We start from the raw sequence: 56,486 nt of genomic DNA on the forward strand, positions 1-56,486 counted from the left end.
CGCTGACCACCCAGGACAGTGTCTCGGTGGAGAAGCCGAGCGAGGTCTGGATGTGCGGAAGCGCGATGTTCACGATGGTGATGTCGAGGACCACCATCAGCTGGCACGAGCAGATGACGAGAAGCGCGATACCGCTGCCCCGTCCCCGCTCCGGGGATTCGGCAGGATTCGATGGTGAAGATCGATCGGCCGTCATGGGTTTGCTTACGCGCTGACGCCTCGGGCCGGCCTCACATCGCGGACCGGCAGTGAACGGCTGCGTTCACTGGCTCAAGGCTAGTCCTGGCACTCCGGCCCCGCCAATCGAACAACCCTGCGCCGCACGGCTCACTGCGATCCAAAGATGTCCCGGGCCGACCGATGACTTTTCCCGGCCCCGCCCGTCTTACCTGCGACATCACCACTTGCCTGCGACATCACCACGACAGACGGGACACCGCCATCATGAGCACTGCCGCCAACGGCCCGGCCAGCTACTTCCCTTCGATCGAGAAGAAGTACGGCCGCCCGGTCACCGAGTGGCTGGAGCTCATCCGCTCTTCGCCGCTGACCAGGCACATGGAACTCGTCGCCTGGCTCAAGGCCGAGCACGGCCTGGGCCACGGGCACGCCAACGCCCTCGTGGCTCACACCCTTGCCGAGGCCCGCGCCAAGTGAGGCGCGGGCGTGGCAGGTTGGGCCCTTGCGGTCCGGCTCAGCGCAGCACTCCCCGGCGGCTCCCGCGCGCCGTCGACACGAGCTCGTCCACGGTGGCGAGCTTCACCCGGGGCCTGCCGTCGCGTTCGCCCCGGGTGACCTCGGCGCGCTCGATCGCGGCAAGGCCGCGGGCGTCGACGACCTTGCGGTTGCGGCGCCGGGCAAGGCGGTGGAAGGCCTTCGGCGCGCGCTCGGGTGCGGGCAGGGCGCCGGCGACCGCGTCGGCGAGGAGGGTGGTGACCGTCTCGGCGGCGCAGGTGCGGTTGGCGCCGATGCCGCCGCTGGGGCCCCGCTTGATCCAGCCCACGACGTAGGTGCCGGGCCGTCCGGTGACGCGGCCGCCCTCGTGCGGGACGGTGCCGGTGGCCTCGTCGAAGGGCAGTCCGGCGACCGGAACCCCGCGGTAGCCGATCGCGCGCAGCACCAGTCCGGTACGGATCGACCGCTCGCCCGAGGCTTCCGCGACGCGCACGGCCCGGACACCGCCCTGGCCCTCCACCTCCAACGGGGTGCAGTGGAACCGCAGCACGATGCGCCGCCCGGCCGCGGGCGGCTCCGCCAAGGTCGGCCGGCAGCGGGTCACGCCGCGCAGGACGGCGGCCTTGTCCTTCGGGCCCGCCTCGTCGATGGCCGCGGCGATCCGCGGATCGTGATCGTCGACGATGAGCTCCACACCCGGCAGATGCTTGAGCGCGATCAGCTCGGACGCGGTGTACGCGGCGTCTTCGGGGCCGCGCCGTCCGAGCAGGACCACCTCACGGACCTTGCTCGCACGCAGCGCCGCCAGAGCATGGTCGGCGATGTCGGTTCGGGCGAGCTCGTCGGGGTCGGCGAGCAGGATCCGGGCGACGTCGAGGGCCACGTTGCCGTTGCCGACGACGACCACGCGCTCGGCGGAGAGGTCGATCGCGTCCGGCGCCGCGTCCGGGTGGGCGTTGTACCAGGCGACGAAGGACCGGGCGGAGATCGTGCCGGGCAGCTCCTCGCCCGGCACGGCCAGGGTGCGGTCGGCGGCGGCCCCCACGGCGTAGATGACGGCGTCGTGGTGCGCGGCCAGCTCCTGCGCGGTGATGTCGGTGCCCACGTCGAGCCCGAGGTGCATGCGCACCCGCGGATGGGTGTGGAAGCGCGCGAAGGTCTCGCCGACCTTCTTGGTCGCGGGGTGGTCCGGTGCCACGCCGTGGCGTATCAGCCCGCCGGCCACCGGAAGCCGGTCGATCAGCGTGACTTCGGCGCTGGTGTGCAGCAACAGGTCCCGCACGGCGTACATCCCGGCCGGTCCGGTGCCGACGACGGCGACCTTCAGCGGGGCGAAGTCCGACGGCAGGACCCGCGGGAAGGACGGCTCGTCCCAGGTGTGGAAGTTCGGCCCGTCGGGCTCGCCCTCGGGCGCTTTCCCTTCGTAGTACGCCGAGTTGATCCCGGCGTACTCCTGCTGCGCGGCCGGCAGTCCGTCCACGGGGAAGATCGCGTCGACCGGGCAGGCGTCGGCGCAGGCACCGCAGCCGATGCAGGTCGTCGGGTCGATGTGCAGCATCTCCGTACTGCCGAACTCCCGTTCCTGCGGCGTCGGGTGGATGCAGTTGACCGGGCAGACGGCGACGCAGGTGGCATCGGTGCAGCAGGTCTGGGTGATGGCATAGGTCATGGTGGCGGCTCGACTCGTTCGGCTCGGATCGACTGAGGTCGGGTCGGATACGGCGGTTCAGACGCGATCGCGTCAGATGAGGTCGGGTCAGATGAGGTCGCGTCAGATGAGGTTGGCGCGCTTGTAGAAGGCCAGCGCCGGCTTGGTGAGCAGCCGGGCGGACGCGAGGAACTCCATCAGGCCCGAACAGCTCGACCGCATCATGGACTTGTGGTGCTCGTTGGCCTTCGCCTCGGCGACGGCGCGCTTCTCGTCGAGCCCCGCGTTCGCGTACACCTTGCGGTTCACCATGCTGGTGACGATGTAGTACGACGCGACCGCGATGACGAACGCGTTGATCTGCCGGCGGACCCGTCCCGCACCCACGAGCCGCTTGCGCGTCTGGTCGCGGGCGAACTTCATGTGCCGCGACTCCTCGACCACATGGATGTTGTTGATCGTGCGGACGAACGGCACGACCCGCTCGTCCCGCATCCAGTCGCGCTGCATGACGTCGAGCACCTCTTCGGCCACCAGGATCGCCGCGTACGCCGCCTCGCCGAAGGCCAGGGTCTTGAACGCGCGGCCGAGTTCCATGACGGCACGGTGCGGCCGGTAGGCGGGGGCTCCCAGCTTCTGGGCGCCGCGGGCGAACATGATCGAGTGGCGGCACTCCTCGGCGATCTCCGTGAGCGCCCACTGGACCTCGGCGCTGGTGGGGTCCTTCGCGTACACGTCGCGCAGCACCATCTGCTGCAGGATCATCTCGAACCAGATGCCCGTGCTGGCCACCGAAGCGGCTTCCTGACGCGTGAGTTCCTTGCGCTGCGGCTCGGTCAACTCCTGCCAGTACGCGGTGCCGTAGAGGGAGCTCCACTCCGGGCTCGCGCCGTGGTAGTCGCGGTCGAGCGGTGTCTCCCAGTCGACCTCGGTGGCCGGGTCGTAGGCCAGCACGGCGGCCGAGTCGAGCAGCCGCCGGGCCACGTCGTCGTCCTGGGAATGGCCCTGCGCGGTCGGCCGAACAGTGCTGCTTGCCATGCTGCGGCTCCTTGACTCGGAGGTGTGCGCCAACGTCGAGGCAACGGACCGCCGTGCCGTCCCGCAACGCCGCCGGAGCCCTTGTTGACGGACCGTATAACAAGGGAACGGGGCTGGCCTACCCCCGAGTAAGAACTATCTCGGGCCTTCTGCTCACGGGGCAGGCGCGCGGAACGGCTACCGGGCAGCCAGCAGCAGAGCCGCACCCGCACGCGCCTCACGCGCCGGTTCCGGTGATCCCGAGATCGCCGCCGTGGTCATGGCCCCTTCCGCCAGCAGGACCAAGGGGCCGACGGCCCCCTCCGGCTGCCCATCGGCGGCCGCGAGTCCGGCCACGTAGTCGCGGAAGGCGTCCTTGTGCGCCCGGACGGCATCGGCCACCGCCGGGTCCACGGCGCCGAGTTCGCCGAAGGAGTTGATGAAGGCGCAGCCGCGGAAGTCCGGCTCGGAGAACCACTCGTACAGCCAGTCGTAGACCGCGAGGAGGCGGCTCTCCCCCGCGGTCCTGCCGTCCACGTACTCGGCGAGCCGCGCCCTCCAGCGGCGGTCGCGGCGGTCGAGGCAGGCGAGGACCAGCTCCGACTTCGACGGAAAGACCTGGTAGAGCCGCTTGAGGGAGACCCCGGACGCCGCACGGACCTGGTCCATGCCCACCGCCTGGACGCCGCGCTCGTAGTAGAGCGCCTCGGCGGCGTCGAGTACGCGGGCTTCTGCCTCGGCGCGATCCATGAGAGCCCCAAACCCAAGAGGGAGAACGAACGTTCTTCGACGGTACTACGGGGCGGCGGGCAGCCGCACCCTTGCGCGAGAACGTGCGTTCTCCTATCGTGGCACACCTGCGGAGAACGCACGTTCTCCCGACTGACCGGAACCAACCGGAACCCACTGGAACCCGCCGGAACCGACCGGAAACGAGGCACCCTGATGACCGCACGACCCCCCGTCCCCCCGTTCACCCGAGAGACCGCCGCCGAGAAGGTCAGGCTGGCCGAGGACGGCTGGAACAGCCGTGATCCCGAGAGGGTCGCCCTTGCCTACACCGAGGACTCGCGCTGGCGGAACCGCGCCGAGTTCGTCACCGGGCGCGCCGCCATCGTCGCCTTCCTGTCCCGCAAGTGGGACCGCGAGCTCGACTACCGGCTCATCAAGGAACTCTGGGCCCACGACGGCAACCGCATCGCGGTGCGTTTCGCGTACGAATGGCGCGACGACTCCGGGCACTGGTTCCGCTCGTACGGGAACGAGAACTGGGAGTTCGACGACGCCGGCCTGATGCGGGCGCGCCACGCGTGCATCAACGACCTGCCCATCGCGGAGTCCGACCGCAAGTACCACTGGCCGCTGGGCCGCCGCCCCGACGACCACCCCGGACTCAGCGAACTCGGTCTGTGAGGGCCGACGCCCCGAAGGATTCCACCTCCACCTGGTCGAGCGCGAGGCGCACCGCTCCGTGCGCCGCGGCCTCGTCTCCCAGGACCGAGGCCTTACGATCACGGCCCGCAACACCGACGGCCTGGCGGACGCGCGGGCGAAGTACACGATCGCCGTGCGCCGTTGACGTCAGCCCGGTGACACAGCTGCCCCGGGCCGAGATCGGCCAGGGGCGGTGCCGCCAGGGGCGGTGCTGCCAGGGGCGGTGCTGCTAGGCGCCGCTCGCCTTCAGCATGTCCTCGCGCTCGACGATCTTCACGCGCTCACGGCCCTGCGGCTCGCCCAGCGCCTTCTCCGCGGCGTCGAGGCGGTACCAGCCGTCCCACGTGGTGAAGCGGACCTCCCGCTCGCCGAGAAACGCGTCCACGGCCTCCGGGTCGGGCGAGGCGGGGGTGTGCAGACGGTCGTTCGCGTGGTCGTCCAGGAGGCTGGCGACCGTCTCGTTGGCGTCGCCCTTGGTGTGGCCGATGAGGCCCACGGGACCGCGGCGGATCCAGCCGGTGACGTACGTCGACTGGAGGTGCTCCCCGCTCTCCTCGATGACCCGGCCGCCCTGGTCGGGGACGGTGCCCGACTCGACGTCCCAGGGCAGCTTGGGCAGCTCGTCGGAGAGGTAGCCGACGGCGCGGTAGACGGCGCCGAGGTCCCAGTCCTTGAACTCGCCGGTGCCCTTGACGTTGCCCGTGCCGTCGAGGGCGGTGCGCTCGGTGCGCAGGCCGACGACCTTGCCGTCCGCGCCGAGGATCTCGGTGGGCGACTCGAAGAAGTGCAGGAACAGCTTGTGCGGGCGGTCGCCGATGTCGCGGATGGCCCAGTTCTCCAGCGTCTTGGCGACCATGTCGGCCTGCTTGTTGCCGCGCCGGGTGGCGATCGAGCCGTCGTCGTAGTCGATGTCCTCGGGGTCGACGATGACCTCGATGTTCGGGGAGTGGTCGAGCTCCCGCAGCTCCATCGGGCTGAACTTCGCCTGCGCGGGGCCGCGGCGCCCGAAGACGTGGACCTCCAGGGCCTTGTTCGCCTTGAGGCCCTCGTGGACGTTCGCCGGGATCTCGGTGGGCAGCAGCTCGTCCGCGGTCTTGGCGAGGATGCGCGCCACGTCGAGGGCCACGTTGCCGACACCCAGGACGGCGACCTTCTCGGCCTCCAGCGGCCAGGTGCGCGGCACGTCCGGGTGCCCGTCGTACCAGGAGACGAAGTCCGCGGCACCGTGGGAACCGTCGAGGTCGATGCCGGGTATGTCGAGGGCCCGGTCAGCCGTCGCGCCCGTGGAGAAGATCACCCCGTCGTAGAAGGTGCGCAGATCGTCGAGGCTGATGTCACGCGGGTAGTCGACGTTGCCGAAGAGGCGGATCTGCGGCTTGTCGAGCACCTGGTGCAGGGCCGTGATGATGCCCTTGATGCGCGGGTGGTCGGGGGCGACGCCGTAGCGGATGAGGCCGAAGGGGGCCGGCATCCGCTCGAAGATGTCGATGGACACACCGGGGTCGGCAGCCACTGCGGATTTCAGCAGCGCGTCGGCAGCATAGATCCCGGCCGGGCCGGCTCCGACAATGGCTACCCGCAGAGGGCGAGGCATGTTCAGGTTCCCTTCGAGCGATGGGTGACTCGACGGGCAGCCTAAACTAAGGCAAGCCTAAGTTAGTAATCGGGTTGGCTTTATGACCCCATAAGGCTGCCTTATGGGTCGATGGGTCCATGGGCCGATGGATCAAGGCACAGGCACCAGGGGTCTCAGATCCCGTAATACGTGGCGAGGCCCCAGGCCTGGTCGACCGTGTGGTCGATGTAGGCGGTGCTCGGCGGGCCGCCCTCCGCGGCGTTGCGGGGCTCGTCGCGGGCCCGCCGCAGGACACCCTCCCCGATGATCGCGATCTTCCAGACCGCGAGGACGTGCCAGAAGCCGAGCTCCGGGCCCACCTCGCGCCCGCTCGCCTCCGCGTACGTGGCGATGAGCGTGTCGCGCCGGGTGAATCCGGGCAGTGCGGTCACGCCCAGGGCGGGCCGCGCGGCCGGGACCTCGCCGGGCTCCGGCCAGTAGGCGAGCAGGGTTCCCAGGTCGGCCATCGGGTCGCCGAGGGTCGACAGCTCCCAGTCCAGGGCGGCCCGTACCGCGCCGGTGCTCGGCGAGCAGATCACGTTGCGTACGTGCAGATCGCCGTGGACCAGGGAGAGCGTGTGCCGCGCTGGAACGCGTCGGCGCAGCAGTTCGGTGAGCCGGTCGAGGGAGGGCAGATCGCGGGTGCGGCTCTGCTCCCACTGCCGGGACCACCGTTTCAACTGCCGCTCGGCGTAAGGGCGGTGGCTCGCGAGGTCGAGGAGACCGGTCCGCTCCAGGTCCACGGCGTGGATCGCGGCGAGGGTGCGGGCGAGCGAAGGGCCCACGCCGGCGCGGACCGGAAGGGGCAGCGCCCGCGCGATCTCCACGCTGTCCAGCACGGCCCCGTCGACGTACTCCATGACCAGTTGGTCGACGCCGGCCTCGCCGCGCAGACCGACCACCGCCGGCACGGGGACCCGGGTGCCGGCGAGCGCCGCCAGGATGCGGTGCTCGCGGGCGATGTCGTGGGCCGTGGGGAGCAGCGGGCCGTGCGGGGGACGGCGCAGCACCCAGCTTGAGCCGCCCTTGGCGTCGTCGATCCGGTAGGTGAGGTTGCTCTGGCCGAGGCCGACGCGCCGGGCGGTGAGCGGCCCGGTCACCTGCTCGCCGCGCCCGGCCAGCCATGCGGCGAGCGCTTCGAGGTCGATGTCCCGCGCCGCCCCGGACCGGGCGTCGGCCGCCCTCATACGGCTCCTGGGCCCAGGAGCTGTCCCCCGTCGACGACGAGGGTCTCGCCGGTGATCCAACGCGCGCCGTCCCCGGCGAGGAAGGCGATCGCGGAGCCGATGTCCTCCGGTTCACCGATCCGGCCGAGCGGGGTCGCCGCGGCGACCGTCGCCTCGCGCTCCTGCCACAGCGCCTCGGCGAGCCGGGTCCGTACGACGCCGGGTGCGATGGCGTTGACCCGGACCTTCGGGGCGAGTTCCAGGGCGAGTTGCTTGGTGAGGTGGATGAGCGCGGCCTTCGACACGTGGTAGATCCCGACGTCGGCGGCGACCGAATAGCCGCCGATCGAGGCGGTGTTGACGACGCAGCCGCCGTGCTCCCCCATCCACGCCTTCACCGCGAGCGACGTCCACAGGACCGGCGCCCACAGGTTGACGTCCATCGTCTTGCTGAAGCGGCCGTGGTCCTGGTCGATGACCGGGCCGTACGCCGGGTTCGTGCCCGCGTTGTTGACGAGGATGTCGAGCCGCCCGTACGTCCCGATGACGAAGTCGACGCAGGCGCGCGCGGCCTCCTCGTCGGTGGCGTGCGCGCCGAAACCGACCACGCCGTCGCCGAGTTGGGCGGCCGCCTCCTTGGCGCGCTCCTCGCTGCGCGAGGTCACGACGACCTGCGCGCCCTGGTCGCGCAGGGCCGCGGCGGCCGCGAGGCCGATGCCCCGCGACGCTCCGGTGACGACGGCGACCTTGCCGTCGAGCGGGCCGCTCACCGCGCGGCCCGCTCGTTCTCGCGGCGGCGCAGTTCCCGCACCGCGATGGTGCGCTTGTGCACCTCGTCGGGGCCGTCGGCCAGGCGCAGGGTGCGCAGATGGGCGTACATGCTGGCGAGCGGGAAGTCGTCCGAGACTCCCCCGCCGCCGTGCACCTGGATGGCGCGGTCGACGACCTTCAGGGCGACCTCGGGAGCGGCGACCTTGATCGCGGCGATCTCCGTGCGGGCCTGCTTGTTGCCGACGGTGTCCATCAGGTAGGCGGCCTTGAGGGTGAGCAGGCGGGCCATGTCGATCTCGATGCGGGCCTCGGCGATCCAGTCCTGGATGTTGGCCCGGTCGGCGAGCGGCGCACCGAACGTCGTACGCGACTGCGCGCGGTCGATCATCAGGTCGAGGGCGCGCTCGGCCATGCCGATCGAGCGCATGCAGTGGTGGATGCGGCCTGGGCCGAGCCGCGCCTGACTGATCATGAAGCCGTCGCCCTCGCCCGCGAGCAGCGCCGTGACCGGCACGCGTACGTTCTCGAAGAGCACCTCGGCGTGACCCTCGCGGTCCTGGTAGCCGAAGACCGGGAGGCCGCGCAGGACGGTGACGCCCGGGGTGTCGAGCGGCACGACCATCATGCTCTGCTGGCGGTGACTCGGCCCTTCCGGGTCGGTCTTGCCCATCACGATCAGGACCTTGCAGTTCTGGTGCAGGGCGTTGGAGGTCCACCACTTGCGGCCGTTGAGGACGTACTCGTCGCCGTCGCGCTCCATCCGCATCTCGATGTTGCGGGCGTCGGAGCTGGCGACCCCCGGCTCGGTCATCGCGAACGCGGAGGCGATCTCACCGGCGAGCAGCGGCTTGAGCCACTTCTCCTTGTGCTCCTCGGTGCCGAAGAGGGTGAGGACCTCCATGTTGCCGGTGTCCGGGGCGTTGCAGTTGGTGGCCTCGGGCGCCAGGTGGGCGCTGCGGCCCATGATCTCGGCGAGCGGCGCGTACTCCAGGTTGTTCAGGCCCGGACCCCATTCGGGGTGCGGGTGGAAGAGGTTCCACAGCCCTTGCTTCTTCGCCTCGGTCTTCAGCTCGTCGATGACCGGGGGCTGGAAGTGCGGATCGCCGGACTCGGCCATCTGCGCCTCGTAGACGGCCTCGGCGGGGTAGATGTGCTCGTCCATGAAGGCGAGCAGCTTGTCCTGGTATTCCTTGGCACGGTCGGAAAGGTCGAACACGAATCCTCCAACGGTCAGATGCTCACGGTGTCATGGGGTGGCCGACGGCACGAGGAGCCGCGCGAGTGCGGCGGCCGTCGTGGCGGCGTCGCGGTGCACGACGCCGGCGATGCCGATGCGGTGCGCCGCGGTGATGTTCTGTTCCAGGTCGTCGACCATCACGGTGTCCTCCGGGCGTGCGCCGAGGCGCTCGCAGGCGATGGCGTAGGCGCGCCGCGACGGCTTGCGCACACCGATCTCGCCGGACACGGTCACCGCGTCGAACATGGCGGGCAGGTCGAAGCCCGCGTAGCAGTTGTCGCCCAGGGAGTTGGAGAGCAGGCCGACGCGGTGTCCGTCGGCCCGCACCTTCGCCACGAGGGCGATCATGTCCGGGTCCGGGCGCAGCTGCGCCTGCATCCGGCCCACCAGGCCCTCGCCCACGGCCGGCACGCCATGGGCCCGCAGCCGCGCGGCGAAGCCGTCCTCGAACTCCCGCTCCCCGATGCGCCCTTCCTCGTGCGCCACAAGGAGCGCACTGCTCTCCTCGTCCTTCGACAGGAGCCGCAGCAACAGCCGCCGCTCACCGCCGAGTTCCGCACTCAGTTCCTCGAAGGCGGCGACCACGCTGGTGGTGAGCACGCCGCCGAAGTCGAACAGGACGGCGCTGCGGGTCCGTTCCTCGCTCATCGCACTGCCTCCTGGTAGCGCCGCATTCCGCGCAGCCACCGGTCGTAGTCGCTGCCCTTGTGCCGGAGGAAGTCGAGGACCTGCGGATGCGGAAGCACGAGGAACCGCTCGTCCCCGACCGCCTCCATCACGCGATCGGCGACGTCGAGGGGCGAAAGCACGTCTCCCGCGTCCAACACGGCCTGGGCGGCGGCCCGTTCGACCGGGTTGTCCGACCGGGCGCCCGCCATGAGCAGCTCGGTCTCGACACCCTGCGGGCACAGGCAGCTGACCCGTACCCCTTCGTTTCCGTACGTCACCGAGAGCCACTCGGCGAACGCGACCGCCCCGTGCTTGCTGACGGCGTACGTCGCCGAGCCGATCTGCGTGAGCAGGCCCGCGGCCGACGCGGTGCTGAAGAAGTAGCCGCTGCCGCGCTCCAGCCAGCCGGGCACGAGGAGTTTCGCGGCGCGTACGTGCGCCAGCACGTTGACGTCGAGCGCCCGGCTCCATTCCGCCTCGCTCGCGTCGAGGCCCGGGCCGCCGCCGACTCCGGCGTTGGCGAAGTACAGGTCGACAGGGCCGAAGCGCTCGCCGGCCGCGGCGATCAGGCGCTCCAGGTCCGCCGTCGATGCGGCGTCCGCCGCGTCGCCGGACACCCGCTCCTCGCCGTGCGCGCCGGCCAGCCGCTTCACCGTCGCCGCGAGCCGGTCGGCGTCGAGGTCGGTCAGCAGGACGCCCCGAGCACCGTGCTCGAGGAGGCGTTGCGCGATGGCGGCGCCGATGCCGCCCGCCGCGCCCGTGACGATCGCGACTCTCCCGTTGATCTGCACGAACTCTCCCACTCGGTAGCCCGAAGTAGTCCGGATCTTCCCTGGCGTCCCCTCACCGTAGTTGAATCCGATGTCAACTTCAATGCAGATGGCGCGCCGGCAGCTCGGCCTGCCCCCGGGTGGCCTTCCGCGTCACTTGGGGTCGAGGGGGCGGAACGCGGGTGCGCGGCGCTCCAGATAGCTGGTGACGCCCTCGGTGGCGTCGGGATGCCGGAAGGCCTCCACCATGAGGGCGTCCGCCGCGCCGGCCGCCGTGGCGAAGTCGGTGTCGAGCGCCTGGAGGACCTGCCGCTTCATGACGCTCATGGATGTGGGCGAGCACCAGGTGGCCAGTTCCGTGGCGTAGTCGACCGCCGCGTCGAGGAGCAGCTCCGGCTCGACGACCCTGTTGACCAGACCCATCTCGTACGCCTCGGTCCCGCGCACCACGCGCCCGGAAAGGAGCAGGTCCATCGCCCGTCCTGGCCCGACGAGCCGGGGCAGCAGCCAGGCGATGCCGTACTCGGCGATCAGGCCGCGCCGCGCGAACGCTGTGGTGAGCTTGGCGTCCGGGGTGCTCAGGCGGATGTCGCAGTACAGGGCCTGGGCGAGGCCGAGGCCGGCCGCGGCCCCGTTGATCGCCGCTATCAGCGGTTTGCGCAGGGTCAGCGGGAACCAGCGCGGGCGCTCCCGCTTCGGCAGGTCCAGCGCGGCAAGGTCCGTCGCCGCGCCGACCTCGCCGACCTGCCGCAGGTCGTCCATGTCCGCTCCGGCGCAGAAGCCGCGCCCCGCTCCGGTCAGGACGATCGCGCGCACCTCGGGGTCGGCGTCCGCCTCGGCAAGCAGCTCGAAGCAGCGGGTTTCCAGCTCGTCGTTCCAGGCGTTCAGCCGCTCCGGGCGGTTCAGGGTCAGCACGAGCACGGGTCCACGCCGCTGGGCGATGACCGTTTCCCGTCGCGGCGTCCGACCGCCTCCACTCGCTGTCGTGGCACTCACTGTCGCGGCCTCCTTCGGACGCTTCGCGCTCCACCTCGTGGCCCGCCCTGTATATTTGAACCCAACGTCAAGTTCAATACTTTGAACACGCCCCTCACCAGCGGGAGTTCTGCACATGACGACACACATGCCGATCAGCGAGTGGGAGAGCGTCACGGCGAGGGACGTCGCGACCAACGGCATCACGCTCCGGGTCTTCGAGCACGGGGAGAGCCGCCCCGGCAGGCCTCCGGTGGTGCTCTGCCACGGCTTCCCGGAGCTGGCGTTCTCCTGGCGGCACCAGGTCAGCGCGCTCGCGGCGGCGGGACACCGTGTCCTGGTCCCCGACATGCGGGGGTACGGCGGCAGTTCACGCCCCGAGGACGCCGACGCGTACGACGCGCTGACCCTCTGCGCCGACCTCGCCGGGCTCCTGGACGACATCGGGGCGGACGACGCGGTCTTCGTGGGGCACGACTGGGGTTCCATCGTCGTCTGGCAGATGGCCTCGGCGTACCCGGAGCGTGTTCGCGCGGTGGTGGGGATGAGCGTGCCGGTGACGCCGCGTGCCCCTGCCCCGCCGCTGCCGATCCTGCGCTCGCGCTTCGGCGACGACTTCTACATCGTCTGGTTCCAGGAGCCGGGCGTCGCCGACCGGGCCCTGCGCGAGAACGTCCGCAGGACGCTCGTCACCAGGGAGATCTACTCCGCCGCGTGGGCCGCGAAGCCCGACGAGCAGCTGCCGCCTCCCCCGTGGCTGAGCGATGAGGAGCTCGCGTACTACGTGAAGGCGTTCGAGGAGACGGGGTTCACCGGCGGCCTGAACTACTACCGCAACCTGGACCGTACTTGGGAGCTCACGGAGCACCTGGACGGCCGGCTCATCGCACAGCCGTCGCTGTTCATCACCGGATCGAAGGACCCCGTGGGGAAGTTCATGCCCGCGCACGGCCTCGACCGCGTCCTCACCGATCTGCGCGGCCATGTCGTCCTGGACGGGGCGGGCCACTGGATCCAGCAGGAGCGCGCAGCCGAGGTCAACGCCGCGCTGCTCGACTTCCTGTCCGGCCTCGGCTGATAGCATCCGCAGCCACCGGTTACGTATGTGTTCGAACGACAGTGAATGGATCGCAGTGGCTGCCCAGGCCCCGGCCGCAGACGGCGGCCAGAAGCAACCGATCACACCACGCAGCGCACGCGGTGTCAGGACGCGCAACGCCCTGATCACGGCCGCCCGTGAGGTCTTCGAGCGTGACGGGTATCTGGACGCCCGGATCACGGACATCTCCAAGGCGGCCCATGTCGCATCCGGGTCCTTCTACACGTACTTCAACAGCAAGGAAGAGATCTTCCAGGCGCTCGTCGAGCAGGTGCAGGAGGAGATGCTCCACCCGCACCTGCGCGAGCGCACCGGCATCACCGACACCCGCGAACTCATCGACGCCTCGAACCGCGAGTATCTGCGCGCGTACAAGAAGAACGCGCGCCTGATGGCGCTGTTCGAGCAAGTCGCCCAGATCGACGAGCAGTTCATGGCGCTGCGCATCGAGCGCGGCAACGCCTTCGCCCGCCGCAACGCCAAGCTGATCAGCACCCTGCAGGAGAACGGCGAGGCCGACACCAGCCTGGATCCGCTGGTGACGGCACACGCGCTTTCGGTCATGGTGAGCCGTATGGCGTACATGGTGTTCGTGCTGGGCCAGCGCATCCCGTTCGAGCGGCTCGTCACGACGCTCAACAAGATCTGGGAGAACGGGCTCCAGCTGAAGGACGCCGAACCGGAGACGTAGAGCGCCCGTATCGGGTCAGAAGGGCTTGGTCGGCAGGTACTTGCCGTCCAGGGTGATGACGGCGCGCTCACCGCCCTCGGGGTCGGCGACCTTCTTCACGTCCAGCTTGAAGTTGATCGCGCTGATGATGCCGTCGCCGAACTCCTCGTGGACCAGGGCCTTCAGCGTCGTGCCGTAGACCTGGAGCATCTCGTAGAAGCGGTAGATCGTCGGGTCGGTGGGGATGCCGCCGTCGATGGAGCCGCGGGTCGGGATGGTCTGCAGGAGCAGCGCGGCGTCGTCGTCCAGGCCGAGGAGTTCGGCGACGGCCTGTGCCGACTGTTCGGGCAGGGCGTGCTGGCCGAGCACGGCAGCGGTGACGAAGGCGACCGAGAGGCCTGCGGCGTCGGCGATCTGCTGCCAGGACAGGTCCTTGCGGAGCTTGGCCTCGACGGCGGTCGTGGCGAGGGTCTGACGTGCGGTGGGGTCGAACTGGGCGTGCAGCATGGGGAGGGTTTCCTTTCGGGAGGGTTCTGTTTCTGGTCTTCTGGCTCAGGCCACGAGTTCTGGTCTGCTGGCTCAGGCCACGAGCGTGGCCGTGCGGCCGGTGGCGTCGAGTTCCTCGACGGTGCCGGTGGGGATGTCGTAGACCCAGCCGTGCAGGGTGAGGGTGCGCGCGGCCAGGGCGCGGGCCACCGAGGGGTGGGTCGCCAGATTCGCCAGTTGGGCGCGTACGTTCTCGCGCACCAGGGCGTCCACCTCGCGCTCGCCGGTCCCCGCGGTGACGCGGGCCCGTGAGGCGTCCGCGTGCCGCAGCCAGTCGGCGACCGCGGGAGCGCCGGTCAGGTCGTGGTTCTCGGCGAGCGCGGTCATCGCGCCGCAGGCGGAATGACCGCACACCACGATGCCGGTGACCCCGAGGACGGCGACTGCGTACTCGATACTGGCCCCCACGCCGTCCGAGCCGGGAGTGTGGGCGGGGACGAGATTGCCGGCGGTGCGGATCACGAACAGCTCGCCCGGCTCGCTCTGGGTGATCAGCTCCGGCACCACCCGGGCGTCGGAGCAGCTGATGAACAGCGTCGTCGGCCGGTGGGTCGCGGCCAGCTCGGCGAAGAGCTCCGCCTTTGCCGGATAGACGTCGCGCCGAAATCGCGTGACGCCCTCGGTGGGGTCTGGCATGGTCACTCCCTTCCTGGCCGCCCGCTCGATGGGGCGACGAGATCCACCATGCACGACCTGCACCTATAGCGTCCAAGACGCAATATCCATGACTCCTATCGATGCCATCTATAGCTCCGTCTATGCTGGAGGGCATGGCTCCGGAGCTCCGTCATCTGCGCTATCTGCTCGCCGTCGCCGAGCACGCCAACTTCACCCGCGCCGCCGAGCAGCTGCGGGTGTCCCAGCCGACGCTGTCCCAGCAGATCAAGCAGCTCGAGCGCGCCGTGGGCACACAGCTCCTCGACCGCACCGGGCGGACGGTCCGGCTCACCGACGCCGGCGAGACCTACGCCCATTACGCCCGCAGGGCCCTGCGGGACCTCGCCGCGGCCGAGCGTGCCGTCCTGGACGTCGCCGATCTCTCCCGCGGGCATCTGCGCCTGGCGATCACCCCGACGTTCACCACCTACCTCGTCGGTCCGCTCGCCGCGGAGTTCCACGACCGCCACCCCGGCATCACACTGGACGTCAAGGAGATGACGCAGGAACGCATCGAGGCCGGGCTCCTCGCCGACGAGCTGGACCTCGGCATCGCCTTCCACGGCCCGCACGCACCCGGCATCACGGCCACCGCCCTGTTCACCGAGACCCTCGGCCTGGTCGTCGCCGCGGCCCGGCACTCCGGCAGCGAAGGTGAAGCGCCCCTGCCCATCGGCCAGTTGACGGAGCGTCAACTCGCGCTCCTCAGCGGGGACTTCGCCACCCGCACCCATATCGACGGCTACTTCACCGCGCACGGGGTGCGGCCGCGCATCGCGGTCGAGGCCAACTCCGTCCAGGCGCTCACCGAGATCGTCCGGCGCACCGACCTGGCGACGGTACTGCCCGACGCCGTCACGCACGACCACCCCCATCTGACCCAGGTCCCGCTGGACCCTCCCCTGCCGGCCCGGACCGTCACGCTCCTGCACCGCGACAGCGCCTACCGCAGCGCCGCGGCCCGCGCCTTCACCCGCGTCACCGAACAGCTCGTCGCCGCCCGCGCCTACGCCCCCGCCTGAGGCGGCCGCCCCTCAGGGAGTTTCGAACAGTACGATGTGCGTTCCCTGCCCGACCACCCGTGGAGCACCCAGTGACGGCCGAACGCCCCAGCCTCTTCCAGGTGATCGGCGTACCCCACCCGGACATCGCGGCGCTGCCGCCCGCCGCCCCCTGCGAGCCGGGCGTCAGCGTGCTGCGCGGGATCCCCTACGACGTGCCCGAGGGCAGCCGCCCGCTGGAGCTCGACCTGTGGCTGCCGGAGAAGGCCGGCCAATCCCCCACGCCCGCCCCGCTGGTGCTCTACGTGCACGGCGGTGCATGGCGCCGGGGGCGGCGCGACGACATGGGGCTGCACACGCGTTCGTGGTCGCCCGGGCCCTTCGCGCGCATCGCGGCTGCGGGCTTCGCGGTCGCCTGCGTCGACTACCGGCTCAGCGGCGAGGCCCTCTTCCCCGCCCCGCTGGACGACCTGCGCGCCGCCCTGCGGTGGCTCACGCTGCGCTCCGATGAGCTCGGCATCGACACCCGGCGGACGGTGGTGTGGGGAGAGTCCGCGGGCGGGCACCTCGCCTCCCTCCTCGCGCTCACGCCCACCGAACCGCCGGTCGCGGGCGGCGTCATCTGGTACGCGCCGAGCGATCTGACCACCGCCCGCGGCAGCTACGACCCGTCGGACCCCGCGTCCCCCGAAGCGCTGCTCCTTGGCGCGGCCCCTTCCGCCGTACCCGAACTCGCCCGCGCGGCCAGCCCGCTCGCCCGGGCCCACGCCGACGCACCGCCGCTGCTCCTCGTCCACGGCGAGGAGGACCGCATGGTGAGCCGCACCCACAGCGAGGCCCTGGCCGATCGCCTGCGCGAGGCGGGCGCACCCGTCGAACTCTGGACGGTCCCCGGCTCCGACCACGTCTGGTACGGGCTGACCGAGGCGCAGGCGGATGACATCTTCCGCCGCTCACTCGCCTTCGCGGGCGGAGTCACGGACTGACGGCGGCCCGGCGACGCCGGGGCACAGGTCCCTCAGGCCGGCATCCCGCGCTCGGCCAGGCCGCTCTCGTACGCGATGATGACGAGCTGCGCGCGGTCGCGGGCGGTCAACTTGGCCAGGAGGCTGCCCACATGGGTCTTCACCGTCGGGAGGCTGATCACCAGGTGTGCGCCGATCTCGGCGTTCGAAAGGCCGTTGGCGATCAGTACGAGCACCTCCTGTTCCCGCTTGGTGAGCCCCACGAGGCCGGGTGTCCGCCGGTCGGGTTCGGTGCGGCCCGAGTGGTCCGCGATGAGGCGGCGGGTGACCGTCGGCGCCAGGACGCCCTCGCCGGTGGCCACGACGCGGATGCCCGCGACCAGGTCGGCCGGTGAGGCGTCCTTCAGCAGGACTCCGCTCGCGCCCGCCCGAAGGGCCGGGTACACGTACTCGTCCATGTCGAACATCGTCAGCGCGAGCACCCGCACCCCGGCCAAGGCCTCGTCGGAGCAGATGTGCCGCGTGGCGGCGATGCCGTCCAGCACGGGCATGCGGAGATCCATCAGGACCACGTCCGGGACCAGCTCCCTGGCCAGTTCCACCGCCGATGCGCCGTCCGCCGCCTCACCGACCGTCGTCATCCCGGGCGTGGCATCGATGAGCACGCGGAAGCTGCCGCGCAGCAGCGCCTGATCGTCCGCGATCAGCACTCGGATCGCCTCGGCCATCCCGCGTTCCTCGCATGCTGTTCAACGGGCCATTGGGTTCGGCAACTTTAGCAGTGGGGTCTCGTCGACTCTTTCAACTCCCGCCACACGTCGGCACGTTGGGCCGTGGTCCGCCGGCGGGCTCAGGCATCCCATCGGCGGTGGCGCACCTGGCCCAGAACGAGCGCCGCCACCGTCCAGACGAGCAGCACCGCACCCCCGGTGTACGCGTCACCCGCGTCGACGGTCAGCATCCGCGCGCCGGCCCGGTCGGGGAAGTACCGCGCCACCTCCTTCGTGGCCCCGATGACGGAGAGGATCTGGGAGCCCGCGAGCACCATCGGCAGCAGGATCGCCAGGGGGACGACGGCGCTGCGGGCCGCCGCGGCCGTGCCCGCGGCGAACAGAGTCATCAGCGTCAGATACAGCACCGCCCCGGCCAGCGCCCGGGGCACGCCCTCCGCCCCGATCGAGGCACCGTGGGATCCCAGGGCGAGCTGAGTGACCAGGTAGCCGGCGACGGTGACCGGGATCGCGACGAGCAGGGCGACCGTCGCCGTGACGGCCATTTTCGCCGCGTACAGCCTGCCGCGCCGGGGCACGGCGAGCAGCGAGACCCGCATCATCCCCGACCCGTACTCGCTGCTGACGACGAGCACACCGAACACGATCAGCGCGAGCTGCCCGTAGAGGATTCCGTCGAGGCCGGCCTGCTCGGCGGTGAAGCCGTCGCGCAGCATGCCGCGGTCGGATTCCAGCGCGGACCTCGCCGACCAGCCGTCCAGGGCGGCGACGAGGAGACTCAGCGGGATGAAGAGCAGCAGCGCGAGGAACGTGCCGCGGACACCGCGCACTTTGGTGAACTCGGCCCGGACGGCCGCGAGCGTCTCAGCCACGGCTGCCCCCGACGAGCGAGAGGAAGATGTCCTCCAGGGAGCCGGTGCGGGTGCTCAGTTCGTCGAGCGCGACACCGCACGCCGCGGCGAGGCGGCTGATGTCGCCCGCGGAAAGACCGCCGACCTCCAGACTGCCGTCCGCCGCGAGAACGGGAACGGCTCCCCTGCGTTCCAACTCACGTGCCAGCAGGGCGGATTCAGGGGTCCGCACGCGTACGTACGGCCGCGCATACGTCCGGATGAAGTCCGCCATGCCGGTGTCCGCGAGGAGTTGGCCTCGGTCGATGACGATCACATGGTCGGCGATCAGGGACATCTCGGTCATCAGATGACTGGATACGAAGACGGTGCCGCCCTCGGCGGCCCGCGTGCGCAGCAGTTCGCGCAGCCGGCGGATGCCCTCCGCGTCCAGGCCGTTGGACGGCTCGTCGAGCACCAGGACGGGCGGGTCGCCGAGCAGGGCGGCGGCCAGGCCGAGCCGTCGGCCCATGCCGAGGGAGAAGGCTCCGGTCCGCTGCCGGGCCGCGTGCGTCAGACCGACCGACTCCAGTACCTCGCCTACCCGTTGCCGCGGGATCCGGTTGCTCTGCGCCAGCCACCGCAGATGGTCGACCGCCGTGAGGCTGCGGTGCGGGGCCGACGCCTCGAGGAGGGCGCCGACGTGCCGGGCCGGGTGGCGCAGTTCGCGGTAGTCATGCCCGCCGATCCGCGCGGACCCGCCGTCCGGGTGGGTCAGGCCGAGCATCATCCGCATCGTGGTGGACTTACCGGCCCCGTTGGGCCCGAGGAACCCCGTGACGGCACCGGGTCGCACCGTGAAGGTGAGACCGCCGACGACGGTGTGCTCCCCGTACCGCTTGGTCAAGTTCTGGACGTCGATCACACGGCAAGTCTCGCCACGAACCGTGGCCCCCACATCGGCCCCGGGTCGGGATGAGCGGGACGACCCGCGTGCACCGAACCCATACCTGCGGATGAGTCCGGATCAGTACGGCAGTGCCGCCGTCACCCGGAAGCCGCCGCCCGCCCGCGGCCCGGCGGTGAGGGTGCCGCCGTGGGCGGTGACCCGCTCCCGCATCCCGACCAGGCCGAGGCCGCCGCCGGGGGCAGCGGGGCGGTGCGCGGCACCCGCGCCGGGCCCATCGTCGTACACATCGACCGTCAACACACCACCCTCTGCCCTGAGTTGGATCCGGCACCCGGTCGGCGCCGCATGTTTCACGACGTTGGTCAGGGCTTCCTGCACGATCCGGTACGCGGCCGTCGCGACGCCGTCCGGAGGCCGCTCGCCGCAGCGGGAGTCCAGCTCGACACGGACCCCCGCCGCCTCGGCGGCCCGCACCAGCTGCGGCAGATCGGCGAGCCCCGGCGCAGGACCGAGGTCCTCGTCGGCGTCCCCGTCGCGCCGCAGCACCTTGAGCGTGGCCCGCAGGTCGCGCAGTGCCGTGCGGCCGACGTCCTCGATCACCGTCAGGGCTTTCCGCGCCTCCTCGGGGTGGCTGTCGACCACGTGGTTGGCGATCCCGGCCTTGACCGTGATGAGGCCCACGCTGTGCGTGACGACGTCGTGGAGGTCACGGGCGATGCGCAGCCGCTCCTCGACCTTCGCCCGCTCGGCCGTCTCCTCGATGACGCGCCGTACGCTCTCCCGGCGTTCCCTGACGGACGACCCCGCCGCCCAGGTCGCGCCGAGGACCAGCAGCCCGAACACGGCCTGCACCGCCAGGGTCCCGCCTTCGTGGTCCCGGCCTCCGGTCAGCGTCAGCAGGGCGGCACCGGTCGCGCACGCCCCGCCGATGAGGACCGCGGACGGACCCGGCTGCCGCCGCCACTCCACCGCCACCGCATACAGCGCGTACGCGGCGGCGAGGAACGAGGTCGGCCCGAGTCCGAACGGCAGCGCCGCACAGGCGGCGACGAGCACGAACGCGAAGACCGGCACGGGCCACAGCCGACGGACGGCGACCGGAAGCGCGGCACTCAGCGAGAGGACCAGCACGGCGGTGTCGCTCGCCTCGCCGCTCAAAGTGTTCCGCAGTGGGGCCAGTTGAGGCAGCAGCGCGAGACCGAGTGCCGCCGGCGCGTCGAGCAGGACCAGGCGCCGCTGCCGGACATCCCGCACGGTCACTGCGCGGTCGGCTGTGGCCTGACGGTCAGCATCTGGTGCGCGTATCCGACAGGTCCGGTGGCATCGTGCAGGACCGTGCTGGTGACGCCGTGCCCCGAGCCTCCGAAGACGACCGTCGTGTCGAGGCCCGTCCAGGGGCCTTCGGGCTGCCGGTACAGGTGCAGGGTCAGGTCGACGTTCGGGTACATCCAGGCGGTGGGCGGCTGGCGTACGGCGATGCCGTTGGCGGTGTCGACGAGGCCCACGTACGACGCGAGCGGGCTTGCGCTCTCGCCCGCGACGAGGTCAAGTGCCGTGGAGATCCAGGCGGTTGTACGTCCCGGCTGCGGCAGGGACAGCGGGCGTACGTCGATGGAGGCGATGTAACCGCCGGGCCACAGGGCTGCCATCTCCCACGGGGCGACCTCGTCGGGCGGGGTGAGCGGGGCGGGGGCGCCGCCCGCGACGGCGCTCGTGTCGAGCGCGGCGAGGAGCCAGGCACGGGCGCGGACCACCGCTCGTCCTGCGACCAGCACGGTGGCCTCGATCAGCTCGATGGTGCGGCCGGGGCGGACGGTCTCCACCTGGATCTCGCACTCGTCGAGCGCGAGGCGCCCCAGGATGTCGAAGCTGATCCGGCCGATGACCAGGCCGGTGTCCGCGACCCTGTCGGCCAGATGGCGTTCGATGGCGTGGACGACGAGGCCGCCGAGCGGACTGAAGTGCAGCTCGTCGGGGTCCCAGGCGCCGCTCGCGTGGACGGTGGGCTTGTAGCGGTGCTCGTCTATCCGCTCGTAGTAGCTGTCCGGAACCGGTGCGCCGGTGTTCAACTGGCCTCCTCTGTCGTGCCTTCGGCGATCGTACGGCGCCTCCTGTCACCGCCTGCACGCAGAACGGCGGGGGGGGCGGGCCCCCCGCGGGCGCGGGGGGCGCCCCCGGGGGGATTCTGCTGCACACTGTTCGCCATGCCTTCGATGACCACGAGCAAGGTCAGCAGATGGGACCAGCATGGGCGCGAACACGTCGTGCACGTGCAAAAGGCGGGCGTCCAACGCCAGTTGAGCTGCGACACATGCGGCTGGGAAAAGCGGGTGCAGTTCCTCCCGTGGCTCAAGGCGGAGGAACACCTCGCCGAGGAGCATCAGGCCACGGTGGATCCTTCGGTGCCTTGACGCTCCGGGGACGTTGATCAATCTCGTGCAGGGCGGCTGGTCGGCTGAGAACCCAGAGCTCTGGGCATTCCTGGAATCACTGCACCGCGGCGAACTCCTCTCCGGCACCATCGCAGCGATCGAACGGTTCGGCGTCTTCGTGGCGTTGGACTCCGGCCCCGATCACCCGGTCTTCCCCGGCGTCGGGTTCATCACGACCCCCGAACTGTCCTGGCGGCGCATCGAAGCAGTCTCCGACGTCGTACGGGTCGGACAGCGCGTCTCCTGCGAGTTCCTCCAGCTCGACACATGGAACCTGGAGGCCAGACTCTCCTTGCGAGCGACGCAGGCCGATCCGTTCCAGGCATTCGCCGACCGCCATGCGGTGGGGCAGAAACTGCGCGGGCAGGTCACCAAGCTGGTCCCGTTCGGCGTCTTCGTCCAAGTCGCCGATGGCATCGAAGGACTGGTCCACGTGCGAGAACTCGAAGACGCGTCGGTGAAGGCACCGTTGGACGGCGTCCAGGTCGGCGACGAGTTCACGGTCGTCATCACCGAGATCGACCGAGAACGGCGCAGGCTGGCCCTCTCAGGGCGACGCACCTCAGTTGATCCCGGTCCTTGAGCGCGTTCGCGTACCACGGCCGGGTGGCGGTCACCCGCGCACCCGGCCTGATCACCTCAGCGGCGACGAGGCGTACTCATCCCGTCGCAACCGCCGGGCCGGGGCGGTCAGTTCAGCCGGGCGTCGGCGTACACGGTCATCGCGTCGCGCTGGTAGACGGCGAGGCCGTCGGCGATCTTGTCGAAGTTGGCCCGCATCTGCGGGTCGTCGACATAGGTCTGGCCCACCCCCTTGTACGCGGCCGCGTTCAGGGTCCAGAACCGGCAGATGCCCTGGTAGTTGGCGTCCACCTCGGCCTGTACCGCAGGGTCGGACACCGGTGTGCCGGCCGCCATGAACTCCGCCATGCGGATCATCTGCGCCGTCACCTCACGCTGCCAGCGCTCCGTTTCCTCGGAGGTCATCGCCTCGACGGCCTGCCGCGACTGCTCCCACGCCTGCGGCCACCGCTCCCGTACCTCGGCCTCGGCCTCGGAGGGGGCCTGAAATCCCTCGAACAGGTTCTCCGGCTTGTTGATCTTCGTCATATGGCCCTTGTCCTTACCATCTTCCAGTTCGGCGATGGTGCGGCCGACCGTACGGGCCAGCGTCTCCAGCCGGTCCCGTTCCGCGAGCAGCCGTTGGTGGTGCTCGCGGAGCACGGCCACCTGGTCGAGCCGGCTGTCCAGGACCGCCTGGATCTCGCGCAGCCCCAGGTCCAGCTCCCGCATCAGCAGGATCTGCTGCAACCGCAGCAGATCGGCCTCCTCGTAGTAGCGGTGCCCGTTGCTCCCGATCCATGCGGGCGGCAGCAGACCGATCTCGTCGTAATGCCGCAGCGTCCGCGATGTCACCTTGGACATCCGCGCCACCTCCGCGATCGACCAGGCCATTGCCGGTGCCTCCCTCGCCGGGCCGGTCTCTCCGGCCACACACATGACCGTAGAAGTTGCCGCAACGGAAAGCGCAAGCCCAAAGCCCTGTTGGACAGGCCCTAGGGACGCAAGCCGCGCAGTACCAGGTCCAGTACGGCAGTGAAGGCCGCGTCGATTTCCGGGCTTGACCACTGGGGGGCGTAGGCCGGGTCGTGGAAGCGGTTGGTGGCGTCGAAGACTGCGCGGGCCGTGGATGCGGGGTTCGTCGTCGTGAACGTGCCCTGGGCGGTGCCCTCTTGGAGGATCGTGGCCAATTGGTCCGTCAGGTCGGCGATGTGGCGGTCCACCACCCCGCTGTTCTCGCCCGTCAACACCGTGTACGTGGCGAACAGTTCGGGGTCGTCGCCCGCCTTGTGTTGTTTCGCGGCGAACAGGCCCGTCAGCCAGGCTCGGAGCTTCGCCTCCGGCGGCTCCGTGCCCGTGACGATTCCGGACAGGGAGTCGGAGGTGCGGTCCAGCCACCGCTTCGTCACCGCCTCCCGCAGTTCCGCCTTCGTACGGAAGTGGCGGTACACCGTGCCATGGCTGACCCCCAGGGCGCGGGCCACGTCCACGACCGTGGCCTTTGCCGCGCCGTGGCGGCGCAGCATGTCCTCGGTCGCTTCGAGGATGCGCTCGGGGGTCAGGGTGCCGGTTGCCATGACACTGACCGTACCTGGGGTGGATCAGTGCTCGCTGTCGAGGTGTGCCATCTGCGCCTCCGGGTAACGCGCGCCGGATGCGGCTCCCGCAGGGACGGCCTGCTCGATCGCGGCGAGGTCGGCCGCGTCCAGCGTCACGTCGAGTGCGCCGAGCGCCTCGGTCAGGCGGTCACGGCGGCGGGCGCCGACCAGCGGGACGATGGCCGCGTCATGCCGGGGGCCCTGGGCGAGCACCCAGGCGATGGCCGTCTGCGCGACGCTCACGCCCTTCTGCTCGGCGATCTTGCGCAGGGCGTCGACGAGGTCGAGGTTGCGGTCCAGGTTCTCGCCCTGGAAGCGGGGGCTCATGGCGCGGAAGTCGTTCGCGGCCAGCTGCCGGTCGCGGGTGAAGTGGCCGGAGATCAGGCCGCGGGAGAGGACTCCGTAGGCGGTGACGCCGATGCCGAGCTCGCTGACCGTCGGCAGGATCTGGTCCTCGATGCCGCGTGAGATGAGCGAGTACTCGATCTGCAGGTCGGAGATGGGTGCCGTGGCCGCCGCACGACGGATCGTGTCGGCGCCGACCTCCGAGAGCCCGATGTGGCGGACGTACCCCTTCTCGACGAGCTCGGCGATCGCGCCGATCGTCTCCTCGACCGGCACGTCGGGGTCGATGCGGGCGATGCGGTAGACGTCGATGTGGTCGACGCCGAGCCGCTGGAGGGAGTACGCGGCGAAGTTCTTGACGGAGGCGGGGCGTCCGTCGTAGCCGGACCAGCCGCCGTCCGGGTCGCGGACGGCGCCGAACTTGACGCTGGTGAGGGCCTGTTCGCGGTGCGCGGCGGGCGCGGTGCGCAGGGCTTCGCCGATCAGTATTTCGTTGTGACCCATGGCGTAGAAGTCGCCGGTGTCGATGAGGGTGACGCCCGCTTCGAGGGCGGCGTGGATGGTCGCGATGGACTCCGCGCGGTCGGCTTCGCCGTAGAGGGCGGACATGCCCATGGCGCCGAGGCCGATGGCGGAGGTGTGGGGGCCGGTGGTTCCGAGGGTGAGTGTGCGCATGCCTCTACGATGCCATGACAGATGACAGATTTCAATATCTGTCATCTGTCATCTGCTGTTCGTCATCTGTCGGTGGGTGGCCTGCTCAGGCGAAACGCGACACAAACCGCCGCTGCCACGGCGTCTCCACCGCCCGTCGCGCATAGTGCTCCCTCACATACGCCACGGCCTCCCCACCCGGCACCCCGTCCAGCACCGCCATGCACGCCAGCGCCGTCCCCGTACGCCCCTGCCCGCCACCGCACGCGACCTCGACCCGCTCCTCCGCCGCCCGCTCCCACGCCTCGCGCAGGGCGGCTGCCGTCGCCACACGATCACTGGGCAGCCGGAAGTCGGGCCACCGCACCCACCGGGCCTCCCAGGCGACGGCGGGCGGCTCCTTGGCCAGCAGGTAGAGCGCGAAGTCGGGGGTCGGGCCCTCGGGGAGCGGGTGTCTCAGGCCCCGGCCGCGGATGAGCCGGCCCGAGGGGAGTCGCAGTACGCCTGACGCTGTGGGATCCCAAGTCGCAGTCATCGCGCGAGCGTAGTGTCCGCCTGCGCTCGCTGTGGGGTGTTGTCGAGCCGCTCCGCCGTCCGTCGCGCCGTCTCCCTCGCCCACCTGCCGCTGGTCAGCGCGCCGAGGAGCAGGACCGCCAGGCCGCAGCCCGTGATGATCCACCAGGCGGGGCGGCTCGCCTCGGTGAAGACCGCTGCGTACGACGAACTCCCCACCCCCGATGCGAGGACCGCGCCGATCACCGCGACGCCCAGCGTCTGGCCGATCTGGCGGCTGGTGGAGGCGACGGCCGCGGCTGCCCACCAGGCGGCCCGACAGCGGGGCGCAGATCAGCGTCATCGCCGCCATCGGCAGCATCCACACGCCCGCGTCCAGGGCGTTCAGGCCGCGGACGTTCTGGAGGTAGAGCGTCAGGCCCGCCGTCGGCGCCTCGATGATCGCGTACGTCAGGGCGCCGAGCAGGACGATCACCAGGAGCTGGCCCACGGGGTCCGCGCGGCGGGGCCTCGGGGCGCGGGACTCGGGGACGTACCGCATGGTCAGGAGCAGGGCCGCGAGGCCCACCGGCAGGTTGATCCAGAAGATCGAGCGCCAGCCGACGGAGTCGACGAGGACGCCGCCGACCAGCGGGCCCGCCGCCATGGAGATGCCGACCACGCCGCCCCGGACGCCGATGGCGCGGGCCCGCTCGCGGGGTTCCGTGAAGGTGTTCGTGATGATCGACATCGCGACCGGGTTGAGCTCCCCCAAGGTCTTAAGGACCAGGGGACCCCCCCCGCCGCCGACCGCCTGGATCATGCGGTACGCCACGAGGGATTCGAGGTTGGGGCGAGCGAGCAGAGGACCGAGGCGATGGTGAAGATCACCAGGCCTGCCTTGAAGATCCGGCGGCGGCCCACCCGGTCCGCCGTCGAGCCCGCCGGCATGAGCAGCGCGGCGAGGACCAGGGTGTACGCGTCGATCGGCCACTGCATGCCGGAGATGTCGGTGTCGAACTCGCGCGCCATGGAGGGCAGGGCCACGTTCAGGACGGTGTTGTCGAGACTGACGATCAGCAGGCTCATGCAGCAGATCGCGAGGACGAGCCTGCGCCGGCGGTGCGTGAGTTCTTGCTGGGGCAGGGGTTCGACGGTATCTCGGAGGCCCGTCCCCTCAACCCAGCCGCCGGGGCAGCCGCAAGCTCAGCAGGGCCAGGCCGATCAGCCCCGCCAACTGGGCCGTGAGGACGATCGCGAACGCGTTCCGCATCCCGAGGTCCGGCACCAGGGCCAGGAAGAGCGAGCCGAGCGTCGCGACGCCGACAGCCAGGCAGGCCTGCTGCACCGTCGCCGCGAGCCCACTGCCCGCGCCCGCCCGAGCGGCAGGGACCGCGGCGAGCACGATGCGGTAGTACAGGGCGAGTTGGACGCCCTGGCCGAGGCCGCACAGGGCGAGGCCGGGAGCGAGGGCGAGCGGGCTCACTCCGGGCCACGGCGTCGAAAGCACCGTCAGCGCGAGGACCACCAGGCCCGCACCGTGTACCAGCGCGCATGCCGTCATCGCGCGGCTGCCGAGCCGTGCCACGAGCCGTGGCGCCAGCATGGACGTCGCGAACTGCGTGACGCCCATGGGGACCAGCGTCAGACCGGCCTTCAGGGCGCTGTAGTGCAGACCCTGCTGCAGGGTCACCGCGGTCACGAACAGCCAGCCGCTGAAACCGACGAAGATCGGCACACCCAGGACGAGCCCCTTGCGTACGCCGGGTTCGCGCAGCAGCGACGGGGGCAGCAGAGGGCTGCCCCCGGTGCGTTCGGCGCGCCGCTCCACGTACCCGAACGCGGCGGCGAGCAGGGGCGCCGCGGCGAGCAGCGCGACCGACCACAGAGGCCAGCCCGCGGCCCGCCCCTCGGACAGGGGGAGCAGCAGGGCGGTGAGTGAGGCACCGAACAGGACCGTGCCGCCGACGTCGCTGCGCCGTGGCTGCTCCGCGCGGCTGTCGGGCACGGCACGCACCGCGCACACGAGGGCGGCCACCGCGACCGGCACGTTCACCAGGAAGGCCATGCGCCAGCCCGTGCCCGCCACGTCGGCGGCCACCAGGACCCCGCCGATGACCTGCCCGAGCACCACGGCGAGCCCGCTCACCGAGCCGTACATCGCGACGGCCCTGGCCCGCCGCTCGCCCCGTGTCGTCGCGTGGATGGTGGCGAGGACCTGCGGCAGCATCAGCGCGGAGGCCGCCCCCTGCGCGACGCGAGCTCCCACCAGCCACCACGCCCCGGGTGCGAGCCCGCAGGCCAGCGACGTCACGCCGAAGGCGGCCACGCCCCACAGAAAGAGCTTCCTGCGCCCGTAGGCGTCACCGAGCCGCCCGCCGAGGACGAGCAGCACGGCGTACGCGACCGCGTAGCCGGCGACGACCATCTCCAAGGTGGCGGGGGACGCGTGCAGGTCGCGCTCGATGCTGGGCAGGGCGACGTTGACGATGAAGAAGTCGATGCTGGAGAGGGAGGCGCCGAGCAGGACGGTGATCAGGCCGAGGGGGGTGAGGGCGGTCGGCGCGGAGACGGATGTCCCGGCGGTGGGAGACGTACGGCCGTGGGTGTCATGGGGTGTGAGAGTCACGGGTACGACGATGATCCGGCCCCCAGAGGGGTACCAGAGTCTCCTTATCCTGGTACCAAGCGCACCTGGAAGCAGGCTGCGGTATGGGGCAGCCTTGAATGGTGACCGTTACCGCAGTGCCGGACGCCACCGGCCACCACGCTGACCGCGCCCTCGACCCCGTTCCCGATAACGGCGCCACCATCCGTCGCCAGGAACTCGCGGCCTTCCTCCGCAGCCGCCGCGAGCGCGTCACACCCGAGCAGACGGGCCTGCCCCGCGGATCGCGCCGCCGCACGCCGGGGCTGCGCCGCGAGGAGGTCGCACAGCTCTCCTCAGTGGGCGTGACCTGGTACACGTGGCTGGAACAGGCACGGCCCATCAGAGTGTCGGCGCAGGTCATCGACGCGATCGCCCGCGCGCTCCTGATGGACCCGAGCGAGCGCGCCCACCTCTTCGCGCTCGCGGGTGTCGTCGACCCGCGCCCCGAGGCGGAGTGCACCGCGCTCTCGGCGCCGGTCCGGCGGCTGATGCACCGCATCGTCCCCTACCCCGCCGTCGTGCAGAACGGCCGCTACGACGTCCTCGCCCACAACCGTTCCTGGACACATGTCTTCGGCGACTTCGATGCGATGGAGCCGCGGGACCGCAACTGCCTGTGGCTCCTTGCCACCAGCGAGAGCTGGCGTGAGACCTTCCTCGACCGGGAGGAGATGCTGCCCGACCTGACCGCCAAGTTCCGGGCGGCCATGGCCGAGCACGGCGCCGAGCCTGCCTGGAAGGAGCTGCGCGACCGGCTGTTCGCGGCGTCCGCCGAGTTCCGCGAGCTGTGGGAGCGACACGAGGTGGCGACGATGTCCCCGCACGTCAAGCGCTACCGGCACCCTCAGGTCGGGCTGCTGCGCCTAGAGCACCGCATGCTGTGGATGGCCCCGCTGATGCAGGCGCACCGTCTGATCGCGTACGTGCCCGCCGACGACGAGACGGACGAGCGACTCGACCGGCTCGCGGAGCTGTCCGGGGAGCTGTCCGGGGAGTGAGGGCAGGCGGTGCGTGAGGTGAGGGACAATGGATGCTTGCCCCCGCCCCCGTCGTCCGTATGTCCCGGAGAGATCCCTGATGTCCCAGCCGCCGCAGCCGCTGTCGATTGGCCCGCACACCGTGCGGCCGCCCGTCGTGCTCGCCCCCATGGCGGGCATCACGAACGCGCCGTTCCGGACGCTGTGCAGGGAGTTCTCCGGCGGCAAGGGGCTCTTCGTCAGCGAGATGATCACGACGCGGGCGCTGGTCGAGCGCAACGAGAAGACCATGCAGCTGATCCACTTCGATGAGACCGAGAAGCCGCGGTCCATCCAGCTGTACGGCGTGGACCCGGCGACCGTCGGCAAGGCCGTCCGCATGATCGCGGAGGAGGGCCTGGCCGACCACATCGACCTGAACTTCGGCTGCCCCGTCCCCAAGGTCACCCGCAAGGGCGGCGGCTCCGCGCTGCCGTACAAGCGGCCCCTGCTGCGGGCGATCCTGAAGGAAGCGGTCAGCGGCGCTGGTGACATCCCCGTCACCATGAAGATGCGCAAGGGCATCAACGACGAGCACATCACCTTCCTCGACGCCGGCCGTATCGCCGTCGAGGAGGGCGTCACCGCCATCGCGCTGCACGGCCGCACCGCCGCACAGCACTACGGCGGCACGGCCGACTGGGACGCGATCGCCCGTCTCAAGGAGCACGTCCCCGAGATCCCGGTGCTCGGCAACGGCGACATCTGGTCCGCCGCCGACGCGGTGCGGATGATGAAGGAGACCGGCTGCGACGGCGTCGTGGTGGGGCGTGGCTGCCTCGGCCGCCCCTGGCTCTTCGGTGATCTCGTCGCCGCCTTCGAGGGGACGGGCGCGCCCAAGGCCCCGGACCTGCGCGAGGTCTCGAAGGTCATGCTGCGGCACGCGACCCTCCTCGGCGAGTGGATCGGCGACGAGGCGCGCGGCGTCATCGACTTCCGCAAGCACGTGGCCTGGTATCTGAAGGGCTTCGCGGTCGGCTCGGAGATGCGCAAGCGGCTCGCGATCACCTCGTCCCTCGCCGAACTGGAGGACGGGCTCGGCGAGTTGGACCTGGACCAGCCGTGGCCGGTGGGCGCCGACGGGCCGCGCGGGCGGACGTCGGGCAACAACCGCGTCGTCCTGCCGGACGGCTGGCTGAAGGACCCCTACGACTGCGCGGGCATCAGCGAGGACGCGGAACTGGACACTTCCGGCGGCTGACACGCCCTGTAAGGGGCGCGGGGCTGTGACATGTGCGGCTCCGCCGCGTGGGCGCGACCAGCCACATCCGGTCTGCGGACGAACGCGTTTGCGGCGGGAGCGCTACGCCAGTGTCACCGTGACCGGCAGCTCCTTGATCCCGTTCACGAAATTGGACCTTACGCGGCGCACCTCACCGGCCACCCGGATGTCCGCGAGCCGCGGCAACAGCTCCTCGAACATGACCCGCATCTCCAGGCGGGCAAGGGAGTTGCCCAGGCAGAAGTGCGGGCTGCCCTTGCCGAAGGTGACGTGGTCGATGTTCTGCCGCGTCACGTCGAATCGGTAGGGATCCGGGAAGACATCCGCGTCCCGGTTCCCCGAGGCGAACCACAGCACGACCTTGTCGCCCTCCCTGATCAGTTTGCCGCCCAGCTCGACGTCACGCGTGGCCGTGCGCCGGAAGTGGTAGACGGGCGAGGCCCAGCGCAGGCATTCCTCGACGCCGCCCGGGATGAGGGTGGGGTCGGCGGTGAGCTTGGCGCGCTCGTCCGGGTGGTCGATCAGCGCGAGCATGGAGTGCGAAATGGCATGCCTGGTCGTCTCGTTGCCGGCGACGACGAGCAGCAGGAAGTAGTTGTCGAAGTCGGTGGCGGAGAGCGGGACGCCGTCCTTGGGCGAGTTGTTGACCAGCGTGCTCACCAGGTCCGTACCGTCGCCGCCGCGCCGCTTCGCCGCCAACTCCCTTCCGTACGCGAAGACTTCGAGCGCGGCGGGGGAGCGGAACGGCAGATTGCGGTACCGCTCGCTCTCCGCGCTCTCCAGGAGTACGTCGGCGTAGTCCGGGTCGGTGTTGCCGATGATGCGGTTGCCCCAGTCGATGAGCTGCTGGGTGTCCTCCTCGGGGACGTCGAGCATCCGCGCGAGGACGTTGATCGGGAAGTCGGCGGAGACCTCCTTGACGAAGTCGAAGGTGCCCTTGGGCAGCGCTGCGTCCAGGGTGCGGGCGGTCAGGCCGCGCAGGAACGTCTCGTACGTCGCGACCGAGCGCGCGGTGAACTGCTTCTGCAGGATCAGCCGCAGCGCACGGTGGCGCAGGCCGTCGGTCTCCAGGAGGGAGCGGCGAAGGGCGATGAAGTCCTCGTCGACCTCTTCGAGGTTGGTGAACCGCTCGGAGGTGAAGGTCTCCGGGTCGCGGTCGACGCGCACGATGTCCGCGTGCCGGGTGACCGCCCAGAAGCCGGAGTTGGGCGCGGGCTCGGGCTGCCAGTGGACGGGGTCCTCGCGGCGCAGCACGTCGAACATCCGCCAGGGCAGGGTGCCGTCGGTGAAGCGGTCGTTGTCGGCGAGGTCGACGTCGGAGAGGGCTAGGGGCGCGGCGGCGCTCGTGACCGTACTCATGGGACGTACTCCTACTCACGGTGGGTGCGGTCAGGTTCAGATGAGAAAGGCGTACTCCGTGAACTCCCAGTCGGTGATGTGCTGTTGGAAGCGTTCGATCTCGTTGCGCTTGTACGTGAGGAAGGCGCCGGTGAAGCCGTCGCCGAGCAGCCCGGTGAGCGCCTCGTCGGCCTCCAGGGCGTCGAGGGCCGCGCCGAGCGTGCCGGGGAGGCGGGGCGCGGAGTCCTCCTGGTAGCCGTAGCCCTCCAGCGGTGCGGGCGGCTCCGGCTTGTCGCGGATGCCGAGGAGGAGGGCCGCCACGGCGCCCGCGATGCCGAGGTAGGGGTTGGCGGACGCGTCGCCAAGTCGCAGTTCGAGGCGGGTTCCTGACCCCCGCTCAGGCGGGATCCGGAGCATCGCGCTGCGGTTGTCGAGGCCCCAGTCGATCAGCCAGGGGGCGAGGGTGTCGGGTCCGAAGCGTTTGTACGAGTTGATGGTGGGGTTGAGCAGGGCGCTGAGGGCGGGTGCGTGCGCCAGGAGTCCGGCGATGGCGTGCCGGGCGGTCGCGGAGAGCCCGTCGGGGGCGCCGGCGTCCTCGAAGACATTGCGTCCCGCGGCGTCGGCCAGCGAGATGTGCAGATGGAAGCCGGAGCCGCCGAGTGCGTTGAACGGCTTGGCCATGAAGGTCGCGAGGCGTCCCTCGCGGCGGGCCGTCTCCTTGACGGCGGCCTTGAAACGGAAGGCGCGGTCGGCGGCGTCCAGGGCCTCGGAGTGGTCCAGGTTGATCTCGAACTGCCCGCCGTCGAATTCGTGGTTGCCCGCGATCGCGCCGATGCCGAGCTCGGCCAACTGCCGCAGGGTGCGCAGCAGATGACCGTCCGGGTCGCCGCGCCGTCCCGCGCTGTACACGTTCCCGGTGGCGCCGCCGTACGCCGACCAGCCGGCGGTCGTGGCGGGGTCGGCCTCGCACAGGAAGTACTCCAGCTCGGGGCCGACCACGGGGGTGAGCGGGCCCGCGGGGTGCTCGGCGGCGGTCTCGAGTACCCGCCGCAACAAGGCGCGTGGTGACTCCGGGGTGGGCTCGCCGGTGGCGGGATCGAAGGTGTCCCCGAGACACCAGGCGACGCCGGGCTCCCAGGGGAGCGCCTGCAGGGTGTCCAGATCGGGGCGTACGGAGACGTCGGGGAGCCCCGCGTCGAGGCCGCCCGTGACGGGGACGACGTCGCCGCGCGGGGTGGTGTGGTAGACCGCGCGGCAGAAGGAGAGGCCGTGCCCGCAGGCGCCGGGCAGCTGGCTCACGAGGATGTCGCGGCCCCGGTCCGCGCCGATGAGGTCGGGATAGATGACGCGGACGATGTCGGTGCCCTGGGCGCGGAGCGCGTCGACCGTTTCGGCGACTTGGGGGCTCCCGGCGGCTTGGTTGCGGGGTGTTGCGGTTGCTTCACTCACCCGTGGTCCAGCCTTTCGCGCGGCTGTCGTTTGAGACCAAACGATAGGAGCCGGTGGGGTTCGGGGCAAGGGGGTGGCGGGGAATTGTGCCCCCGGAGCAGGGAGGGGCCGCAGGGGTGGCCGCTCGTGACAGGAGGGTCGGGAAGGCATATCGTACGGGGTCAAACAAGTGCGACCGCGTACGTCCAAGGAGCCCTCCCATGGCCGGAGTTCAAGGATTCTTCCCGCCCCGGACCGCGACGGGGCGTTCCGCCCTCATCCCCGCGCCGCCCTGGCGCTACTCGGGTGACCTTCTCACCGTCGAGTACCGGACCGACCCGGCCAGGGTTCGTGAACTCCTTCCGGAAATACTGGAGTTGGCGCCCGAGGATCCCGGTGCCGTCGCGCTCATCTGGGCCGACTGGCAGTCCTGCGGGGACAGCGGGGCGGAGCTGCTCGACCCGGTCCGCGCCCAGTACAAGGAGTGCTTCGCCGTCGTGCGCTGCGGCTATCGCGGACGTACGTACTCGCGCTGCGTCTTCATCTGGGTCGACAAGGACTTCGCCGTCGCCAGGGGGATCCATCAGGGGTATCCGAAGAAGCTCGGGTCCATCCATATGACCCGGCCGCACCCCTACGGACCCGCCCCTCGCATCGCGGCAGGCGCAGCCTTCGGGGCCACGCTCGCCGCCGCCGACCGGCGCGTCGCGCAGGCCGTGGTGACCCTGCGCGAACCCTCGGAGACGAACGGCTTCGTCAACGCCCACCCCATGGCCCACCACCGCCAACTCCCCGCCATCGACGGGAAAGGGCTCGCGCTGGATGAACTCGTCGCCTCCGGTGCGGCGTCCTTCGAGGGCGGCCAGGCGTGGGTCGGTGACGCCGAGCTCGATCTCTTCGACGCGCCGACGGAGGAGCTGTCCGTCCTCGCCGTCGAGGAGCCGATCGGGGCGTACTACCGGCAGGTGGGGGTGGTCTGGAACGGCGGAACGCTGCTGGAGCGGGCCTTGTAGGGCTACTCCCCGGCAGGACCCGCCGCCGCCCCGATCCCCTCGTACGTCCGTCGGCGGAACTTCCGCAGATACAGGCCCCATGCGATCCCCGCCGCGGCCGCGATGAGGATCAGGCACGGCAGGATCCACCGCAGTGGGTTCCCGGACGAAACCCCCAGCTGCACGCTGAAGTTGGTCAGTGCGAGCCAGAAGATGACGGCGAGCGCGACGCCCGAAAGGACCGGCGCGATCAGCCGGTGCCACAGCGGCTCGCTCAGCTCGCGGCGGCGGGCGAAGTAGCCGACCACCGCGGCCGACGTGGCGAGCAGCAGCAGGATCACGCCCAGCGCGCCGAGGTTGGTCAGCCAGGTGAAGACGTCCGCCACCGGGTCGCGCCCCGCCAGGGCGAACACGGCGATGACGACGACCGTGAGCGCCGTCTGCAGCAGCGAGCCCCGGTGTGGCGAACCGTGCCGCCGGTGCAGCGCGCCGAGCCCGCGCGGCAGCACACCCTCCCGGCCGAGTGAACGGACGTACCGGGCAACGGCGTTGTGGAAGGAGAGCAGCGCGGCGAGCAGGCTGGTGATGAGGAAGAGCTGCGCGAAGTCGGAGAAGGTGGTGCCCAGGCCGTCGCTCCGGTCGGAGAGGAAGAACAGCATCTCCGGGCCCTGTTCGGCCGCGACCTTCGTGGCCTGCCCGGTGCCCGCGCCGCTGATCATCGCCCACGCCGTGACCGCGTAGAAGACACCGATGAGGCCGACCGCGATGTACGTCGCGCGTGCCACCGTCCGGCGCGGATCGCGGCACTCCTCGCTGTAGAGCGCGGCCGATTCGAAACCCATGTACGCGGCGAACACGCAGCACAGCGCCACCCCGAGCGAGCCGTCCGTGGCGGCGCCCCAGGTGAGGGGGGTTGCTGAAATGCCATCGGGGGCGTCGGCGAACTGCCCGATGTCGAAGACGAGTACGGTGCCGAATTCGAGCACGAGCAGCACGGCGAGCACCTTCACGCCCAGGTCCACCCGCCGGTACCCGAGCGCCCCGACGACCGCCGTGCAGGCGAACACCAGCACCCACCAGGGGATGTCCGCGCCGGTCTTGGACTCGATGAACTGCGCGGTCGTCGCGCCGAAGAGGCCGGCGATGCCGATCTGCATCGCGTTGTACGCGAGCAGCGCGACGAAGGCCGCGCCGACGCCCGCGGTGCGGCCGAGCCCCTGCGCGGTGTACGCGTAGAACGCGCCGGCGCCGGTGATGTGCCTGCTCATCGCCGCGTATCCGGCGCTGAAGAGGGCGAGGACGACGCCGATGAGGAGATAGAGCAGGGGGATGCCGAGGATTCCGGTGACCCCGAGGGACTGCGGTATGCCGCCCGCGGCCACCGTGAGGGGGGCCGACGCGGCGACGACGAAGAAGACGATGCCCGTCACGCCGATACGTCGGCGGGGTGCGGCCGGGGAGGAGAGGGGCGGCGCGGGGGATGGCGCGCCGTGCTGATCGACGGTCATGCCGGGACTCCGGGGAGGGGAGGGCGTTTCCACCGGAAACGCGTTATCGTTTGAGTCCGTAATCGTTTGAGCCCGTACGAGATTCGAGTGGCGCTGATGGTACGGACGCGCATGCGCCCCGGCAAGGGTGTTGGGAGACTGGGCCCGTCGGCCGGAACCACAGGAACGACGGCCGGAAACACAGGAACGAGGGGACACGCACGTGACGGGCTACCGCTCCATCCGCGAGACCGAGAAGGCGGTCCGGGCCAAGCTCGGCGGCACGCCCGTCAAGTACGAGCAGATGGCCGCCGTCGCGAACATCTACCGCGCCGCGGCGGCCGTGCGCCAGCACTTCGAGAACTCGGTGCTGCGGGGCGCCGAGCTGACGTGGACGTCGTTCGTGGTGCTGTATGTGGTCTGGATCTGGGGGGAGATGGAGACCCGTCACGTCGCGGAGGAGGCCGGGATCTCCAAGGGGACGCTGACCGGGGTCGCTCGGACGCTGGCCGGGCGGGGGCTGTTGGAGCGGCGGGGGCATCCGGACGACGGCCGGCTCGCGCTGCTGCGGCTCACGGCGGAGGGGGAGCGGCTGATGGAGGAGGTGTTCCCCGCCTTCAACGGGGAGGAGGCGTTCGTCACCGAGGGGCTGACGGACGCGGAGTGCCGGACGCTGGCGGATCTCCTCCGGAAGATCGTGGTGCGGACGGAGGAGAAGGGCGAGGAGCGGAGGACCGAACTCCTCGACGGGGCCGAGCCGGTGCCGCGCAGGAGCGGGCGGCGGGCGAAGGCGTGACCTCCGGGGGGGGCCGGGCACGAGGCTCGGCGCGCCTCAGGGCAGTGCTTCTTCAGGGGGCATCGTGCGCCCACGCCTCCATGCGGCCCGGTAGGTGTCCTCGTCCAGTGAGCCGCGTACGGCCTCGGTGATCCGGTCCACGTCGCCTCGTTCGGCGGCGGGGAGCGGCATCGCCACGGAGTGCCTGGCCGCGTGCGCGGCTCCGAGCAGCAGGGCGGCCCGCGCGGGGCGGCCCGCCAGGGCGTGTGCTCCCGCCAGGCCTTCCAGGGCCAGCGCCAGGGCCCGGGCGTCTCCCGTCTGCCGCGCTGCGGCCCAGCCGTCCCGGTGCAGCCGCAGGGCGTTCGCCGCGTCGCCGCGCTGCTCGGCGATGAAGCCGAGTTCGGCAAGGACCAGCGCGCGCCCCGGTTCGAAGGCCATCCGGGAGAGCCACTGGAGCACATGGCGCAGATGGGCCTCGGCGGCGTCGAGCCGTCCCTCGCGGCGGGCGCCGAGGCCGAGTCCGACCTCGGCGTGGATCTCTCCCGGCTTGAAGCTGTGCTCCGCCGCGAGGCGCTTGGCCCGCTCGTGGAACTCCCGTGCCGCGGCGTGGTCCCCGGTCAGCGTGGCGGTGCTGCCGAGTCCGGAAAGCCGGTCCGCGGCCTCCGGCCACAGGCCGAGATCCTCGGCCATGCGCAGACCGTCCTGGTGCAGCCGCGCCGCCCGTGGGTGGTCGCCGGTCATCTGGGCCAGCGAGGCAAGGGGCTCGACGGTCTGCAACTGACCCCATCCGTCGGCGAGTTCGGCGAAGAGTGCCGCGCTCTGCCGGCCGTCGTGTTCGAGTCTGCCGAGGTCGCCCCGGATGTGGGCCTGATTGGCCCGTACGCTCAGGGCCGCCGCGATCCCCCACCGGTCGCCGACGGCGCAAAAGCCCTCCAGCGCCTGTTCGATGAGCTCCTCGCTCGACGCCTGCCGGCCCACACCGAACAGGGCGAAGCCCAGGAACCACCGGGCCCTTGCCCCGTCGCGCCGGTCCGTGACGTCCTCGGCGAGCGCCGCGGCGGCCGGGCCCCACTCCGTCCGGTCCACACCGTCTCCGACGAGTACGGCGAAGCCCGCCCGCCAGGCCCGGACCTGGGCCCGCAGGGACGCCTGCGAAACTTGCGACGTCTGCGACGCCGGGCCCGTGGCGGGTTCGCCACGCCGCACGGCCAGCGCGGCGTCCAGGGACCTGCCGGCTTCGCGGAGCCGACCGCGCAGAAACCAGTACCAGGTCAGTGCGTCGACCAGTCGCAGCGCATCGTCGGCGGCGTCGTGGTCCGCCGCGTCCTGGAGGGCGCGGCGGAAGTTGGCGGCCTCCGCGTCCAGGAGCCGCAGTTGGCGCCGCTGGTCGCGGCCGTGCAGCCGAGGTGCCGCCAGCTCGGCGAGCCCCGTGTAGTAGTGGCGGTGCCTGCGGCGCACACGCTCGGACTCCCCGGCCTCGTGCAGCCGGGCCAGGCCATAGTCGGCGACCGATTCCAGGAGCCGGTAGCGAAGGGTGTCGCCGCCGCCCGCCATGACGACCAGCGAGCGGTCCACCAGGCGCGCGAGCAGGTCGAGTACGTCCTGCGGCGGTACGCCGTCCCCGGCGCAGACCGCCTCCGCGGCTTCCAGCGTGCAGCCTTCGCCGTGCACGGCGAGGCGCCGGAGCACGGCCTGCTCCGGTCCGGTCAGCAGCTCCCAGCTCCAGTCGATCATCGCCCGCAGCGTCCGCTGCCGGGGCGGCGCCCCTCGGTACCCGGTGGCCAGGAGCCGGAACCGGTCGTCGAGACGGGCGATCAGACCCGGTACGCCGAGGGCCCGCACCCGGGTGGCGGCGAGTTCGAGTGCCAGCGGTATCCCGTCGAGGCGACGGCAGATCACCGCGACGTCCCGGGCGTTGTCCGCGTCCAGGACGAAGCCGGGTGCCGCGGCGGCGGCCCGCGCGGAGAAGAGCTGTACCGCGCTGGATCGTGCGACGGCCGCGAGCTCCGTCTCGTCCGGGGTGCCGGGCACGTCAAGCGGGGGCACGGTCCAGACCGTCTCACCGGAGATTCCGATCGATTCCTGGCTGGTGGCCAGGACGCGCAGCCCGTGTGCGCGTCGGAGCAGCAAGGAGACCAACTCGGCGACCGCGTCGACGACATGCTCACAGTTGTCCAGGACCAGCAGGAGCCGCTTCTCGCTCAGTGCCTCGGCGAGGCGGTCGGCCGACGACGAGGGTCGGCCGGCGGGGGCGGGCGCCTCCTGCCGGATGCCGAGGGCCGTCATGACGGCCTCTGCCACTGGGGGCAGCGCGTCGGTGGTGCTGGTGCCGGTGCTGGTGCCTGTGCCTGTGCTGGTGCGGCTCAGGGAGGCCAGTTCGACCAGCCAGACGCCGTCGGGGAAATCACCCGAAAGCTGCGCCGCCGTCTCCAGCGCGAGCCGGGTCTTGCCCACACCGCCGGAACCGGTCAGCGTCAGGTGCCTCGCGGTGGCGAACAGCGACTTCACCTCGGCCACCGCCCCCTGGCGGCCGACCAGTTCATTCACGGGTGCGGGCAGGTTCGTGGGCGGGCGCCGTGGCCGGTCCACGGGTGCGGGTGCGGATGTGGGTACGGGGGTGGACGTGGCGGTGCGTGCGGTGGCGCGTGTGGTCCCCAGCGCCGGGTCCTGCCGCAGGATGGCCTGCTGCAGGGCGTCGAGTTCGGGGCCCGGATCCAGGCCCTCCTCGGCCAGGCGGGTCCTCAGTTCCCGGTAGCCGGCCAGGGCTTCGCTCGTCCTGCCCGCGCCGTAGAGCGCGCGCATCTGGACCGCGCGCAGCCCTTCGCGCAGCGGGTACTCCACCACCAGCTCGGCCAACTCACCTGCCACCGCGCCGTATTCACCCAGCTCGATCCGGGCCACGGCATGCGCCTCCACCGCGGAGAGCCGGGCCTCTTCGAGGCGGGCGGCCGCGGGCCGCGCGAACCCCGTGTCCTCGAAGCCGGTGAACGCGTTGCCCCGCCACAGTGCGAGGGCGTCGGACAGCAGGGCGGCACGGGCCCGGGGCTCGTCGACCGCCCCGGCGCGGGCCGTCAGCGCGGCGAACCGGCCCGCGTCGACGTTCTCGGGGGCCGTACGCAGCAGATAGCCGTTCCCCTGCAGCCGCACCAGCTCACGGCCCCCCGGCTCGGCGTCTTCGAGCACCCGCCGCAGCTGCCAGATCTTGGACTGCAGGGCGGCGGACGGATTGCCGGGGTACTCGCCCTCGCCCCACAGGTCGTCGATCAGCCGGTCCGCGGATACGGGCCTCCCTTCGTGGATCAGCAGATCGGCCAGCAGGGCGCGGGTCTTGAGCCCGGGAACGACGACCGGACGGCCGTCCGCCGTCCATACGGCCAGCGGCCCCAGCACCCCGAATCGCATGGCGTCACGGTAACTCAGCGCCGTGACGTGTCGCTCAGCGCCGTGACCTGCCACTCGGCGCCATGACGTGCCCGGAGTCGGCCGGGAGTCGACCGTGAGTGCGTGGTGAGTGGACGGAGAGTGCCCCGTCGCAAGCTCGGACGGCGCCCGGAACACCTGGGCGCGGACGCACCACGGACCACGGAGGGTTCCCATGACCACAGACACCCGAGCCGACGCGGCTCTCAGGGCCGGGCCCCGGGAATGGCTCGGGCTCCTCGTGCTCACGCTGCCCACGATTCTGCTGGCACTGGACGCGACCGTGCTGAACCTCGCCGTCCCCGAGATCAGCGCCGATCTCCGGTTCAGCGCCACGGAGTTGCTGTGGGCGGTCGACATCTACGGGTTCATGATCGCGGGCCTCCTGGTGACGATGGGAACGCTGGGCGACCGGATCGGCCGCCGCAAGCTGCTGATGATCGGGGCGGTCGGATTCGGCGCAGCCTCGGTCCTCGCCGCGACGTCCACCAGCCCCGAGATGCTGATCGCCGCCCGTGCGCTGCTCGGCATCACGGGCGCCACGCTGATGCCCTCCTCGCTGGCCCTGATCAGCAATATGTTCAAGGACCCCCGGCAGCGCGGCGTTGCCATCAGTGTGTGGGTGACCTGCTTCTCCGTCGGGATCGCGGTCGGCCCCGTCCTGGGTGGTGCGCTCCTCGAACGGTTCTGGTGGGGCTCGGTGTTCCTGCTCGGCGTACCGGTGATGGTCGTGCTCGTCGTGGCCGCGCCGCTGCTGCTGCCGGAGTACCGGGATCCGGGAGCGGGCCGCGTCGACCCGGCCAGCGTGGCGCTGTCGCTCGGTGCGGTGCTTCCGGTCGTGTACGGCCTCAAGCGCCTTGCCGAGCATGGATTTGACGTACTGTCAGTCGCTGCGATGGTGATCGGTACGGTCCTGGGCCTGCTGTTCGTGTTCCGCCAGCGCGGTCTTGCCGATCCGCTGCTGGACCTGCGGCTGTTCAGGAACCGGGCGTTCAGCGCCGCGCTGCTGGTCCTGCTGCTCGGCCTGGGCACCATGGGCGGTCTCTATCTGTTCATCACCCAGTATCTGCAACTGGTCCAGGGCCTCTCTCCCATCGAGGCCGGTCTGTGGCTCCTGCCCGCGGCGGTCGCGCTGATCGCCGCTTCCTCGCTGACGCCGGTGATCACGCGAAAGGTGCGTCCCGGTCACGTCGTCGGAGGCGCGCTGCTCATCTCGGTGCTCGGCTACGGGCTCATCACCCAGGTGGACAGTGCCGGCGGGCTGCCGCTACTGGTGACCGGCTTCGTACTCGTCTACACCGGCATCAGTCCCATGATGGTGCTCGGCACCGATCTGGTCGTCGGCTCGGCCCCGCCGGAGAAGGCCGGTTCGGCCGCGGCGATGTCGGAGACGGGGATGGAGTTCGGCATCGCGCTGGGCGTCGCCGGTCTCGGCAGCGTCGTCACCGCCGCGTACCGGAACGAGATCACCGGCACGCTCCCGGACGGCCTCTCGGGGGCTGCCTCGGGGGCGGCCGGATCCACCCTGACCGGTGCCGAGGCCGTGGCCCGTGAGCTGCCGGGGCCGCTGGGCGCCCAGGTCATCGAACCTGCCCGTGAGGCGTTCACCGGGGGACTGAACCTCGCCGCCGGTGTCGCCGCGGCCGTCGTCGCCGTCCTGGCCGTCGCGGCGATGGTGCTGTTGCGGCATGTGCGGAGCGTCGACTGACCAGAGTCCTGCGTACCGTCGTCACCGGCTCCGCCGGGTTCGTCCTCAAGCTCCCCCGATCAAAGCTGGATCCACGTCGTCTTCAGCTCCGTGTACTTCTCCAGCGCGTGCAGCGACTTGTCCCGCCCGTTCCCCGACTGCTTGTAGCCGCCGAACGGCACCGTCACGTCGCCCTCCTCGTAGCAGTTGACCCACACCGTGCCCGCCCGCAGCCGGCGCGCCACCGTGTGCGCGGTCGACAGGTCCGAGGTCCAGAGCCCGGCCGCGAGGCCGTACGCCGTGTCGTTGGCGAGGGCGACCGCCTCGTCGAGTGAGCCGAAGGTGAGGACGGCGAGGACCGGGCCGAAGATCTCCTCGCGGGCCAGGGGCATCTGCGGGGTGACCTGGTCGAAGACCGTGGGGGAGAAGTAGCTGCCGCCAGGGACGACTTCGAGCCGGGTGCCCCCGGCGCGCAGCCGGGCACCGTCCTGCGCGCCCCGGCGTACATGCTCCTGGACGGAGTCCACCCGCGCCGTACCGGCCAGCGCCCCCATCTCCGTGGCCGGGTCCAGGGGATCGCCGACCCGCAGCGTCCCGGCCCGCTCGACGACCGCCGCCGTCACCTCTTCCGCCACCGACTCGTGCACGAGCAGCCGCGAGGGCGCCGTGCACATCTCGCCCTGGTTGAAGAAGATGCCCCAGGCCGCGGTGGCCGCTGCCGCCGCCAGGTCGGGGGCGTCGGGCAGGACGATGTTGGGGGACTTGCCGCCGAGCTCGAGCCAGACCCGCTTGAGGTTGGAGTCGGCGGCGTGGCGCAGGAAGTGGCGGCCCACGGCCGTGGAGCCGGTGAACGCGAGGACGTCCACGCCAGGGTGGCGGCCGAGCGCGCGGCCCGCGGTCGGGCCGTCGCCCGCGACGACGTTCAGGGCGCCGGGCGGCAGCCCCGCATCGTCGGCGATCCTGCCGAGCAACAGGGCGGACAGGGGCGTGAGTTCGGAGGGTTTGAGGACCACCGTGCAGCCCGCCGCGAGCGCCGGGGCCAGCTTCCAGGCGGCGAGCGTGAGCGGGAAGTTCCAGGGGACCACCGCGCCGACGACGCCGGAGGGTTCCCGTGTGACGAGGGCCAGCGTGTCGGGCTCCGTGTGCGGGGACGTGTCGGTCAGCTTGTCGGCGAGCTGGCCGTACCAGCGGAAGGTGTTCGCCAGGGCGCGCAGCTCGATCGCGTACGACTCGGAGATCGGTTTGCCGTTCTCCAGGGTGACCGTGAGGGCGAGAGTGGAGCGGTGCTCCTCGATGAGAGCAGCGATCCGCAGCAGGGTCCGGCCCCGGTCGGCGGGGGAGAGGCGCGGCCACGGCCCGGTGTCGAAGGCCCGGCGGGCGGCGGCGACCGCGAGGTCCACCTCCTTCTCGCCCGCGTCCGCGACCAGCGCGAGGGTGCGGCCGTCGCGGGGTGAGACGACGGGGAACGCGCCGCCCGAACCGTCCGCATCGGCGCCCGCGACGCGGTGCCGGGTGGGCAGCTCGGGGACGAGCGCGTCGGCCCGCCGGATCCAGTCCTGGTGGCTGCTGGTGGACAGGGCGTCGTCCGGCATGGATGCCTCCGGAGGGGGAGTGGCGCAATTCGTTTGGTCTCAAACGGTAGTCCAACACTGCGCCCCCATCGAGGGGTTGACCCGACCGACTCCGCGCTCATAATGTTGTTTGGGTTCAAACGAACTGGCGAACTGGAGGATGCCATGGCTCCCCCCGCTCCCGGACCACCGGCCGACGCCCCGCGTGCCCCGGACGCCCTGGAGGCCCCGGACGCCGCGCCCATCTCACCCCTCGCGATCGTCGCAGGCATCCCCGTCGACACCCGCCACTGGATCGGCGGCGAACGCGTCGCATCCGCCGCCACCTTCACCGACCGCTCGCCGATCGACGGCGCGCCGCTCGCCGAGATCGCCCGCGGCGGTGCCGCCGAGGCGCGCGCCGCCGTGGCCGCCGCCCATGCCGCCTTTCCCGGCTGGGCCGCCACCCCGCCCGCCGAACGGGCCCGGCTCCTGCACGCCGTCGCCGACGGGGTCGAGGCCCGCACCGAGGACCTCGCGATCGTCGAGACCACCGACAACGGCGCCCTGCTGCGCTCGCACCGCCGCGGCGTCATGCCCCGCGTCGCCCACAACCTCCGCTACTTCGCCGACCGCCTGCTGGCCCTCGCCCACGACGACTTCGAGACCCGGGGGCACGTCAATCACGTGAGCTGGGATCCGGCGGGACCCGCCGTCCTCATCACGCCGTGGAACGCCCCGCTGATGCTGGCCAGTTGGAAGGTCGCGCCGGCGCTCGCGGCCGGCTCCACCGTCGTGCTCAAGCCCGCCGAGTGGACCCCGCTGACCGCCTCGCTCCTCGCGGACATCGCGCACGAGGCGGGCCTTCCGCCCGGGGTTCTCAACGTCGTGCAGGGGTACGGGGTCGAGGTCGGGGCGCCGCTCACCGCCGACCCGGACGTGCGCCGGATCAGCTTCACCGGGTCCGTGCCGACCGCGCGGCGCATCGCGGAGACGGCCGCCGCGCACCTCGTGCCGTGCAGCTTCGAACTCGGCGGCAAGTCGCCGCTGCTCGTCTTCGCCGACGCCGATCTGGAGCTGGCCGCCGATCTCGCCGTCGAGCAGTTCGACAACGCGGGGCAGGTCTGCCTGGCCGCCACGCGCATCCTGGTCGAGGAATCCGTACGCGATGCCTTCCTCGGTCTCTTTCTTGACCGGGTAACGAAGTTGACCCAGGGAGATCCACGCGACGAGAGCACTGATCTCGGGCCCAACATCGACCCCCGGCACATCGAGCGCGTCGACGGATTCGTGCGGCGCGCCCTGGACGCGGGCGCCAAAGCCGTCGTAGGCGGCGGCCCCAACGAGCAACTGATGGCGCGCCTCGGCGGGAACTACTACCTCCCCACCCTCCTCACCGACGTCGCCCAGGACTCCGAGATCGTCCAGGAGGAGGTCTTCGGGCCCGTCCTCACCCTCCAGACCTTTCCCGACGGCGACGAGGACGAGGCCGTGCGCCTCGCCAACGGCACCCGTTTCGGTCTCGCGGCCACCCTCGCCACCGGCGACCACGACCGCGCCCGCCGGGTCACCGCACGGCTCGTCGCCGGAACGGTCTGGGTCAACTGCTTCTTCGTACGCGACCTCTCCGCACCCTTCGGCGGCTCCCGCCAGTCCGGCATCGGGCGCGAGGGCGGCGACTGGTCCTTCGACTTCTACTGCGATCTGAAGAACACCGTGACAGCGCCAGTGGGGCCTCCCCTGCTCGAGCGGAGCCGAGAGCTTGGGGAAGGTCGGGTCCGCCATGGGTGAGATCGTCGGGGCGGGTCTGCTCGCCCACGTGCCGACCATCGTGCTCCCCGAGGAGACCCGCAAAGAGCTCAACGAAGGCCGCGAGATCAGCCTCGTGCCCGGCCTGCGGCGGCTGCGCGAGGAGGTCTTCGAGACGCTCGCGTACGACACCGTCGTCGTGCTCGACTCGCACTGGGCGACCACCGTCGAGTTCGTCGTCTCGGCACAGGACCGGCGTGCCGGGCTCTACACCTCCGAGGAGCTGCCGCGCGGCATGAGCCGGATGCCGTACGACTATCCCGGAGACCCCGAACTCGCCCACTCCGTCGCCCAGTTCGCCGAGCGGCACGGCACCTGGATCACCCCGATCGACGACCCGTACCTGCCCGTGTACTACGCCACCATCAATCTCTGGAAGTACCTGGGCGAAGGCCTCCCCGCCAGGAAATGGGTCTCGATCGGGGTCTGTCAGACCGGAGACACCGAGGACCATCTGCGGCTCGGCCGCGCGCTCGCCGACGGCATCGCCGCGCTGCCCGACCGCAAGGTGCTCCTCATCGCGTCCGGCGCCCTCTCGCACACCTTCTGGCCGCTGCGACAGCTGCGCGACCACGAGTCGAGCGGGCTCAGCCACATCCGTACGCCCGAGGCGCGGGCCGCCGACGAGCAGCGCATCGCGTGGCTGGAGCGCGGCGACCACGCGCAAGTCCTGCGCACCATGCCGGAGTTCCTCACCCACAAGCCCGAGGCGCGCTTCGGGCACTACCTGATGATGATCGGTGCTCTCGGAGAAGAGCAGTGCTCTGCCGCCGGTCGCGCCTACAGCGCGTACGAGAACTCGGTCGGCACCGGACAGATGCACCTGTGGTTCGACCGCCCCGCCGGAGGCTGGACGGCCGTCCCCGATATGGAGGCCGAGGCCAGCGCATGACGGACAGCAGCGACACCACCACCACCACCACCGAATACCGCCGGATCCTCCTCGGCGGAGCCGCCGTCCAGGTCGTGCGCGAGGGCGATGAACTGGTCGCAGCCGACGGCCGCCGCGTCAAGGCGGCCGAAGCGAGCCACCTGCCTCCCGTACGCCCCTCCAAGGTCATCGCCGTGCACCTCAACCACCGCAGCAGGGTCGAGGAGTTCGGGATCGGCCTGCCGCCCGCTCCCACCTTCTTCCACAAGCCCGTCTCCGCCCTCAACGCCCACGGCGGTGCGGTGGTCCGCCCCGACGGCTGCAAGTACCTCAACTACGAGGGCGAGATCGGCATCGTCATCGGCCGTACGTGCCGCAACATCGCGCCCGCCGACGCGGGCGCGTACATCGCCGGATACACCGTCGCCAACGACTACGGCCTGCACGACTTCCGCGACACCGACGCCGGCTCGATGCTCCGCGTCAAGGGCTCCGACACGCTCTGCCCGCTCGGCCCCGGACTCGTCACCGGCTGGGACTTCCACGGCAAGTACCTGCGGACGTACGTCAACGGGTGGCTCGTGCAGGACGGTTCGACGGACGAGATGGAGTGGGACATGCACTATCTCGTCGCCGACATCGCCCGCACGATCACGCTGGAGCCCGGCGACGTGCTCCTGTCCGGCACCCCCGCCAACTCCCGTCCTGTCGCGCCGGGCGACATCGTCGAGGTGGAGGCCGAAGGCCTCGGCAGGCTCATGAACCGCATCGTCACGGGGCCGACGGCGATCCGCTCCGACGTCGGCGCCCAGCCCACCGAGTCCGAGGAGGTCGTCTCGACGGCCTTCGGCGGCGACTGGGAGTTCCGCGGCGTCCGTCCGCCGCGCCGCTGATCCACCCACGTACAGAAGCACGTACAGAAGCACGTACAGAAGCACGTACAGAAGCCCGTACAGAAGGGAGTTGAGATGCTCAGGATCACCGTCGACATGAATGTCTGCCAGGACCACGGGCAGTGCGTCTTCGCCGCGCCGGACGTGTTCACGCTCGACGACGACGGCCGTCTCGCGTACGTCGCCACGCCCGACGACTCGCTGCGCGCCGACGCCGAGGACGCCGCCGACGTCTGCCCGCTGCAGGCCATCCGGGTCGAGGGCTGACCCGCCGTGGCCCCGGCGGGAATCGCCGTCGTCGGCGCGTCGCTCGGCGGTCTGCGCGCGGCGGAGCAACTGCGCGCGGCGGGCTGGCAGGAAGCGATCACCGTGTACGGGGCCGAGCCCCATCTCCCTTACAACCGGCCTCCGTTGTCCAAGGAGGTCCTCGCGGGCGAGGCGCCCGCGACCGTAACGGCGCTGCGTCACCGACCCAGCATCCAGGACGTCGAGTGGCGGCTCGGCACGGCGGTCGTCTCCGCCGATCTGGCCGCGCGCACACTCACCCTGGCCGATGGTTCGACGCATGCGTACGAGGGTCTGGTGGCCGCCACGGGGGTGCGGCCACGCAGGCTCCCACTCACCGGGGGACCGCCCCGGCACGTCGTGCGCACCCTGGAGGACTCGGCGGGACTGCGCACCGAACTCGACGAAGATGTACGGGTGTTGGTGATCGGCTCGGGCTTCATCGGCTGTGAGGTGGCGGCCACCGCCCGCAAGGCGGGATGCCAGGTGACGGTCGTCGCGCCGGAGGCCGAGCCGATGATCCTGGCGCTCGGCGAGGGCCTGGCGCGCGTACTGCGGGGGCGGCACGAGGCGTACGGGGTGCGCTTCCGCATGGGCCGCCTGGTCGCCGAACTCACCGATGGTCATGTGATGTTGGACGACGGGACCAGATGCGCGGCCGACGTCCTGGTCGAGGCCGTCGGGTCACTGCCCAACGCGGAGTGGCTGGCCGCCACCGAGGGGATCGACCTCACCGACGGCATCCTCTGCGACGAGCATCTGCGCATCGGCGGCCTCCCGCACGCGGTGGCCGTCGGGGACGTGGCGCGCTTCCCCAACCCCCGGTACGGGCCGGTCGCGCGGCGCGTCGAGCACTGGTCGATCCCCTCCGACAGCGCGAAGCACGCGGCCCGCGTCCTGGTCGCCGGGCTCACCGGCGGGGAGCACGGCCTGGGGCCTTTCGCGCCGCTGCCGACTTTCTGGAGCGACCAGTTCGCGATGCGCATCCAGTCGTTCGGCCAGCCGGGGCTCGCCGAACGCTGCCAACTCCTGCAGGGGGACCCGGAGTCGTACGACGGTGACGTGCTCTACGGCTACTACCGGGACGCGCGGCTGATCGGCGTCGCCGCACTCGGCGGCCCCAAGGCGGCCGCGCTCGCCGGGAGTTACCGGCGCGAGCTGATGGCGCTCCCGGAGCCGGAGACCGCCGCGTAAATCCCTGCCGGGCCGGTCCCCCTGCGGCTGAGCGCTCCGCTGGCAGGCCGGTGCGTCATCTGCGGGCAGGATGTGGCTGGTCGCGCAGTTCCCCGCGCCCCTTTCGGGGCGCGGATCCGCAGCGCACTTCGGCAAGACCCCTTAGCCTTGCTCCTGACAACCGACCCTCCCAGGAGCTGAGATGCCCGGTCACCCGAGCGCGCGCTGACTTCGTAGGTCACGACCGACCTGTCATCGCGTGCTGCCCTTGAGCTGCGGCACGGCGAGCTTTCCCGCGCACCGTCTTCAGCATCTCCAGGGGCTTTCGTGTGGCGTGACCGTGATTTCCGCCGGCTCTGGGTGGGCCAGACCGCATCCCAGCTCGGCGAACAGTCGGGCCAGGTGATCCTGCCGCTCATCGCCGTGCTCGCCCTGGACGCGGGCCCCAGGCAGCTCGGCGTCCTGCGCGCCGTGGAACAGGCGCCGATCCTGCTGCTCTCGCTCTTCGCGGGCGCCTGGGTGGACCGCAGACGGGCCCGCACGGTGATGGTGTCCGCCGACCTCGCCCGCGCCGTCGCCCTGGCCGCGCTTCCCGCCGCGTACCTCCTCGGCGTACTCGGCGTTCCGGCGCTGCTCGTCGTCGCCTTCGCCGTCGGTGCGCTCAGCGTGTTCTTCGACGTGGCCTACCAGGCCTCTCTCGTACGGCTAGTACGCCACGATCAGTTGATACGCGGCAACAGCGCCCTCGAAGGCAGCAGATCCGCCGCGCGGATCGGCGGTCCCGCGCTCGGCGGTGCGCTGGTGACGCTCCTTTCGGCGCCGGCCGCCGCGGTGTCCTGCGCGTTCTTCTTCCTGCTGTCCTTCTGCTCGATCCGGCGGATCCGCCGCGATGAGCCGATGCCGGACCGGGACCGGCACGCCGAGCGGCTCCCCAGCGTCCGGCGGCAGATCCGCGAAGGGCTCCAACTCGTCGTCGCTGACGCCTCGTTGCGGGCGGTGGGCATCGCATCCGCCCTCTTCCAGTTCTCCTTCGCCGCCGTGATGACCGTCTATCTGCTCTTCCTGCCGCGCGGGCTGCACCTGTCGGGCGCCGATGTGGGTCTCGCACTGGCGGCGACGGGGCCCGGCGCCGTCGTCGGCTCGCTCCTCGCCGCACGGCTGCCGGGAAGGTTCGGCCACGGCGTGGTGCTCGTGTCCTCGGCGGTCGCCGCCGACGGGGCGCTGCTCTGCGTACCGGCACTGCACGGCTCCGGCACCGGCACGCTCGTAGCGCTCATGGCGGTCAACTTCGTCTTCGGCACCTTCAGCCAGCTCGTCAACGTCACCGTCATGGCCGTGCGGCAGGCCGTCACGCCGGTCCGGATGCAGGGCCGGGTCGTCGCGACGATCAACTTCGTGGGCATGGGCCTGACCCCGCTCGGCTCGCTGCTCGGCGGCCTGCTCGCCGCGCAGTGGGGACTGCGCACCGCCCTCCTGGTGACCGCGATCGCCCTCACGCTGTCCCCGCTGTACATGGCCTTCTCCCCGCTGGCCCGCCTCGGCAAGGACCTCCCGGTGGCCGCTACGCCCCTCCCACCGCCGTGAGCAGGGCCAGCGGCGCCGCCGCCGAACGGGACTCCCGTACGCAGGCGTGCGGGTACGGCACAGGACCCGGGTACGCCTCGCGTCCGTACCCCGCAAGCACCTCCGGGAGCCGGTCGTCGCCCGTCGACGCCGCCGCCACGAGCGCGCGGGCCACCGTGCGCGCCTCGTCGTGCAGGCCGTAGCGCGCGAGGCCGAGCGCGATCAGCGCGTTGTCGTGCGGCCACACCGAACCCCGGTGGTAGGACAGCGGGTGGTACGCCGCCTGGCCCGCGGCCAGTGTCCGTACGCCCCAGCCCGAGAAGAAGTCCGGTTCCAGGAGGCGGCGCCCGACCGCCTCGCCGTACTCCTTGTCCAGGAGGCCGGACCAGAGCAGATGGCCCGCGTCCGACGCGAGGGCATCGACCTGGTTGCCGTCACCGTCCAGGGCGAGCGCGGGGAAGCCCTGCCCCGGCATCCAGAAGTCCCGCTGGAAGCGGTCCCGCAGGTCGGCGGCCGCCTGCGTGAGCAGATCGGCGTACACCTTGTCGTCCCAGACGGTGCGGGCCAGCCAGGCGGTGCGGCCGAGCGCGTCGTACGCGTATCCCTGCGCGCCCGCCGCCATCACCGGGCCCGTGGCGCGGCTTCCGTCGGCGGAGCAGATCGCGCCGGGGGAGTCCTTCCAGTTCTGGTTGGCGAGGCCGCCCTTGTCCGCGCGGTAGACGAGATAGCCGCGCGAGGTGAGCCCGCCGTGGTCCAGGATCCAGCCGACGGCGGCCCGCGCGTGCGGCTCCAGGCGGCGGGCCAGGGCGGTGTCGCCGGACTGTTCCGTGTACGCGCCGAGCAGCACGAGGAAGAGCGGGGTCGCGTCGACCGAGCCGTAGTAGCGCCCGTACGGAACCTGCCCGAAGTGGGCGAGCTCCCCGTGCCGCACCTCGTGCACGATCTTGCCGGGCTGGGCGACCGCGCCCTCGGTGGACTCCGTGGCCTGCGTCGCGGCGAGCGCGGGCAGCGTCGCCGCGGCAAGGCGCGGCAGATAGGGGAGCGCGAAGAGGGAGGTCAGGAGGGCGTCGCGGCCGAGGAGCGTGAGGAACCAGGGGACGCCGGCCGCCGGGACGCGCAGGGCCTCGCCGTCCGGTCCCGACGCGGGGACCTGGAGCGCTGCGAGGTCGGCGAGTCCGCGGCGGCACGCGGCCGCCAGCTCGGGCCAGGCGCCGGGGAGCGTCACGCCGGAGGTGAAGTCGTCCTCGGCGGCCGCGAGTTGGCGCACGGCGTCCGACGGTGCGTCCGGGACCTGTGGTTCCGGCGCGCCGTGCGGCTGCGCCGCGGCACGCAGTGCCACCTCCGCGGTGCCGTGCGCGTCGAGGCCGAGGGACCAGACGAGGCGCCGCGCACCGGTCCCGGTCTCCTCGACGGCGTCCGGCGCCGGCTCGGCGGTCACGGTCGTACAGGAGCGCCACTCGCGCCGCCGGTAGCCGAACTCGATGCCCAGGACCGGTCCTTCGTCGCCGCCGCCGATGACCCGCCGCGACCTGACGGCGCCCGTCTTCGCGTACGTACGGTGGTCGGCCCGCAGCTCGAACTGGTCGGTGAAGTCGGCGTCGACGGTCAGCGCGACCTGCACGGTCGTCGGCACCCCGCGATTGCTGGTGACCCGAAGGCACTCGACGAACGTGCCGTCGGTGACGGCCTGTTCACGGAAGACGGTGTACGCGGGAGGCTCCTGCCGGCCGCCGCGCGGCACCAGGACGCACCGCCCGGCGCCCGCCTCCGCGTCGGCCCGCGACACCGGCGTGAGGATCTCGGGGACGGCCCCGTCGACCGTCAGCTGCCAGCGGCTCAGATGCCGGGCGTCACGGACGAAGAGCCCGTCCGGAGCCGTGCCGCTGCCGCGCACCCCGCTGATGTCGCCGCTCGCGCCGATGGTGGCGAACGTGCCGCCGCGCACCAGCAGTTGATGTCCCTCAGTCATCCCCAGAACCCTCCCTCATCCGCGAACCCTCCCTGGTCACGCCCGGCGGGATCGTCGAGCAGCAGATCCAGGGCGAGCGCGGCGCTCCAGCCGAAGCCGCGCGCACCGCAGCCCCGCCCCGTGTACGGGTCCACGTACTCCGCGAACCCGGACTCCCCGGCCACATCGAGCAGCGCGCGCCGCAGACCGTCCGCCCGCGCCCGCTCGCCGCGCAGCCGAAGTCCCCGCTCCAGCAGCCAGTTGGTGTTGAACCACGCGGGCCCGCGCCAGTACCGACGGGGGTCGAAGGCGCTCCCGGCGAGGTCGTAGCTCGGCACGAGGCGCGCCGCGCCGCCGAGCCCGAAGTGCGGTCCGTGCGCGGTGCGGACGAGCGCGGCGGCCACGGACGGCGGCAGCGCGGGCAGGATCAGCGGGACCAGACCGCCGACGCCGCGCTCCGGCACCAGCTCCCCGGAGAGCTGGTCGCGGCAGAAGAACATGCCTTCCGCCGCGTCCCACAGCCGCTCCACGAGGACCCCGGTCAGGGCGTCAGCGCGGGCCGCGCGCCCGGCGGCCGCGTCCGGCAGACCCAACTCGGCCTCGATACGGGCCAGTGCGTACTCGGAGGCGATGAGCAGCGCGTTGAAGGACGGGTCCTCGACGGCGAACTCGCCCGCCCCGTCCGCGTACCGGCGGTCGCGGTAGTCGGCGGCCAGGCGCACATATCTGCCGTAGTCGAGGTCGGTCGGCCGGTCCTCCGCTGCCCCGTGGTCCAGGTCGGCCCGCCGGTAGGCGGCCGGGTCGGCTGGGGTCACCCGGCTCAACGGGGCGTCCCAGCAAGGGCTGTTGTCCATGCCCTGCTCCCAGGGGTGCACCACGGAGGCGAGCCCCGCGCCGCCCGCGTCCCTGCTGCCGAGCAGATAGCCGTGCCAGGCGGCGAGGCGCGGACGCACGCGGGCCAGGAAGGAACGGGCCCGGGAGAGGCCCGGGTCGGCCCGGTGCACCAGCCAGGCGGAGAGGGCGTGCACCGGCGGCTGCACGATGCCGGAGGTCTGCACGGCACCGGGCGCCCCGGCGGTGCGTCCCGCCGTCGTGGAGCGCCAGAAGTCGGGGCTGGGAAAGTAGGCGTCCAGCGGGACGGCGGGGTTGAACACGATGTGCGGTACGCGGCCGTCGCCCCACTGCGCGAAGAGCAGCGTCTCCAGCTCCAACTGGGCCCGTAAGGGGGAGAGATGACGGAGCCCGATGGCGATGAACGCGGAGTCCCAGGACCACTGGTGCGGATACAGGTCACGGGAGGGGACGGTCGACGTCCCCGTCCAGTTGGCCCACAGGACATCGGCGGCGCGTTCGCGCAGCGAGGGCGGCGTGACGGGGCGGGCGGTCAGCTGGGCTGTGCGGCCCACGTTCGTGCGGGTCACGTTCGTGCGGTCCACGCGGATCTCCCCGAGGGGCTCGACGCCCTGTCAGTTTGGTGTTATCCAGCATAGGGTTACGTCTACTTAACACGCAAAACTCAATATGTAACGTGGAGTTGATGAGCGCAAGGGGAGAGTGGATGCCGGACAGGTCGGTTCGCGAGGGTCGTGCGGGGCAGTCGGCGGGAGGGCACATGGGGCAGGCTCCGGGAGGGCGCACGGGCGGACCGCACGCCGGCGCCGGTGACCTTCTCGACCTGGTCCGCAGCGGGCGGGCCACCACGCGCGGCGCCCTCCAGCAGGTCACCGGACTCTCCCGCGCCACCGTCGGCCAGCGCCTCGACCGGCTCTTCCGGGCGGGCTGGCTGCGCGAGGGGGCGGGCGGTCCCGGAGGATCACCGCTCGGGGGGCGCCCCGCGCTCCGCCTGGAGTTCGACGACGCCCACGCCGTGGTGCTCGCCGCCGACCTGGAGACCCGGCACGCCCGCACCGCCCTGCTGGGCCTCACCGGCGAGATCGTCGCCGAGCACGCGGGCCCGCTGTCGATCGAGGATGGCCCGGACGCGGTCCTCGGCGAGCTCGGCGCCCGCTTCGCCGAGCTGCTGCGCAAGGCAGGGCGGGCCCCGGACACGGTGTGCGGCATCGGGCTCGCCGTGCCGGGCCCCGTCGACAGCGAGACGGGCCGGGTCGTCCAGCCGCCGATCATGCCGGGCTGGGACGGGTACGACATAAGGGGCCGCCTGAGCCGCGCCTTCGCCGAGCACACGGGCGGCCCCGCCGACCTCCCGGTCCTCGTCGACAACGACGCCAACCTCATGGCGTACGGAGAACAGCGCGCCTCCTACCGGCAGTGCTCGGCCTTCGCCCTGGTCAAGGTCTCCACCGGCATAGGCGCGGGCGTCGTCGTCGGCGGCGCGGTGTACCGGGGCATCGACGGCGGCGCCGGGGACATCGGCCACATACGGGTCATGGACGGGACACGGGGTGCCGCCGCCCTCTGCAAGTGCGGGTCCTACGGCTGCCTGGCCGCCGTGGCCAGCGGGCGAGCGGTGGCCGCTCAGCTGAGCGCGGCGGGCGTCCCCGCGGCGTCCGGCTCAGATGTCCGCGCGCTCCTGGACGCCGGGCACCCGGAGGCCGTCGGGCTCGCGCGGGACGCGGGGCGCCGGGTGGGCGAGGTGCTCGCGACCGTCGTCACGCTGCTCAACCCCGGGGTACTGATGATCGCCGGAGATCTGGCCGGAACTCCCTTTCTCACGGGCGTGCGCGAACTCCTCTATCAGCGGGCCCTGCCGCGCTCCACGGCCCATCTGGAGATCGTCACATCGCGGCTCGGCGAGCGTGCGGGCCTGGTCGGGGCGGGTGCGCTGGTGGTGGAGCACCTGTACGCGCCGGGGCGGGCCGAGGAGCGGCTCGCGGCGCTCGGCGTATGACGGCGGCGCGACCGTCCGGATCGGGGTCCGGATGCTGACATCGGGCCCCTCCGGACAGCGTGATTCTCGCCACCCCTGATAGGGGTTGCGCTCAGATGAGCGGATCTTGGGCGAATGCACTTCTCCAAGGGGTGGCACTCAGTGCCAATGCTCGATCATTCAAAGGGTGAACTCACATCTGAGATTTCTCTGCTCATCTGAGCAAATCCCTGGTTCTACAGGGGTTGATCGTTCAAGACTTGAACGCATCGTTGCGTGAGGACCTACCGCCGAGTCACTTTCGATCTACTGGCGGACGGGTGGTTACAGCCGTATGACGCACAAGTGGACGTACCCAGGTGCCTTCGATCTGGGTATGTTCCTCGCCGTCAGGGCAGCCACCGAGTCCTCGAGGAGTCGAGACCCGTGTCGGAAAACAAAGATCCCCACGTAGCGACGCAGAGCGATGCGGGCGTGAAGTTCGTCTACGACTTCACCGAGGGCAACAGGGACCTCAAGGACCTTCTCGGCGGGAAGGGCGCGAACCTCGCCGAGATGACCAACCTCGGCCTGCCCGTCCCCCCGGGCTTCACGATCACCACCGAGGCGTGCAAGACCTACCTCGCCAGCGGCGAGGAGCCGGTCGAGCTGCGCGACGAGGTGAGTGCACACCTCGACGCCCTTGAGAAGCAGATGGGCAAGAAGCTGGGTCAGGCCAACGACCCGCTGCTCGTCTCGGTCCGCTCGGGCGCCAAGTTCTCGATGCCCGGCATGATGGACACCGTCCTGAACATCGGGCTCTCCGACAAGTCGGTGACGGGCCTGGCCAAGCAGTCCGGCGACGACCGCTTCGCGTGGGACTCCTACCGCCGCCTCATCCAGATGTTCGGCAAGACCGTCCTGGACGTCGACGGCGAGCTCTTCGAGGACGCGCTGGAGGCCGCCAAGGCCGCCAAGAAGGTCACGGTCGACACCGACCTCGAGGCCGCGGACCTGAAGAAGCTGGTCACGAAGTTCAAGAAGATCGTCAAGACCGAGGCCGGCCGCGACTTCCCGCAGGACCCGCGCGAGCAGATGGACCTCGCGATCCGCTCGGTCTTCGAGTCCTGGAACACCGACCGCGCCAAGCTCTACCGCCGCCAGGAGCGCATCCCCGGCGACCTCGGCACCGCGGTCAACATCTGTTCCATGGTCTTCGGCAACCTCGGCCCGGACTCCGGCACGGGCGTCGCGTTCACCCGCGACCCGGCCAGCGGCCACCAGGGCGTGTACGGCGACTACCTGCAGAACGCGCAGGGCGAGGACGTCGTGGCGGGCATCCGCAACACCGTCCCGCTCGCCGATCTGGAGCAGATCGACAAGAAGTCGTACGACCAGCTCATGCAGATCATGGAAACGCTCGAGACGCACTACAAGGACCTGTGCGACATCGAGTTCACCATCGAGCGCGGTCAGCTGTGGATGCTGCAGACCCGCGTCGGCAAGCGCACCGCCGGTGCCGCCTTCCGCATCGCGACGCAGCTCGTCGACCAGGGCCTGATCGACGAGGCCGAGGCGCTGCAGCGCGTCAACGGCGCGCAGCTCGCGCAGCTGATGTTCCCGCGCTTCGACGCGGAGGGAGACGAAGGCGGGAAGGTGTCGCAGCTCGGCCGCGGCATCGCCGCGTCACCGGGTGCCGCGGTCGGCAAGGCGGTCTTCGACTCGTACACGGCCATCAAGTGGTCGCGTTCGGGCGAGAAGGTCATCCTGATCCGCCGTGAGACCAACCCCGACGACCTCGACGGCATGATCGCGGCCGAGGGCATCCTGACCTCCCGCGGCGGCAAGACCTCGCACGCGGCCGTGGTGGCCCGCGGCATGGGCAAGACCTGTGTCTGCGGCGCCGAGGACCTGGAGGTCGACACCAAGCGCCGCCGCATGACGGTCGGCGGCACCGTCATCGAAGAGGGCGACGTCGTCTCCATCGACGGCTCCACCGGCAAGGTCTACGCCGGCGAGGTGCCCGTGGTCCCCTCCCCGGTCGTCGAGTACTTCGAGGGCCGTATGCACGCGGGCGCCGACGACGCCGACGAGCTGGTCGCCGC

Annotated in this window: 50 protein-coding genes and 3 pseudogenes (1 of these 53 cut by a window edge); 22 read left to right on the plus strand and 31 right to left on the minus strand. The window is 71.3% G+C overall.

All coding sequences use genetic code 11. From position 1 onward, the window contains the following. Window positions 1-196, minus strand: a pseudogene (locus tag ACFWY6_RS04205) (MFS transporter); the annotation flags it as partial. Window positions 197-444: 248 nt separating this feature from the next. On the opposite strand from ACFWY6_RS04205, the gene ACFWY6_RS04210 reads away from it, so the two are divergent. Beyond that, window positions 445-657, plus strand: coding sequence for a DUF4287 domain-containing protein (locus ACFWY6_RS04210; protein WP_384686180.1), 213 nt, complete (start codon window positions 445-447; stop codon window positions 655-657). A gap of 37 nt (window positions 658-694) precedes the next feature. Here the strand turns inward: ACFWY6_RS04210 and ACFWY6_RS04215 are convergent, their stop codons facing one another. From ACFWY6_RS04215 to ACFWY6_RS04225, 3 genes are all read right to left on the minus strand, one after another. Continuing rightward, window positions 695-2,344 (minus strand): FAD-dependent oxidoreductase, encoded by a 1,650-nt coding sequence (locus ACFWY6_RS04215; protein WP_384686182.1) that lies wholly within the window; start codon window positions 2,342-2,344, stop codon window positions 695-697. A 102-nt stretch (window positions 2,345-2,446) separates the two neighbouring features. After that, window positions 2,447-3,361 carry a diiron oxygenase gene (locus ACFWY6_RS04220; RefSeq protein ID WP_384686184.1) on the minus strand — a complete coding sequence of 305 codons (915 nt, stop codon included), beginning with the start codon at window positions 3,359-3,361 and terminating at the stop codon, window positions 2,447-2,449. Window positions 3,362-3,538: 177 nt separating this feature from the next. Beyond that, the gene (locus ACFWY6_RS04225; protein ID WP_384686186.1) at window positions 3,539-4,090 is read right to left on the minus strand and encodes a TetR/AcrR family transcriptional regulator; all 552 of its coding nucleotides are present in this window, start codon (window positions 4,088-4,090) and stop codon (window positions 3,539-3,541) included. Window positions 4,091-4,285: 195 nt separating this feature from the next. Here ACFWY6_RS04225 and ACFWY6_RS04230 point away from each other — a divergent pair, with 195 nt between their 5' ends. Then, window positions 4,286-4,753: a DUF1348 family protein gene (locus tag ACFWY6_RS04230; RefSeq protein ID WP_384686188.1), complete on the plus strand. Its 468-nt coding sequence runs from the start codon at window positions 4,286-4,288 to the stop codon at window positions 4,751-4,753. A gap of 250 nt (window positions 4,754-5,003) precedes the next feature. Here the strand turns inward: ACFWY6_RS04230 and ACFWY6_RS04235 are convergent, their stop codons facing one another. From ACFWY6_RS04235 to ACFWY6_RS04265, 7 genes are all read right to left on the minus strand, one after another. Beyond that, window positions 5,004-6,368, minus strand: a complete 1,365-nt coding sequence (locus ACFWY6_RS04235) for an FAD-dependent oxidoreductase (RefSeq protein WP_384686190.1) — start codon at window positions 6,366-6,368, stop codon at window positions 5,004-5,006. Window positions 6,369-6,523: 155 nt separating this feature from the next. Beyond that, window positions 6,524-7,576, minus strand: coding sequence for a phosphotransferase family protein (locus tag ACFWY6_RS04240; protein ID WP_384686192.1), 1,053 nt, complete (start codon window positions 7,574-7,576; stop codon window positions 6,524-6,526). Then, window positions 7,573-8,325: an SDR family oxidoreductase gene (locus tag ACFWY6_RS04245; protein ID WP_384686194.1), complete on the minus strand. Its 753-nt coding sequence runs from the start codon at window positions 8,323-8,325 to the stop codon at window positions 7,573-7,575. Before ACFWY6_RS04245 ends, ACFWY6_RS04240 begins: the two co-directional genes overlap by 4 nt. Further along, window positions 8,322-9,542 carry an acyl-CoA dehydrogenase family protein gene (locus ACFWY6_RS04250; protein ID WP_384686196.1) on the minus strand — a complete coding sequence of 407 codons (1,221 nt, stop codon included), beginning with the start codon at window positions 9,540-9,542 and terminating at the stop codon, window positions 8,322-8,324. Before ACFWY6_RS04250 ends, ACFWY6_RS04245 begins: the two co-directional genes overlap by 4 nt. Before the next feature lie 30 nt (window positions 9,543-9,572). Beyond that, window positions 9,573-10,211, minus strand: a complete 639-nt coding sequence (locus ACFWY6_RS04255; protein ID WP_384686198.1) for an HAD family hydrolase — start codon at window positions 10,209-10,211, stop codon at window positions 9,573-9,575. Next, a complete protein-coding gene (locus ACFWY6_RS04260) occupies window positions 10,208-11,023 on the minus strand; it encodes an SDR family oxidoreductase (RefSeq protein ID WP_384686200.1) in 816 nt (271 codons plus the stop codon). Before ACFWY6_RS04260 ends, ACFWY6_RS04255 begins: the two co-directional genes overlap by 4 nt. A gap of 132 nt (window positions 11,024-11,155) precedes the next feature. Continuing rightward, window positions 11,156-11,998, minus strand: a complete 843-nt coding sequence (locus tag ACFWY6_RS04265) for an enoyl-CoA hydratase-related protein (protein WP_384686201.1) — start codon at window positions 11,996-11,998, stop codon at window positions 11,156-11,158. 115 nt (window positions 11,999-12,113) lie between these two features. Between ACFWY6_RS04265 and ACFWY6_RS04270 the strand changes: the two genes are divergently transcribed. After that, on the plus strand, window positions 12,114-13,055 hold the full coding sequence (locus ACFWY6_RS04270) for an alpha/beta fold hydrolase (protein ID WP_384686203.1): 942 nt from the start codon (window positions 12,114-12,116) through the stop codon (window positions 13,053-13,055). A gap of 55 nt (window positions 13,056-13,110) precedes the next feature. Then, window positions 13,111-13,767, plus strand: coding sequence for a TetR/AcrR family transcriptional regulator (locus tag ACFWY6_RS04275; protein ID WP_384686205.1), 657 nt, complete (start codon window positions 13,111-13,113; stop codon window positions 13,765-13,767). Window positions 13,768-13,782: 15 nt separating this feature from the next. On the opposite strand, the gene cynS is transcribed toward ACFWY6_RS04275, so the two are convergent. Then, window positions 13,783-14,253, minus strand: a complete 471-nt coding sequence (cynS, locus tag ACFWY6_RS04280) for a cyanase (protein WP_384686207.1) — start codon at window positions 14,251-14,253, stop codon at window positions 13,783-13,785. 72 nt (window positions 14,254-14,325) lie between these two features. Beyond that, window positions 14,326-14,928, minus strand: coding sequence for a carbonic anhydrase (locus ACFWY6_RS04285; protein ID WP_384686209.1), 603 nt, complete (start codon window positions 14,926-14,928; stop codon window positions 14,326-14,328). Window positions 14,929-15,062: 134 nt separating this feature from the next. Between ACFWY6_RS04285 and cynR the strand changes: the two genes are divergently transcribed. Beyond that, window positions 15,063-15,971, plus strand: a complete 909-nt coding sequence (gene cynR, locus ACFWY6_RS04290; RefSeq protein ID WP_384686211.1) for a transcriptional regulator CynR — start codon at window positions 15,063-15,065, stop codon at window positions 15,969-15,971. Between the two features lie 71 nt (window positions 15,972-16,042). Next, a complete protein-coding gene (locus ACFWY6_RS04295; RefSeq protein ID WP_384686212.1) occupies window positions 16,043-16,936 on the plus strand; it encodes an alpha/beta hydrolase fold domain-containing protein in 894 nt (297 codons plus the stop codon). A 32-nt stretch (window positions 16,937-16,968) separates the two neighbouring features. Here ACFWY6_RS04295 and ACFWY6_RS04300 read toward each other — a convergent pair whose 3' ends face one another. The 5 genes from ACFWY6_RS04300 to ACFWY6_RS04320 all read right to left on the minus strand — a co-directional run bounded on the left by ACFWY6_RS04300 (window position 16,969) and on the right by ACFWY6_RS04320 (window position 21,455). After that, entirely contained in the window at window positions 16,969-17,643 is a 675-nt protein-coding gene (locus ACFWY6_RS04300) for a response regulator (RefSeq protein ID WP_384686214.1), read from the minus strand. Between the two features lie 122 nt (window positions 17,644-17,765). Continuing rightward, on the minus strand, window positions 17,766-18,518 hold the full coding sequence (locus ACFWY6_RS04305; protein ID WP_384686216.1) for an ABC transporter permease: 753 nt from the start codon (window positions 18,516-18,518) through the stop codon (window positions 17,766-17,768). Continuing rightward, window positions 18,511-19,401 (minus strand): ABC transporter ATP-binding protein, encoded by an 891-nt coding sequence (locus ACFWY6_RS04310; protein ID WP_384686218.1) that lies wholly within the window; start codon window positions 19,399-19,401, stop codon window positions 18,511-18,513. Before ACFWY6_RS04310 ends, ACFWY6_RS04305 begins: the two co-directional genes overlap by 8 nt. A 102-nt stretch (window positions 19,402-19,503) precedes the next feature. Beyond that, a complete protein-coding gene (locus tag ACFWY6_RS04315) occupies window positions 19,504-20,646 on the minus strand; it encodes a sensor histidine kinase (RefSeq protein ID WP_384686220.1) in 1,143 nt (380 codons plus the stop codon). Continuing rightward, on the minus strand, window positions 20,643-21,455 hold the full coding sequence (locus ACFWY6_RS04320) for a thioesterase family protein (RefSeq protein ID WP_384686222.1): 813 nt from the start codon (window positions 21,453-21,455) through the stop codon (window positions 20,643-20,645). Before ACFWY6_RS04320 ends, ACFWY6_RS04315 begins: the two co-directional genes overlap by 4 nt. 135 nt (window positions 21,456-21,590) lie before the next feature. Between ACFWY6_RS04320 and ACFWY6_RS04325 the strand changes: the two genes are divergently transcribed. The 3 genes and pseudogenes from ACFWY6_RS04325 to ACFWY6_RS04335 all read left to right on the plus strand — a co-directional run. After that, window positions 21,591-21,797 carry a hypothetical protein gene (locus ACFWY6_RS04325; RefSeq protein WP_266867194.1) on the plus strand — a complete coding sequence of 69 codons (207 nt, stop codon included), beginning with the start codon at window positions 21,591-21,593 and terminating at the stop codon, window positions 21,795-21,797. A gap of 13 nt (window positions 21,798-21,810) precedes the next feature. Then, window positions 21,811-22,401, plus strand: a complete 591-nt coding sequence (locus ACFWY6_RS04330; RefSeq protein WP_384686224.1) for a S1 RNA-binding domain-containing protein — start codon at window positions 21,811-21,813, stop codon at window positions 22,399-22,401. Next, window positions 22,370-22,498: pseudogene (locus ACFWY6_RS04335) on the plus strand (IS5/IS1182 family transposase); the annotation flags it as partial. The gene ACFWY6_RS04330 and the pseudogene ACFWY6_RS04335, both read left to right, overlap by 32 nt. A gap of 10 nt (window positions 22,499-22,508) precedes the next feature. On the opposite strand, the gene ACFWY6_RS04340 reads toward ACFWY6_RS04335, so the two are convergent. The 6 genes and pseudogenes from ACFWY6_RS04340 to ACFWY6_RS04365 all read right to left on the minus strand — a co-directional run bounded on the left by ACFWY6_RS04340 (window position 22,509) and on the right by ACFWY6_RS04365 (window position 28,097). Then, the gene (locus ACFWY6_RS04340) at window positions 22,509-23,273 is read right to left on the minus strand and encodes a MerR family transcriptional regulator (RefSeq protein WP_384686293.1); all 765 of its coding nucleotides are present in this window, start codon (window positions 23,271-23,273) and stop codon (window positions 22,509-22,511) included. A 101-nt stretch (window positions 23,274-23,374) separates the two neighbouring features. After that, window positions 23,375-23,956, minus strand: a complete 582-nt coding sequence (locus ACFWY6_RS04345) for a TetR family transcriptional regulator (protein ID WP_384686226.1) — start codon at window positions 23,954-23,956, stop codon at window positions 23,375-23,377. A 24-nt stretch (window positions 23,957-23,980) separates the two neighbouring features. Next, window positions 23,981-24,997, minus strand: coding sequence for an aldo/keto reductase (locus ACFWY6_RS04350; RefSeq protein WP_384686228.1), 1,017 nt, complete (start codon window positions 24,995-24,997; stop codon window positions 23,981-23,983). 85 nt (window positions 24,998-25,082) lie between these two features. Beyond that, a complete protein-coding gene (locus ACFWY6_RS04355) occupies window positions 25,083-25,511 on the minus strand; it encodes a protein-tyrosine phosphatase family protein (RefSeq protein ID WP_384686230.1) in 429 nt (142 codons plus the stop codon). After that, window positions 25,508-26,557: pseudogene (locus tag ACFWY6_RS04360) on the minus strand (MFS transporter). The gene ACFWY6_RS04355 and the pseudogene ACFWY6_RS04360 overlap by 4 nt, the downstream one beginning before the upstream one ends. 88 nt (window positions 26,558-26,645) lie before the next feature. Beyond that, window positions 26,646-28,097 (minus strand): MFS transporter, encoded by a 1,452-nt coding sequence (locus tag ACFWY6_RS04365; protein WP_384686232.1) that lies wholly within the window; start codon window positions 28,095-28,097, stop codon window positions 26,646-26,648. Window positions 28,098-28,195: 98 nt separating this feature from the next. Here ACFWY6_RS04365 and ACFWY6_RS04370 point away from each other — a divergent pair, with 98 nt between their 5' ends. Further along, window positions 28,196-29,116, plus strand: coding sequence for a helix-turn-helix transcriptional regulator (locus ACFWY6_RS04370; protein ID WP_384686234.1), 921 nt, complete (start codon window positions 28,196-28,198; stop codon window positions 29,114-29,116). A 79-nt stretch (window positions 29,117-29,195) separates the two neighbouring features. After that, complete coding sequence (dusB, locus tag ACFWY6_RS04375) at window positions 29,196-30,335, plus strand: tRNA dihydrouridine synthase DusB (RefSeq protein WP_384686236.1); 1,140 nt, start codon at window positions 29,196-29,198, stop codon at window positions 30,333-30,335. A 102-nt stretch (window positions 30,336-30,437) separates the two neighbouring features. On the opposite strand, the gene ACFWY6_RS04380 is transcribed toward dusB, so the two are convergent. Beyond that, complete coding sequence (locus tag ACFWY6_RS04380; RefSeq protein WP_384686238.1) at window positions 30,438-31,715, minus strand: cytochrome P450; 1,278 nt, start codon at window positions 31,713-31,715, stop codon at window positions 30,438-30,440. Between the two features lie 36 nt (window positions 31,716-31,751). Continuing rightward, entirely contained in the window at window positions 31,752-33,050 is a 1,299-nt protein-coding gene (locus ACFWY6_RS04385; protein ID WP_384686295.1) for a glutamine synthetase family protein, read from the minus strand. 293 nt (window positions 33,051-33,343) lie between these two features. On the opposite strand from ACFWY6_RS04385, the gene ACFWY6_RS04390 reads away from it, so the two are divergent. Continuing rightward, window positions 33,344-34,135, plus strand: coding sequence for an acetoacetate decarboxylase family protein (locus ACFWY6_RS04390; protein WP_384686240.1), 792 nt, complete (start codon window positions 33,344-33,346; stop codon window positions 34,133-34,135). 2 nt (window positions 34,136-34,137) lie between these two features. On the opposite strand, the gene ACFWY6_RS04395 is transcribed toward ACFWY6_RS04390, so the two are convergent. Continuing rightward, window positions 34,138-35,622, minus strand: coding sequence for an APC family permease (locus tag ACFWY6_RS04395; RefSeq protein WP_384686241.1), 1,485 nt, complete (start codon window positions 35,620-35,622; stop codon window positions 34,138-34,140). Window positions 35,623-35,824: 202 nt separating this feature from the next. Here ACFWY6_RS04395 and ACFWY6_RS04400 point away from each other — a divergent pair, with 202 nt between their 5' ends. Beyond that, window positions 35,825-36,397, plus strand: a complete 573-nt coding sequence (locus tag ACFWY6_RS04400; RefSeq protein ID WP_384686243.1) for a MarR family winged helix-turn-helix transcriptional regulator — start codon at window positions 35,825-35,827, stop codon at window positions 36,395-36,397. A 36-nt stretch (window positions 36,398-36,433) separates the two neighbouring features. Here the strand turns inward: ACFWY6_RS04400 and ACFWY6_RS04405 are convergent, their stop codons facing one another. Beyond that, on the minus strand, window positions 36,434-39,778 hold the full coding sequence (locus tag ACFWY6_RS04405) for a BTAD domain-containing putative transcriptional regulator (RefSeq protein WP_384686245.1): 3,345 nt from the start codon (window positions 39,776-39,778) through the stop codon (window positions 36,434-36,436). Window positions 39,779-39,971: 193 nt separating this feature from the next. Here ACFWY6_RS04405 and ACFWY6_RS04410 point away from each other — a divergent pair, with 193 nt between their 5' ends. After that, on the plus strand, window positions 39,972-41,504 hold the full coding sequence (locus tag ACFWY6_RS04410) for an MFS transporter (protein ID WP_384686247.1): 1,533 nt from the start codon (window positions 39,972-39,974) through the stop codon (window positions 41,502-41,504). A 59-nt stretch (window positions 41,505-41,563) separates the two neighbouring features. Here ACFWY6_RS04410 and ACFWY6_RS04415 read toward each other — a convergent pair whose 3' ends face one another. Further along, window positions 41,564-43,075 (minus strand): aldehyde dehydrogenase, encoded by a 1,512-nt coding sequence (locus ACFWY6_RS04415; RefSeq protein ID WP_384686249.1) that lies wholly within the window; start codon window positions 43,073-43,075, stop codon window positions 41,564-41,566. Window positions 43,076-43,219: 144 nt separating this feature from the next. Here ACFWY6_RS04415 and ACFWY6_RS04420 point away from each other — a divergent pair, with 144 nt between their 5' ends. The 6 genes from ACFWY6_RS04420 (at window position 43,220) to ACFWY6_RS04445 (ending at window position 49,648) form a co-directional block, all read left to right on the plus strand. After that, on the plus strand, window positions 43,220-44,824 hold the full coding sequence (locus ACFWY6_RS04420) for an aldehyde dehydrogenase (protein ID WP_384686251.1): 1,605 nt from the start codon (window positions 43,220-43,222) through the stop codon (window positions 44,822-44,824). Next, window positions 44,817-45,734: a 3,4-dihydroxyphenylacetate 2,3-dioxygenase gene (locus ACFWY6_RS04425; protein WP_384686253.1), complete on the plus strand. Its 918-nt coding sequence runs from the start codon at window positions 44,817-44,819 to the stop codon at window positions 45,732-45,734. The genes ACFWY6_RS04420 and ACFWY6_RS04425 overlap by 8 nt, the downstream gene beginning before the upstream one ends. After that, window positions 45,731-46,606, plus strand: a complete 876-nt coding sequence (locus ACFWY6_RS04430) for a fumarylacetoacetate hydrolase family protein (protein ID WP_384686255.1) — start codon at window positions 45,731-45,733, stop codon at window positions 46,604-46,606. The genes ACFWY6_RS04425 and ACFWY6_RS04430 overlap by 4 nt, the downstream gene beginning before the upstream one ends. A 75-nt stretch (window positions 46,607-46,681) precedes the next feature. After that, window positions 46,682-46,873, plus strand: a complete 192-nt coding sequence (locus ACFWY6_RS04435; protein WP_384686257.1) for a ferredoxin — start codon at window positions 46,682-46,684, stop codon at window positions 46,871-46,873. Window positions 46,874-46,879: 6 nt separating this feature from the next. After that, window positions 46,880-48,085, plus strand: coding sequence for an NAD(P)/FAD-dependent oxidoreductase (locus ACFWY6_RS04440; protein ID WP_384686258.1), 1,206 nt, complete (start codon window positions 46,880-46,882; stop codon window positions 48,083-48,085). A gap of 306 nt (window positions 48,086-48,391) precedes the next feature. After that, entirely contained in the window at window positions 48,392-49,648 is a 1,257-nt protein-coding gene (locus ACFWY6_RS04445) for an MFS transporter (RefSeq protein WP_384686260.1), read from the plus strand. Here the strand turns inward: ACFWY6_RS04445 and ACFWY6_RS04450 are convergent. Both ACFWY6_RS04450 and ACFWY6_RS04455 read right to left on the minus strand, forming a co-directional pair. Then, window positions 49,626-51,596, minus strand: a complete 1,971-nt coding sequence (locus ACFWY6_RS04450) for a glycogen debranching N-terminal domain-containing protein (RefSeq protein ID WP_384686262.1) — start codon at window positions 51,594-51,596, stop codon at window positions 49,626-49,628. The genes ACFWY6_RS04445 and ACFWY6_RS04450 overlap by 23 nt on opposite strands. Further along, on the minus strand, window positions 51,593-52,981 hold the full coding sequence (locus ACFWY6_RS04455; protein ID WP_384686297.1) for a hypothetical protein: 1,389 nt from the start codon (window positions 52,979-52,981) through the stop codon (window positions 51,593-51,595). Before ACFWY6_RS04455 ends, ACFWY6_RS04450 begins: the two co-directional genes overlap by 4 nt. Before the next feature lie 206 nt (window positions 52,982-53,187). On the opposite strand from ACFWY6_RS04455, the gene ACFWY6_RS04460 reads away from it, so the two are divergent. Further along, complete coding sequence (locus ACFWY6_RS04460; protein WP_384686264.1) at window positions 53,188-54,423, plus strand: ROK family protein; 1,236 nt, start codon at window positions 53,188-53,190, stop codon at window positions 54,421-54,423. A gap of 405 nt (window positions 54,424-54,828) precedes the next feature. Further along, window positions 54,829-56,486, plus strand: the 5' portion of a protein-coding gene (gene ppdK / locus ACFWY6_RS04465; RefSeq protein WP_384686266.1) for a pyruvate, phosphate dikinase. The gene runs 1,093 nt beyond the window's last position; only the first 1,658 of its 2,751 coding nucleotides appear in the window; its start codon is at window positions 54,829-54,831; its stop codon lies beyond the right edge, outside the window.

Source organism: Streptomyces sp. NPDC059037, from assembly GCF_042740015.1.
Lineage (GTDB): Bacteria > Actinomycetota > Actinomycetes > Streptomycetales > Streptomycetaceae > Streptomyces.

Bases quoted from the DNA above. Each gene is read 5' to 3' on its own strand.
- ACFWY6_RS04210 (WP_384686180.1), top strand. From the start codon at position 445: ATGAGCACTGCCGCCAACGGCCCGGCCAGCTACTTCCCTTCGATCGAG.
- ACFWY6_RS04215 (WP_384686182.1), bottom strand. From the start codon at position 2,344: ATGACCTATGCCATCACCCAGACCTGCTGCACCGATGCCACCTGCGTC.
- ACFWY6_RS04220 (WP_384686184.1), bottom strand. From the start codon at position 3,361: ATGGCAAGCAGCACTGTTCGGCCGACCGCGCAGGGCCATTCCCAGGAC.
- ACFWY6_RS04225 (WP_384686186.1), bottom strand. From the start codon at position 4,090: ATGGATCGCGCCGAGGCAGAAGCCCGCGTACTCGACGCCGCCGAGGCG.
- ACFWY6_RS04230 (WP_384686188.1), top strand. From the start codon at position 4,286: ATGACCGCACGACCCCCCGTCCCCCCGTTCACCCGAGAGACCGCCGCC.
- ACFWY6_RS04235 (WP_384686190.1), bottom strand. From the start codon at position 6,368: ATGCCTCGCCCTCTGCGGGTAGCCATTGTCGGAGCCGGCCCGGCCGGG.
- ACFWY6_RS04240 (WP_384686192.1), bottom strand. From the start codon at position 7,576: ATGAGGGCGGCCGACGCCCGGTCCGGGGCGGCGCGGGACATCGACCTC.
- ACFWY6_RS04255 (WP_384686198.1), bottom strand. From the start codon at position 10,211: ATGAGCGAGGAACGGACCCGCAGCGCCGTCCTGTTCGACTTCGGCGGC.
- ACFWY6_RS04270 (WP_384686203.1), top strand. From the start codon at position 12,114: ATGACGACACACATGCCGATCAGCGAGTGGGAGAGCGTCACGGCGAGG.
- cynS (WP_384686207.1), bottom strand. From the start codon at position 14,253: ATGCTGCACGCCCAGTTCGACCCCACCGCACGTCAGACCCTCGCCACG.
- ACFWY6_RS04285 (WP_384686209.1), bottom strand. From the start codon at position 14,928: ATGCCAGACCCCACCGAGGGCGTCACGCGATTTCGGCGCGACGTCTAT.
- cynR (WP_384686211.1), top strand. From the start codon at position 15,063: ATGGCTCCGGAGCTCCGTCATCTGCGCTATCTGCTCGCCGTCGCCGAG.
- ACFWY6_RS04300 (WP_384686214.1), bottom strand. From the start codon at position 17,643: ATGGCCGAGGCGATCCGAGTGCTGATCGCGGACGATCAGGCGCTGCTG.
- ACFWY6_RS04325 (WP_266867194.1), top strand. From the start codon at position 21,591: ATGCCTTCGATGACCACGAGCAAGGTCAGCAGATGGGACCAGCATGGG.
- ACFWY6_RS04340 (WP_384686293.1), bottom strand. From the start codon at position 23,273: ATGGCCTGGTCGATCGCGGAGGTGGCGCGGATGTCCAAGGTGACATCG.
- ACFWY6_RS04345 (WP_384686226.1), bottom strand. From the start codon at position 23,956: ATGGCAACCGGCACCCTGACCCCCGAGCGCATCCTCGAAGCGACCGAG.
- ACFWY6_RS04350 (WP_384686228.1), bottom strand. From the start codon at position 24,997: ATGCGCACACTCACCCTCGGAACCACCGGCCCCCACACCTCCGCCATC.
- ACFWY6_RS04355 (WP_384686230.1), bottom strand. From the start codon at position 25,511: ATGACTGCGACTTGGGATCCCACAGCGTCAGGCGTACTGCGACTCCCC.
- ACFWY6_RS04370 (WP_384686234.1), top strand. From the start codon at position 28,196: ATGGTGACCGTTACCGCAGTGCCGGACGCCACCGGCCACCACGCTGAC.
- dusB (WP_384686236.1), top strand. From the start codon at position 29,196: ATGTCCCAGCCGCCGCAGCCGCTGTCGATTGGCCCGCACACCGTGCGG.
- ACFWY6_RS04380 (WP_384686238.1), bottom strand. From the start codon at position 31,715: ATGAGTACGGTCACGAGCGCCGCCGCGCCCCTAGCCCTCTCCGACGTC.
- ACFWY6_RS04390 (WP_384686240.1), top strand. From the start codon at position 33,344: ATGGCCGGAGTTCAAGGATTCTTCCCGCCCCGGACCGCGACGGGGCGT.
- ACFWY6_RS04395 (WP_384686241.1), bottom strand. From the start codon at position 35,622: ATGACCGTCGATCAGCACGGCGCGCCATCCCCCGCGCCGCCCCTCTCC.
- ACFWY6_RS04405 (WP_384686245.1), bottom strand. From the start codon at position 39,778: ATGCGATTCGGGGTGCTGGGGCCGCTGGCCGTATGGACGGCGGACGGC.
- ACFWY6_RS04410 (WP_384686247.1), top strand. From the start codon at position 39,972: ATGACCACAGACACCCGAGCCGACGCGGCTCTCAGGGCCGGGCCCCGG.
- ACFWY6_RS04415 (WP_384686249.1), bottom strand. From the start codon at position 43,075: ATGCCGGACGACGCCCTGTCCACCAGCAGCCACCAGGACTGGATCCGG.
- ACFWY6_RS04420 (WP_384686251.1), top strand. From the start codon at position 43,220: ATGGCTCCCCCCGCTCCCGGACCACCGGCCGACGCCCCGCGTGCCCCG.
- ACFWY6_RS04425 (WP_384686253.1), top strand. From the start codon at position 44,817: ATGGGTGAGATCGTCGGGGCGGGTCTGCTCGCCCACGTGCCGACCATC.
- ACFWY6_RS04430 (WP_384686255.1), top strand. From the start codon at position 45,731: ATGACGGACAGCAGCGACACCACCACCACCACCACCGAATACCGCCGG.
- ACFWY6_RS04435 (WP_384686257.1), top strand. From the start codon at position 46,682: ATGCTCAGGATCACCGTCGACATGAATGTCTGCCAGGACCACGGGCAG.
- ACFWY6_RS04450 (WP_384686262.1), bottom strand. From the start codon at position 51,596: ATGACTGAGGGACATCAACTGCTGGTGCGCGGCGGCACGTTCGCCACC.
- ACFWY6_RS04460 (WP_384686264.1), top strand. From the start codon at position 53,188: ATGGGGCAGGCTCCGGGAGGGCGCACGGGCGGACCGCACGCCGGCGCC.